General features: G+C 57.4%; 57 protein-coding genes and 1 riboswitch. Of the genes, 33 read left to right on the top strand and 24 right to left on the bottom strand.

Translation table 11 applies throughout. The features are described 5' to 3' along the window. Positions 1-123: 123 nt before the first annotated feature. The 4 genes from C7386_RS02900 to proB form a co-directional block, all read right to left on the bottom strand. The gene (locus tag C7386_RS02900; protein WP_116704878.1) at positions 124-1,341 is read right to left on the bottom strand and encodes a cation:proton antiporter; all 1,218 of its coding nucleotides are present in this window, start codon (positions 1,339-1,341) and stop codon (positions 124-126) included. A gap of 49 nt (positions 1,342-1,390) precedes the next feature. Continuing rightward, a riboswitch (Fluoride riboswitch) is annotated at positions 1,391-1,466 on the bottom strand. Positions 1,467-1,507: 41 nt separating this feature from the next. Further along, complete coding sequence (locus C7386_RS02895) at positions 1,508-2,113, bottom strand: CYTH domain-containing protein (protein WP_116704812.1); 606 nt, start codon at positions 2,111-2,113, stop codon at positions 1,508-1,510. Next, the gene (locus C7386_RS02890; protein WP_116704811.1) at positions 2,113-3,360 is read right to left on the bottom strand and encodes a glutamate-5-semialdehyde dehydrogenase; all 1,248 of its coding nucleotides are present in this window, start codon (positions 3,358-3,360) and stop codon (positions 2,113-2,115) included. The genes C7386_RS02895 and C7386_RS02890 overlap by 1 nt, the downstream gene beginning before the upstream one ends. Positions 3,361-3,484: 124 nt before the next feature. Beyond that, a complete protein-coding gene (gene proB / locus C7386_RS02885) occupies positions 3,485-4,285 on the bottom strand; it encodes a glutamate 5-kinase (RefSeq protein WP_110437286.1) in 801 nt (266 codons plus the stop codon). Positions 4,286-4,572: 287 nt separating this feature from the next. On the opposite strand from proB, the gene C7386_RS02880 reads away from it, so the two are divergent. From C7386_RS02880 to C7386_RS02815, 14 genes are all read left to right on the top strand, one after another. Further along, complete coding sequence (locus C7386_RS02880; RefSeq protein ID WP_165815442.1) at positions 4,573-4,884, top strand: cell division protein ZapA; 312 nt, start codon at positions 4,573-4,575, stop codon at positions 4,882-4,884. After that, positions 4,881-6,914, top strand: a complete 2,034-nt coding sequence (locus tag C7386_RS02875; protein ID WP_116704810.1) for a U32 family peptidase — start codon at positions 4,881-4,883, stop codon at positions 6,912-6,914. The genes C7386_RS02880 and C7386_RS02875 overlap by 4 nt, the downstream gene beginning before the upstream one ends. Next, positions 6,914-7,474: a Maf family protein gene (locus C7386_RS02870; RefSeq protein ID WP_116704809.1), complete on the top strand. Its 561-nt coding sequence runs from the start codon at positions 6,914-6,916 to the stop codon at positions 7,472-7,474. Before C7386_RS02875 ends, C7386_RS02870 begins: the two co-directional genes overlap by 1 nt. Before the next feature lie 60 nt (positions 7,475-7,534). After that, positions 7,535-8,380, top strand: a complete 846-nt coding sequence (gene mreC / locus C7386_RS02865) for a rod shape-determining protein MreC (RefSeq protein ID WP_158575062.1) — start codon at positions 7,535-7,537, stop codon at positions 8,378-8,380. Between the two features lie 3 nt (positions 8,381-8,383). Next, entirely contained in the window at positions 8,384-8,896 is a 513-nt protein-coding gene (mreD, locus tag C7386_RS02860) for a rod shape-determining protein MreD (protein ID WP_110437291.1), read from the top strand. A 26-nt stretch (positions 8,897-8,922) separates the two neighbouring features. Further along, complete coding sequence (locus C7386_RS02855; protein WP_116704808.1) at positions 8,923-11,259, top strand: penicillin-binding transpeptidase domain-containing protein; 2,337 nt, start codon at positions 8,923-8,925, stop codon at positions 11,257-11,259. 419 nt (positions 11,260-11,678) lie between these two features. After that, a complete protein-coding gene (locus C7386_RS02850; RefSeq protein WP_110437293.1) occupies positions 11,679-12,419 on the top strand; it encodes a nucleotide-binding protein in 741 nt (246 codons plus the stop codon). 40 nt (positions 12,420-12,459) lie between these two features. After that, positions 12,460-12,870, top strand: coding sequence for a methylglyoxal synthase (locus C7386_RS02845; protein ID WP_110437294.1), 411 nt, complete (start codon positions 12,460-12,462; stop codon positions 12,868-12,870). 76 nt (positions 12,871-12,946) lie between these two features. After that, positions 12,947-14,305: a histidine--tRNA ligase gene (gene hisS / locus C7386_RS02840; RefSeq protein ID WP_116704807.1), complete on the top strand. Its 1,359-nt coding sequence runs from the start codon at positions 12,947-12,949 to the stop codon at positions 14,303-14,305. A gap of 100 nt (positions 14,306-14,405) precedes the next feature. Then, positions 14,406-14,615, top strand: a complete 210-nt coding sequence (locus C7386_RS02835; protein ID WP_116704806.1) for a hypothetical protein — start codon at positions 14,406-14,408, stop codon at positions 14,613-14,615. Between the two features lie 105 nt (positions 14,616-14,720). Next, a complete protein-coding gene (gene aspS, locus C7386_RS02830; RefSeq protein ID WP_116704805.1) occupies positions 14,721-16,532 on the top strand; it encodes an aspartate--tRNA ligase in 1,812 nt (603 codons plus the stop codon). Between the two features lie 73 nt (positions 16,533-16,605). Beyond that, entirely contained in the window at positions 16,606-18,609 is a 2,004-nt protein-coding gene (locus tag C7386_RS02825) for an LTA synthase family protein (protein WP_116704804.1), read from the top strand. A 416-nt stretch (positions 18,610-19,025) separates the two neighbouring features. Further along, positions 19,026-20,744 (top strand): solute:sodium symporter family transporter, encoded by a 1,719-nt coding sequence (locus tag C7386_RS02820; protein ID WP_116704803.1) that lies wholly within the window; start codon positions 19,026-19,028, stop codon positions 20,742-20,744. A 119-nt stretch (positions 20,745-20,863) separates the two neighbouring features. Then, on the top strand, positions 20,864-21,268 hold the full coding sequence (locus tag C7386_RS02815; RefSeq protein ID WP_118285092.1) for a VOC family protein: 405 nt from the start codon (positions 20,864-20,866) through the stop codon (positions 21,266-21,268). A gap of 179 nt (positions 21,269-21,447) precedes the next feature. Here C7386_RS02815 and iolD read toward each other — a convergent pair whose 3' ends face one another. Both iolD and C7386_RS02805 read right to left on the bottom strand, forming a co-directional pair. After that, a complete protein-coding gene (gene iolD, locus C7386_RS02810) occupies positions 21,448-23,409 on the bottom strand; it encodes a 3D-(3,5/4)-trihydroxycyclohexane-1,2-dione acylhydrolase (decyclizing) (RefSeq protein ID WP_116704877.1) in 1,962 nt (653 codons plus the stop codon). A 462-nt stretch (positions 23,410-23,871) separates the two neighbouring features. Continuing rightward, positions 23,872-24,678 carry a 5-deoxy-glucuronate isomerase gene (locus tag C7386_RS02805; protein WP_110437304.1) on the bottom strand — a complete coding sequence of 269 codons (807 nt, stop codon included), beginning with the start codon at positions 24,676-24,678 and terminating at the stop codon, positions 23,872-23,874. A gap of 369 nt (positions 24,679-25,047) precedes the next feature. Between C7386_RS02805 and C7386_RS02800 the strand changes: the two genes are divergently transcribed. Continuing rightward, positions 25,048-25,929, top strand: coding sequence for a helix-turn-helix transcriptional regulator (locus C7386_RS02800; RefSeq protein ID WP_158575587.1), 882 nt, complete (start codon positions 25,048-25,050; stop codon positions 25,927-25,929). 950 nt (positions 25,930-26,879) lie between these two features. Here C7386_RS02800 and C7386_RS02795 read toward each other — a convergent pair. Together C7386_RS02795 and rlmB are read right to left on the bottom strand one after the other, a co-directional pair. After that, the gene (locus tag C7386_RS02795) at positions 26,880-29,090 is read right to left on the bottom strand and encodes a hypothetical protein (RefSeq protein WP_110437306.1); all 2,211 of its coding nucleotides are present in this window, start codon (positions 29,088-29,090) and stop codon (positions 26,880-26,882) included. 13 nt (positions 29,091-29,103) lie between these two features. Beyond that, the gene (gene rlmB / locus C7386_RS02790; RefSeq protein WP_110437307.1) at positions 29,104-29,877 is read right to left on the bottom strand and encodes a 23S rRNA (guanosine(2251)-2'-O)-methyltransferase RlmB; all 774 of its coding nucleotides are present in this window, start codon (positions 29,875-29,877) and stop codon (positions 29,104-29,106) included. Between the two features lie 234 nt (positions 29,878-30,111). On the opposite strand from rlmB, the gene C7386_RS13600 reads away from it, so the two are divergent. Next, positions 30,112-30,672 carry a hypothetical protein gene (locus C7386_RS13600; protein WP_207655835.1) on the top strand — a complete coding sequence of 187 codons (561 nt, stop codon included), beginning with the start codon at positions 30,112-30,114 and terminating at the stop codon, positions 30,670-30,672. Between the two features lie 47 nt (positions 30,673-30,719). Here C7386_RS13600 and C7386_RS02780 read toward each other — a convergent pair whose 3' ends face one another. Continuing rightward, the gene (locus C7386_RS02780; RefSeq protein ID WP_165815441.1) at positions 30,720-31,814 is read right to left on the bottom strand and encodes a stalk domain-containing protein; all 1,095 of its coding nucleotides are present in this window, start codon (positions 31,812-31,814) and stop codon (positions 30,720-30,722) included. 194 nt (positions 31,815-32,008) lie between these two features. Between C7386_RS02780 and C7386_RS02775 the strand changes: the two genes are divergently transcribed. Further along, positions 32,009-32,536: an RNA polymerase sigma factor gene (locus C7386_RS02775; RefSeq protein WP_116704800.1), complete on the top strand. Its 528-nt coding sequence runs from the start codon at positions 32,009-32,011 to the stop codon at positions 32,534-32,536. After that, a complete protein-coding gene (locus C7386_RS02770) occupies positions 32,523-33,524 on the top strand; it encodes a hypothetical protein (protein ID WP_110437310.1) in 1,002 nt (333 codons plus the stop codon). Before C7386_RS02775 ends, C7386_RS02770 begins: the two co-directional genes overlap by 14 nt. Positions 33,525-33,568: 44 nt before the next feature. On the opposite strand, the gene C7386_RS02765 is transcribed toward C7386_RS02770, so the two are convergent. The 3 genes from C7386_RS02765 to C7386_RS02755 form a co-directional block, all read right to left on the bottom strand. After that, entirely contained in the window at positions 33,569-34,084 is a 516-nt protein-coding gene (locus C7386_RS02765) for an HD domain-containing protein (RefSeq protein ID WP_110437311.1), read from the bottom strand. A 105-nt stretch (positions 34,085-34,189) separates the two neighbouring features. After that, complete coding sequence (locus C7386_RS02760; protein WP_116704799.1) at positions 34,190-34,645, bottom strand: GNAT family N-acetyltransferase; 456 nt, start codon at positions 34,643-34,645, stop codon at positions 34,190-34,192. A gap of 194 nt (positions 34,646-34,839) precedes the next feature. Further along, positions 34,840-36,108, bottom strand: coding sequence for an O-acetylhomoserine aminocarboxypropyltransferase/cysteine synthase family protein (locus C7386_RS02755; protein WP_116704798.1), 1,269 nt, complete (start codon positions 36,106-36,108; stop codon positions 34,840-34,842). Between the two features lie 142 nt (positions 36,109-36,250). On the opposite strand from C7386_RS02755, the gene C7386_RS02750 reads away from it, so the two are divergent. The 6 genes from C7386_RS02750 to C7386_RS02725 all read left to right on the top strand — a co-directional run bounded on the left by C7386_RS02750 (position 36,251) and on the right by C7386_RS02725 (position 39,908). After that, positions 36,251-36,751: a glycosyl-4,4'-diaponeurosporenoate acyltransferase CrtO family protein gene (locus tag C7386_RS02750; RefSeq protein ID WP_116704797.1), complete on the top strand. Its 501-nt coding sequence runs from the start codon at positions 36,251-36,253 to the stop codon at positions 36,749-36,751. 45 nt (positions 36,752-36,796) lie between these two features. After that, positions 36,797-37,003, top strand: a complete 207-nt coding sequence (locus C7386_RS02745) for a DUF896 domain-containing protein (RefSeq protein ID WP_116704796.1) — start codon at positions 36,797-36,799, stop codon at positions 37,001-37,003. After that, complete coding sequence (locus C7386_RS02740) at positions 37,003-38,337, top strand: CCA tRNA nucleotidyltransferase (RefSeq protein ID WP_116704795.1); 1,335 nt, start codon at positions 37,003-37,005, stop codon at positions 38,335-38,337. The genes C7386_RS02745 and C7386_RS02740 overlap by 1 nt, the downstream gene beginning before the upstream one ends. Further along, entirely contained in the window at positions 38,327-38,896 is a 570-nt protein-coding gene (locus tag C7386_RS02735) for a hydrolase (protein WP_110437317.1), read from the top strand. Before C7386_RS02740 ends, C7386_RS02735 begins: the two co-directional genes overlap by 11 nt. 2 nt (positions 38,897-38,898) lie before the next feature. After that, complete coding sequence (locus C7386_RS02730; protein WP_110437318.1) at positions 38,899-39,300, top strand: secondary thiamine-phosphate synthase enzyme YjbQ; 402 nt, start codon at positions 38,899-38,901, stop codon at positions 39,298-39,300. Positions 39,301-39,365: 65 nt separating this feature from the next. Beyond that, the gene (locus tag C7386_RS02725) at positions 39,366-39,908 is read left to right on the top strand and encodes a nitroreductase family protein (RefSeq protein WP_116704794.1); all 543 of its coding nucleotides are present in this window, start codon (positions 39,366-39,368) and stop codon (positions 39,906-39,908) included. A gap of 1,061 nt (positions 39,909-40,969) precedes the next feature. Here C7386_RS02725 and C7386_RS02720 read toward each other — a convergent pair. The 6 genes from C7386_RS02720 to C7386_RS02695 form a co-directional block, all read right to left on the bottom strand. Then, positions 40,970-41,344, bottom strand: a complete 375-nt coding sequence (locus tag C7386_RS02720) for a hypothetical protein (protein WP_116704793.1) — start codon at positions 41,342-41,344, stop codon at positions 40,970-40,972. After that, positions 41,341-41,646 (bottom strand): DUF2089 family protein, encoded by a 306-nt coding sequence (locus C7386_RS02715; protein WP_116704792.1) that lies wholly within the window; start codon positions 41,644-41,646, stop codon positions 41,341-41,343. Before C7386_RS02715 ends, C7386_RS02720 begins: the two co-directional genes overlap by 4 nt. A 137-nt stretch (positions 41,647-41,783) precedes the next feature. Continuing rightward, the gene (locus tag C7386_RS02710; RefSeq protein WP_116704791.1) at positions 41,784-42,278 is read right to left on the bottom strand and encodes a GNAT family N-acetyltransferase; all 495 of its coding nucleotides are present in this window, start codon (positions 42,276-42,278) and stop codon (positions 41,784-41,786) included. A gap of 2 nt (positions 42,279-42,280) precedes the next feature. Then, positions 42,281-43,054 carry an alpha/beta hydrolase gene (locus tag C7386_RS02705; protein WP_116704790.1) on the bottom strand — a complete coding sequence of 258 codons (774 nt, stop codon included), beginning with the start codon at positions 43,052-43,054 and terminating at the stop codon, positions 42,281-42,283. A gap of 8 nt (positions 43,055-43,062) precedes the next feature. Further along, entirely contained in the window at positions 43,063-44,085 is a 1,023-nt protein-coding gene (locus C7386_RS02700) for a LacI family DNA-binding transcriptional regulator (protein ID WP_116704789.1), read from the bottom strand. Positions 44,086-44,236: 151 nt separating this feature from the next. Next, positions 44,237-44,932, bottom strand: coding sequence for a 4Fe-4S binding protein (locus C7386_RS02695; protein ID WP_116704788.1), 696 nt, complete (start codon positions 44,930-44,932; stop codon positions 44,237-44,239). A gap of 955 nt (positions 44,933-45,887) precedes the next feature. On the opposite strand from C7386_RS02695, the gene C7386_RS02690 reads away from it, so the two are divergent. From C7386_RS02690 to C7386_RS02680, 3 genes are read left to right on the top strand one after another with little or no spacing between them, the layout of a single operon-like run. Further along, on the top strand, positions 45,888-46,556 hold the full coding sequence (locus C7386_RS02690) for a Crp/Fnr family transcriptional regulator (protein ID WP_110437327.1): 669 nt from the start codon (positions 45,888-45,890) through the stop codon (positions 46,554-46,556). A gap of 26 nt (positions 46,557-46,582) precedes the next feature. Further along, entirely contained in the window at positions 46,583-47,947 is a 1,365-nt protein-coding gene (pepV, locus tag C7386_RS02685) for a dipeptidase PepV (RefSeq protein ID WP_116704787.1), read from the top strand. A gap of 9 nt (positions 47,948-47,956) precedes the next feature. Continuing rightward, positions 47,957-49,324, top strand: a complete 1,368-nt coding sequence (locus tag C7386_RS02680; RefSeq protein WP_116704786.1) for an MATE family efflux transporter — start codon at positions 47,957-47,959, stop codon at positions 49,322-49,324. Between the two features lie 41 nt (positions 49,325-49,365). On the opposite strand, the gene C7386_RS02675 is transcribed toward C7386_RS02680, so the two are convergent. Beyond that, on the bottom strand, positions 49,366-50,088 hold the full coding sequence (locus tag C7386_RS02675; RefSeq protein ID WP_110437330.1) for a peptidoglycan recognition protein family protein: 723 nt from the start codon (positions 50,086-50,088) through the stop codon (positions 49,366-49,368). Positions 50,089-51,216: 1,128 nt separating this feature from the next. On the opposite strand from C7386_RS02675, the gene C7386_RS02670 reads away from it, so the two are divergent. Next, positions 51,217-51,816, top strand: coding sequence for a GerMN domain-containing protein (locus tag C7386_RS02670; protein ID WP_110437331.1), 600 nt, complete (start codon positions 51,217-51,219; stop codon positions 51,814-51,816). A 44-nt stretch (positions 51,817-51,860) separates the two neighbouring features. Here the strand turns inward: C7386_RS02670 and thiE are convergent, their stop codons facing one another. The 5 genes from thiE to C7386_RS02645 are packed head-to-tail and all read right to left on the bottom strand — an operon-like array spanning position 51,861 to position 54,834. After that, the gene (gene thiE / locus C7386_RS02665; RefSeq protein ID WP_110437332.1) at positions 51,861-52,493 is read right to left on the bottom strand and encodes a thiamine phosphate synthase; all 633 of its coding nucleotides are present in this window, start codon (positions 52,491-52,493) and stop codon (positions 51,861-51,863) included. Between the two features lie 21 nt (positions 52,494-52,514). Continuing rightward, the gene (locus tag C7386_RS02660; RefSeq protein WP_110437333.1) at positions 52,515-53,069 is read right to left on the bottom strand and encodes a DUF6652 family protein; all 555 of its coding nucleotides are present in this window, start codon (positions 53,067-53,069) and stop codon (positions 52,515-52,517) included. Positions 53,070-53,102: 33 nt separating this feature from the next. Continuing rightward, the gene (locus C7386_RS02655) at positions 53,103-53,858 is read right to left on the bottom strand and encodes a nitrilase-related carbon-nitrogen hydrolase (protein ID WP_116704785.1); all 756 of its coding nucleotides are present in this window, start codon (positions 53,856-53,858) and stop codon (positions 53,103-53,105) included. Beyond that, complete coding sequence (locus C7386_RS02650; protein WP_116704784.1) at positions 53,822-54,298, bottom strand: YbaK/EbsC family protein; 477 nt, start codon at positions 54,296-54,298, stop codon at positions 53,822-53,824. The genes C7386_RS02655 and C7386_RS02650 overlap by 37 nt, the downstream gene beginning before the upstream one ends. 5 nt (positions 54,299-54,303) lie before the next feature. Then, the gene (locus tag C7386_RS02645) at positions 54,304-54,834 is read right to left on the bottom strand and encodes a DUF1836 domain-containing protein (RefSeq protein WP_116704783.1); all 531 of its coding nucleotides are present in this window, start codon (positions 54,832-54,834) and stop codon (positions 54,304-54,306) included. A gap of 237 nt (positions 54,835-55,071) precedes the next feature. Here C7386_RS02645 and C7386_RS02640 point away from each other — a divergent pair, with 237 nt between their 5' ends. From C7386_RS02640 to C7386_RS02620, 5 genes are all read left to right on the top strand, one after another. Then, on the top strand, positions 55,072-55,356 hold the full coding sequence (locus C7386_RS02640) for a hypothetical protein (protein WP_116704782.1): 285 nt from the start codon (positions 55,072-55,074) through the stop codon (positions 55,354-55,356). Beyond that, positions 55,349-55,615 (top strand): AbrB/MazE/SpoVT family DNA-binding domain-containing protein, encoded by a 267-nt coding sequence (locus C7386_RS02635; protein ID WP_116704781.1) that lies wholly within the window; start codon positions 55,349-55,351, stop codon positions 55,613-55,615. The genes C7386_RS02640 and C7386_RS02635 overlap by 8 nt, the downstream gene beginning before the upstream one ends. A 12-nt stretch (positions 55,616-55,627) precedes the next feature. After that, entirely contained in the window at positions 55,628-55,978 is a 351-nt protein-coding gene (locus C7386_RS02630; protein WP_116704780.1) for a hypothetical protein, read from the top strand. 14 nt (positions 55,979-55,992) lie between these two features. Then, positions 55,993-56,301 (top strand): hypothetical protein, encoded by a 309-nt coding sequence (locus C7386_RS02625; RefSeq protein ID WP_116704779.1) that lies wholly within the window; start codon positions 55,993-55,995, stop codon positions 56,299-56,301. Positions 56,302-56,392: 91 nt separating this feature from the next. Further along, positions 56,393-56,699 (top strand): ParA family protein (locus C7386_RS02620; protein WP_165815439.1); only part of this gene is annotated, 307 nt, incomplete at its 3' end.

The raw sequence follows: 56,699 nt of genomic DNA, 5'->3' as shown, positions 1-56,699 counted from the left end.
GGAAACGTGCAATTTTGCAAGATTTCACGAAGGAAATTGCATCTTTAGCAAAAAATATACACTTTGCACAATTTTCCGCCGAGGAAAATGACAGCAGTTATCACAAACGCACCCAACATATCCTCATTCTGCAATATCGGACGGGCTCTCCTGCACGAGAAGGCGTCCGGCGGTACGGTCGATGCCAATGGCGCCGAGCGGCGCGGTAATCAGGATGGCGAGCACCGCCACCGAAAGCACCAGCTGTCCGCACGGCAGACCCATTGACAGCGGCACCGAGCCGATGGCCGCCTGCACGGTTGCCTTCGGCAGATAGGCAATCACACAGAACAGACGCTCCTTCCGGTTCAGCCCGGTACCGAGCATACAGATGCTTACGCCGACCGCGCGGAACACGAGCGCAAGTGCGATCATGAGCACAGCGGCGGCACCGGCCTGTACTGCGCAGCGGATATCCACAGCCGCGCCGACCAGCACGAAAAGAATCGCTTCGGCAGCGATCCACAGCTTGCCGAACTTGGCGGACAGACGTTTGGTGACTTTCTCCGGACTTTTGATCTTGAGCACGCATGCCATGCTCATAACGGCCAGCAGTCCGGACACGGACACAATGCCTTTGAGCCAGGTCTCCACCGCCATCAGCAGGAACGACAGGCCGAGAATCAAAATAACCTTCGTGCTGTTGCGGACATAGCAGCCGTGCCGATAAGCGGTCTCAAGGAACAGGTGCAGCAGCAGACCGACAGCCGCCCCGAGCGCCACGCCGAGCACAATGGAAACCGGGATGTTCACGAAATCCATCATGTTGGCACTGCCGCCCTGTGCCATGCCGACAAAGGTCGAGAACAGCACGATCACATAAATATCGTCACAGGACGCGCCCGCCAGTATCATCTGCGGAATGCCCTGCCCTGTTCCCCGCTTTTCTTCCATCAGCTGTACCATTCTCGGCACAACCACCGCCGGAGATACCGCACCGAGCACAGCACCCATGACGGCCGCTTCTATCCGGTTGATGCCCAGAATGTGCGGCGCAAGCAGGAAAAACGCCAGAATCTCACAGCTTGCGGGCACGCAGGACATCATGACAGCCGGTCGGCCGACTTTTTTCAGGTCAGACAGGTCGAGCGACAGACCGGCCTTGATCAAGATGATGATGAGCGCCATCTGCCGCAGCTCGGACGAGATGGACAAAATGGAATCGTCCAGCCAGTTCAGCACATACGGCCCTATCAGAATGCCCGTGAGCAGCATGCCGATGATGCGCGGCAGACCGATCCGGCTGCATAGTGCCGCCGCAGCCAGACCGAGCAGAAATACGAGCGCGAGTGAAGTTAGCATAGTTTTTCCTCCCAGAAACGCAGAAAAGCCGATGGCATCTGCGCAGAAATAGTACGCAGAAGTCATCAGCTTCGAAAGCGGTTTAGGACGTTCGTCCAAGGGAGAACCTCATTCCCCTGTTGCAGTTCTTATTATAAGGTATAGAAACCGGTTTGTAAAGCGAAATTTACAGCGCCATCGCTCTCGCCAGCTTGCTGGTCGGCTCAACCACGAGGTCAAGCTGCTGCGCCAGCTCTGCGGCAAGCGCGTGGAAGGTATCCTCGCTGCCTGCGACATACTCCAGTTCGATCTCGCACAGCGGCGCCGATTTACCGTTATGACGCAGTTCGCCTTCGTCAAGCGCCATTTCGCACACGGTATCGCCCTCCTGCAGCAGAACCGCACACCGGCGGAACGAAACCGTGCAGATTTCCTGCAGGTCGGCTGCCAGCGCCCGCTCGCACAGGTCATTCGGTGCACCGAGTTCGGGCAGTCGGCGCAGACCGTCAAGCAGAGAGACCGCCTCGCACTGGTACTCCTCGTGAGCACGCATGCCATCCGGCGTATCCGTGTTGCGCAGCTTCATGCAGCACACGCTGCGGTCGTTCTCGCGGCGCAGACGCAGTGCCGCCTGATGTTCCTTCAGCAGTCCGTCCGCCGTGTCAAAATAGCTGGATTCCATGTTGATGGTTCGGCTCTGGCTGCCAATCCGCGAGGAAGCCCACAGCAGCGCCTGACCGAGCAGCTTTTCGTCGGCACGCCACTTGTATTCCTTCTCCATCGTTTTATCCATTATCGCACCTGTCCGTTTCCGTAAATGATATACTTGGTGGTGGTGAGCGCGGTCAGACCCATCGGACCGCGTGCGTGCAGCTTCTGGGTAGAAATGCCGATTTCAGCGCCGAAGCCGAACTCAAAGCCGTCGGTAAAGCGCGTAGACGCATTGACATAGACAGCCGCCGCGTCCACTTCCTCCAAAAATCGCTGCGACGCATCATAATCGCGGGTGACGATACACTCCGAGTGACCGGTGTTAAAGCGGTTGATGTGGTCAATGGCCTCGTCCAGCGAATCGACCACCTTGCACGAAATTTCGTAGCCGAGGTATTCTCTGCCGTAGTCCTCATCGGTCGCGGGCGCAATGCTGTCACCGAGGATTTCCATCGTGCGCGGACAGCCGTGAATTGCCACATGATCGGGTGCAAGGCCCTCTGCTGCCATCGGCAGAAATTTCTCCGCAACGTCCTTGTGGACGAGCAGGCTTTCCGCCGCATTGCATACGCTCGGGCGCTGGCACTTGGCGTTGACGAGAATATTCTTCGCCATCTCGAGGTCGGCAGTCGCATCAACGTAAACGTGGCAGTTGCCCGTGCCGGTCTCGATGACAGGCACGGTCGCGTTCATGACAACCGAACGGATCAGTCCTGCGCCGCCGCGCGGAATCAGCACATCGAGATAGCCGTTCAGCTTCATCATCTGGGTTGCGGTGTCGCGGCTGGTGTCCTCCACCAGATTGATGGCGTTCTCCGGCAGACCTTCAGCCGCCAGTGCCTCGCGCATCAGCCTGGTCAGGCACATGGAGGACTGGAACGCCTCCTTGCCGCCGCGCAGAATGCACGCCGAGCCGGCCTTGAAGCACAGCACAGCCGCATCCACGGTAACGTTCGGACGAGCCTCGTAGATAATGCCGATCACACCCATCGGCACGCGCTTCTGACCGATGTTCAGGCCGTTCGGACGCTTATGCATCCAAAGCACCTCACCGACCGGGTCGGGCAGCGCCGCCACCTGACGGCAGCCTTCGGCAATGCCCGCAATGCGCTTTTCGTCCAGCATCAGACGGTCGATCAGGCCGTCGTTCAGACCTGCCGCTCTGCCGTTTTCAATATCAATCCTGTTTGCCGCGATGATCTCGTCCGCATGTGCCATCAGCGTGTCCGCAATGGCGAGGATGCCGCGGTTTTTATCGTTCGTGCCGAGCTTCGCCACCGCGTATTTCGAGCGGCGGGCATCTTCGGCGATCTGCATGAGCGTTCTCATTATATATTCACCTCATAATCTGCACAATTTATCTCGTAGGGCGTGACGACCTCGGCACGCCGCTGTAAACCATCTGCAATTCGTTAGAAACGGTGCGCCGAGTCGTCGCGCCCTACGGTATACGTTAGCGTTCGCGTTGGAACAGGGTTCCAACCTCTTTACCGTCCACAATATCATACAAAAGTCCCTGCTTATCGCCGTTGGCGACCATCATAGGAATGCCTGCGTCCATGCAAAGCTCTGCGGCGGTGATTTTGGTCGCCATGCCGCCCGTGCCGTGCGCGGAACCGGCGCCGCCCGCCATACGGCGGATTTTTGCGTCAATCCTGCCGACGTGGTTAATCAGCTTGGCCTGCGGGTTGGTGCGCGGGTTGGAGTCGTACAGGCCATCGATATCCGAGAAGATGACCAGCAGATCGGCATCGCACATGCGTGCCACGACTGCGGACAGCGTATCGTTATCACCGAAGTTCTCGATGTGCTTCAGCTCGGCGGTTGCAACCGTGTCGTTTTCGTTGATGATGGGCACAACGCCGATCTTGGTCAGCGCGGTAAACGTGTTATGGATGTTGGCGCGCTGGTCGTCATCGACGATATTCTCGCGCGTCAGCAGGATCTGCGCCACGTTGATGCCGTATTCCAGAAACATTTTGTCGTAAATGTGCATCAGCTCGCACTGCCCGACAGCCGCCGCCGCCTGCTTGACCGACAGCTCCTTCGGTCTCTCCGCCAGGCCGAGCTTTGCTGTGCCGACCGCCACCGCACCCGAGGATACGAGCACCATCTCGAAGCCGCGGTTCTGCAGGTCGCTGATCGTGCGTACCAGACGCTCGATACGGCGGATATTCGGCTTGCCGTTGTCATAAGTCAGCGTCGAGGAGCCGACCTTGACGACAATGCGCCGGACCTCGTTCATGTTCAGCATAAAAATGACCTCCAAAAGATAACGTGGAAGCCTTTTCCCGGACTTCCGCCAATATACACATTTTATCACACTAAAACGCGCGAGACAAGCCGAACACAAATCTTTTACACTTTATACACATTGTGAAAATTCTATACGGAGTTTTTTATCGTTTGCACAGAATTTTTATTTCAAAACCTGTCATATTGTGCTATACTATATCTTATCTTCTTATGCCTATTCGAGCAGAGCCGCCTGTTTTCGGCTGCTCTGCCTGCACTATATTTAATGAAAGGAAGGGACCCGTTATGGCAAACCGCATGGTTCTTCATATTGCCGGTCAAAAATACAACCTGGTCTCCGACGAGAGCGCGGACTATATGCATGAGGTAGCCGAGCTGGCACGCCAGACCGTAGCGCACTGCGGCGGCTCGCCGTCGTTTGCGTCCACACGCGCGCTGGCACTGGCAACGGTCACGCTGGCGGATGATTACATCAAGGCCAAGTCTGCCGCCGAAGCCGCTGAGGCAAAATGCCGTGCCCTCGAAGCCGAGCTTGCCGCACTGCGCGACCGGCAGGCGCCGAATAACGGCAAGCACCCGAATCACAACCGCAAATGAGGAATAAAGTAGAACTTCTTGCTCCCGCCGGTTCGCCGGAGGGCATTCGCGCCGCTGTGCAGTCCGGTGCAGGCGCGGTCTATATGGGCTTCGGCATGTTCAACGCACGCCGCAACGCACAGGGCTTTTCGCATGACGAGATGGCGGACGCCATCGCCTACTGCCGCGCACGCGACGTAAAAACCAATATCACACTCAACATTCTTGCAGGCGACCGCGAGCTTGAGGACGCACTCGAGGACGCAAAATTCCTGTACGAAGCAGGCGCGGACGCGCTTATCGTGCAGGATCTGGGGCTGGCGCGGCTCATCCACGCACACGCGCCGGATTTCGCGCTGCACGCCTCCACGCAGATGACCATTCACACGCTCGACGCAGCAAAGCAGGCGCGCGACATCGGCTTTTCGCGCGTAGTGCTCAGCCGGGAATGCTCCCGCGAGGAGATCAAACTCATCACCGAGCAGGCCGGTGTCGAGACCGAGGTGTTCGTGCACGGTGCGCTGTGCATGTGCTACTCGGGCCAGTGCTACCTGTCCGCCGTGATCGGTCAGCGCTCGGGCAACCGCGGTCTGTGTGCACAGCCGTGCCGCCTGCCGTACAGCGGCGGCTATCCGCTGTCGCTCAAGGATCTCATGCTCGCCGGACACGTTGCCGAGCTTTCCGACTGGGGTGTGTCCTCGCTCAAGATTGAGGGCCGCATGAAGCGTCCGGAGTACGCCGCTATTGTAACCAAGGTCTACTCTGACCTGCTCCGTGAGCACCGCAGACCGACCGCCGAGGAGCGCGACATTCTGCGCCGCGTATTCTCGCGCGACGGCTTCACCGACGGCTACTACACCGGCAAGCTGGGCGACAGCATGTTCGGCACCAAGACCGATGTACCGATGAACGAGGTAAAGAAGCTGTACGACGAGGCCGCGCACCGCTTTGCCGAAGGCAGGGAGGCGCCGCTCGTGCCGGTTTCGCTCTGCTTTACCGCCCGCAAGGACACCGGCGCGGTGCTCAGTGCGGACGGCGTTTCGGTCGTCATGCCGGTAGAGCAGGCACAGAACCGCCCGACCACACCGGAGATGATCGAAAAATCGCTCAGAAAGACCGGCGGCACGCCGTTTTATATTGAGAATATGCGTATCGAGGTGCAGGACGGTCTGATGATCCCGGCGTCCGTGATGAACGGCATGCGCCGCGACGCACTCGACCTTCTGCTGGCAAAACGCGGCGTTGCGCCCTCCCGCGACTGGCTGCATGGCAGCGTGCTGCCGCGCGACGACGAGGCCGCTGCCCGCGAGGGCTTCCGCGGCTACACCGCAGCCGTGCGCACCAAGGCGCAGGCGGATGCGCTGCGCGAGCTTGGTCTGGAGACCGTTTACGTCCCGCTTGAAGTTGCGGCACAGACCGGACTGCCCGCCATCCTGCCGCGCGTGTTCTCGGACAACGAGCAGCCGCAGATCGAGATGCTGCTCGGTGAAGCCATGAGCCGCGGAACCGACACGGTTCTCGCCGGAAACATCGGCCACATCCCGCTTGCCAAGCGGCTTGGCTTTACCGTGCACGGCGATTTCGGTCTGAACGCCTACAACAGCAAAACGCTGAGCGCACTGGCTGAAATGGGCGTTTCCCGCCAGACGCTTTCGTTCGAGGCTCGTCTGGCGCAGATTCGAGATATGCGCGGTCCGCTCGAGACCGACCTGATCGTCTACGGCCGTCTGCCGCTGATGATCTTTGAAAACTGCGCCATTCGCCGTCAGCACGGCGGCAAGTGCTCGTGCCAGAACGGCGTGACGTACCTCACCGACCGCCGCAAGGAGCGTTTCCCGCTGCTGAACGAATTCGGTTGCCGCAACACGCTGCTGAACAGCCGTCCGCTCTGTCTGCGTGAGGATTTTGCCCGCCTGGGCGTGCAGACCGCGCGTCTGCAGTTCACCATCGAATCGCCCGAGGAATGTGTGCGGATTGCCCGCGCGTTCCTGTCCGGCGCACCGCTGGACGGCGAATTTACCAACGGATTATATAAAAGAGGAGTCGAATAATGGAGATCGTTTTAGCGTCCGCTTCGCCGCGGCGCAGGGAGCTTCTGAGCCTTATCACCGAACACTTTACGGTCTGCCCTGCCGATGCGGACGAAACCCTGCGGGATGCACCGCTCGGTGAGGAAGTCACCCGTCTTTCCCGCCTCAAGGCCGAGGCTGTGCAGGCACAGCACCCGAACGCCGTGTGCATCGGCTCGGATACCATGGTCACGATCGACGGACTGCGCCTCGGCAAGCCGAAGGACGCGGACGAGGCCGCTTCCATGCTCCGCCGTCTGCGCGGACGCACCCATGAGGTGCTGACCGGACTTGCCGTGCTCACGCCGGACGGCGGGGCGCACACGCTGCACACCTGCACGCGCGTCACCTTCCGCGATTTTGCGGAGGACGAGCTTGCCGCCTACCTCGCCACCGGAGAGCCGCTCGACAAGGCCGGCGCCTACGGCATCCAGGGCCACGGCGCACTGCTCATCAAGAGCATCGAGGGCGACTATTACAGCGTCATGGGTCTGCCTGTGGCTCCGCTTTATACCATTCTGCGCGATATTCATGCGGTATAAGCCGCATTTACCTGCTGAAATTCCACATTTCAGTGCAAAATTATGAAAGGAAGATTCGTTTTGCGACGACGTCATAAAGTCGGCTCTCCGCTCCTGATCGGTGCGGCAGTCGTCATTCTGCTGTGCATTCTCTCCGCGGTGTACAGCGGCATCAGCGGCAATTCCTCGCCGATCACGAGAGCCGCCGGTGCGGTTGTCCGGCCGTTTCAGCGGTTCGGCACCGGTGTCGGACACTTTTTCAGCAAGGGACTGGATTATTTCACCGAGTTTGATGCACTCAAGGCCGAGAATGAGCAGCTCAAGCAGCAGATCAGCGACAATGCACAGCTTGTGCGCGACGCACAGATCGCGCTCGAGGAAAACAACCAGCTGCGCTCTCAGCTTGGGCAGCCGGAGAACACCCGCACCACCACCACGGTCAGCGCCGAGGTCATCGCCCGCAGTCCGGGCGACTGGGCGGATACGCTGACGCTGGACAAGGGCAGCTCGAGCGGCGTCAACAAGGACGATCTTGTAACGACCGTGGACGGCATGCTCGGCTTTGTCAGCGAGGTGACCGACAACACCTGCGAGGTGACTTCCATCACCGACCCGAAAATGCAGTGCGGCGCGCTTGTCACCCGCACGCGCGAGACCGCCATTGCGGAGGGCGACTATAACCTGATGACACGCGGTGCGCTTCGCCTGTCCTATCTGCGCGAGGACTCCAAGGTGGTCGTCGGCGATACGGTCGAGACCTCGGGACGCGGCGGTGTATTTCCCAAGGGCATCCTCATCGGCACGGTGGAAAGCGTGCAGCCGGAGGAAAGCGGCCTGTCGTACTACGCGGTCATCAAGCCGTTTGTCAGCGTGGACAGCGTTTCCTCGGTTTCCATCATCACCGAATACACGGACACAGCGGAGTAAGCCATGCAGAGAGAACATATTTCCATCCCGAAGCTGATCGCGTACGTGCTGTTTTCGGTGATTATCTTCGCGCTGCAGACCGGTACGTTCGGCGGCATGCGCATTTTCGGCTCTGCGGTCGATCTGCTGCCCGCACTCGTCACGGCAGCCGCGCTGCTCAGCGGCCCGGCGGAGGCGGCTGTTGTCGGCTTGACGGTCGGCATCTGCTATGACCTCAGCTTCACCGGCGTGGACGGTCTCTATCCCCTGTTTTTCCTGCTGTTCGGCTATGCCGCCGGAAAGCTCTGCCAGAGACTGCTCACCCGCAATTACATTTCCATGCTCATCCTTACGGCGTTTGAGTGTGTGCTGCTCGGTCTGCTGCGGTATCTCTTCTCGCTGATGCATGCAGGCGCGTCCTTCCTGATCGTCCTGCGGCAGCTTGCCGTCGGTACGGTGCTGACCTGCCTGTTCTGCTTTATCGTTTACCTGCCGCTGCGCAGGCTCAGCGGCAAATCCCGCAAGCGCAGCCGCTGACCCTTTGCGGAAAGGAGCACTTCCCCATGTTAAATAAACCTCAACTGCTTCGCCGTCTGCTCGCGCTGTGCGGACTGCTGCTGCTGTGCAGCGGTGTGGCGCTCTCGCAGTTATTCCAGCTGCAGCTTCTGAACGGCGAAAAGTATGTCCGCCGCTCGGCGGAGTTTCTCACCACCACGTCTACGGTTTCCGCAGCCCGCGGTGAGATCCTCGACCGCTACGGCAGACCGCTCGTCACCAACAACACCGGCTTTTCGCTCGTGCTCATCTACTCGTCCTTCTGGGACGGCAACGACAAGCGATTTGATACCCTGCTCGATCTGACGCACCGTATCCAGACCGCAGCCGTGGACGCGACCGCCAAGCAGAATGCCGCAAAGACGGCTGCTGCCACCGATACCTCGAGTGACACCTCTGCGGATGCCGCAGACAGCACGGATACGTCCTCGGACACCTCGACTGACACCGCGCAGGCGGTTTCTGCGGACACAGCGGCGATTCCGTCCATCAACGACCGGCTGCCGATCACGCAGGCCGCGCCGTTCACCTACAACAGCGCATCGCTGACCGAATTGTCGGGTTATATGAAGGACAGCGCCAAGTCGCTCGGTCTGGATGCGGTTACGACGGCCGTAGATGCTGCCAAGCAGGCCAATGAAACCGACCCCAAGACCGACGAGAACGGCAACACCATTGATCAGGCGGCACAGGTGGATGCGACCAAGCTGGTCTCCCCGACCGAGTTTATCAACGCCATGCGCGCCTATATGGAGAAAAACCTCGGCATGCCGACCGATCTCTCGCTTGCGGATGCCCGCACGATGGTCGGCATCTATTACAGCATGCGCACGGTCGGCTTCAGCAATCAGGCGACCTACACGCTCGCGGACAATGTGCCAATGGACCTGATCGCCTATATCAAGGAGCACAGCGCGGATTTTCAGGGCATTGAAATCCAGAGCGAAGCCGTCCGCCAATACGACACCTCCACCGCCGCACACCTGCTCGGCACGATCGGCTCCCTGACCTCCGACGAGTGGAGGTCCGACAAAAACGGCGGCCCTTACAAGGACAAGGCAGGCTACCAGATGAGCGATCTCATCGGCAAATCCGGTCTGGAGAGCGCGCTCGAGTCCTACCTGCACAGCACGGCAGGCTCCCGCACGGTGGAGACCGATCTTGGCGGTTCGGCTATTGCCGAGCAGACCACCGCTACAGCTCCCAAGCCCGGCGATAATGTTATCACCACGATTGACCTTGACCTGCAGGAAGTCGCCGAGAAATCGCTGGCAGGCAATCTCTCCGCTTACGGCAAGGGCGGCGCGGCTGTTGCACTCGACCCGAACACGGGCGAGGTGCTCGCAATGGCGTCCTACCCGACCTACTACCTGGCAAACTACAACAAAAACTACGCCTCTATCCAGGCGGACAGCCGTCATCCGGAGGTAAACCGTGCAACCTCGGGTGTGTACCCGCCGGGCTCCACCTTTAAGATGGTGACCGCCATCGCGGGTCTGGAGGAAGGCATCATCTCCGGTGACACCTACGTTACCTGCACCGGCACCTACGAGTACGGCGGACAGACCTTCCGCTGCAACAACCACGACACGCCCATGACGCTCAACGTCACGAATGCGCTCAAATACTCGTGCAATACGTTCTTCTACACGGTCGGTCAGAAGCTGACCGGTGAGCACCTCGAGCAGTGGACTAAGAAGTTCGGTCTCGGCACGGCGACCGGCATCGAGGTCGGCGAAGCCACCGGTCAGGCAGCAGGCCCGGCCTATCGTGCGCAGCAGCGCAAGGCCGACCCGGCGATCCGCGAGTGGCAGGGCGGCGATGATCTGAACGCAGCGATCGGTCAGTCGGATAACGGCTTTACGCCGCTGCAGCTGGCAAACTATGTTTCCGCTATCGTAAACGGCGGCACGCTGTACAAGCCGACGCTCGTCAAAAGCATCAAAAGCTACGATTACAGCAGCTTTATGAAAACCGATGAATCCGAGGTGCTCGGCAAGATCGACATTTCGGATGCCACGCGCGAGCTTGTCATGCAGGGCATGAGCGAGGTTACCGACGAGGGCGGTACCGCAGGCAGCGTTTTCGCGGACTACCCCATCAAGGTTGGCGGCAAGACCGGTACGGCCGAGATGTTCGAGAACGGCGAGTCGTTCGACAACGGTCTGTTCATCGCGTTTGCGCCCTTTGACAACCCGCAGATCGTTATCTGCGTGGTTGGTGAAGGCGCAGGCCACGGCGCTTACGTTGCGCCGATCGTGCGTGATATGCTCGATGAGTATTTCTCTGTCGGCAAGTCGGACCGCGCAGCCTCCCGTCAGGCGGAGAACACCCTGATTCGATAAAACAATTGTAAGCGAAACTGCAGTTTCGCGGCAGCATAAGCCCGGCAAATGTGATTTTGCCGGGTTTTTTCTTTCCAAACCCGGTGCCATTTGAAGTTTTCGTCAAAAAATTCGCGTGGAACGCTTGTAAACCGCCCGCTGTTAGTTTATAATACACTTGTAGGCGAATCTGCAGATTTATGCAGTATTGCCTTAAGGCAATACTGCATAATTGAACAAGAGCGATTTGCGAGCAAATTTTGCGTTCTGACAAGGCGCGGTTTTGCGGTAATACTTGATGTATTACCGTGAAATCTCGGCAGCGCGGACGGAACTCGCGCAAGGAACCGAAGCCAAAGTCAGGGCACAAAATTTCCGCAAAGCGCCGCAGCTTTAATTGTGCAGTATTGCCTTAAATAAGGTTTTCTTTCGGAGGCGGTATGTTGAAGGTGATTCTTGTTGCGTCCGGTAAGGGCGGCACAGGAAAGACCTCCCTTACAGCGGGCGTAGGCGCGGCTCTCGCGCAGCTTGGCAGCAAAGTGCTGCTGATTGACGGCGACTGCGGTCTGCGCAATCTGGATATCGTGCTCGGCATGTCCGACCGGGTGGTCTACTCGTTTGCCGATGTGGCAGGCGGCGCGGTCCCCCTCGCGGATGCCATGGCGTGTCATCCGGATATGAAAACGCTGTACTTACTCACTGCACCGGTGGCGCTTCCCGCGCTCAGCGAGCGCGGCATGGAGCAGCTGGCTGTGCAGGCCGAGGAGGCCGGGTTCGACTACCTGCTGATCGACGGTCCCGCCGGACTGCCGGCTGAGCTTTCCTTTCTGGCGCATATTGCCACGCAGGCGATCATCGTCACCTCGACCGACCGCGTGTGTGTCCGCGGCGCGGAACGCTGCGCCCGCAAGCTGGAGGAGGAATACTGCATCCAGCGCATCCGCATGGTGCTCAACCGTGTGCGCCCGCAGCTCATCAGCCACGGCAAATCCGGCAACATCGATGACGCGATGGACGAAGCAGGGCTTCCCCTGCTCGGTCTCGTGCCCGAGGATGTGGACCTCATTTCGTGCAGCAACAGCGGCAGGAGCATTCATGCCGTCAAGCACACGGGCGCGGCTCGCGCCTTTGTGAATATCGCCCGGCGGCTCAACGGCGAGCGTATTCCACTTAAATTGTAAGAAATCTCGAAATAAATATACAGGAAAGGGGTTATTCCTGATGAACATTGCACTGATCGCACATGACCGCAAAAAAGAACTGATGGTACAGTTTTGCATGGCATACTGCGGTATTCTTGCAAAGCATAACATCTGTGCCACCGGCACCACCGGCAAATTTGTTGAAGAAGCTACCGGTCTGAAAATCGACAAGTGCCTTGCGGGTATGCAGGGCGGCGAAGAGCAGATCTCTGCTCGCGTAGCCTACAACGAGATCGACCTCGTGCTGTTTTTCCGTGATCCGATGTCCAACGCACAGTACGAACCGGATGTCCATGCGATTTCCCGCCTGTGTGACATGCACAATATCCCGATTGCAACCAACTCGGCAACCGCTGAAATGCTCATCCTCGGTCTGGATCGCGGTGATCTGGATTGGCGTAATATTGTCAACCCGAAGAACAAAAAATAAACAATAGCATTCGTTGCACCGGATCGGGTACGCCAATTCGGTGCATACGTCTGTCTTGAGGAGAATCAAAATAGTTATGGAAAAAGTAAAACCCAGAACCTTATCCGGCTTTATGGAGCTGCTTCCGGCACCGCAGGTGCAGATGGAGCGCATCATGCAGGTACTGCGCGAAACCTATGCGCTGTACGGCTTCTATCCGCTGGATACCCCGCTGATCGAGTCCTCCGAGGTACTGCTTGCCAAGGGCGGCGGCGAGACTGAAAAGCAGATCTACCGCTTCACCAAGGGCGACAGCGATCTGTCCCTGCGATTCGACCTGACCGTACCGCTGGCAAAGTATGTTGCCCAGCACTACGGCGAGCTGACCTTCCCGTTCCGCCGTTTCCAGATCGGCAAGGTTTACCGCGGTGAACGCGCACAGCGCGGCCGTTTCCGCGAGTTCTATCAGGCGGACATCGACGTCATCGGCGACGGCAAGCTGGACATCATCAACGAGGCCGAGGTGCCGAGCATCATCTACAAGACGTTCACCTCACTGGGCCTCGAGCGCTTCAAGATCCGCATCAACAACCGCAAGGTGCTCAACGGCTTCTTTGCTATCCTCGGTCTGACCGAGAAGGCCGGCGACGTGATGCGTACCATCGACAAGCTGGAGAAGATCGGCGCAGAGAAGGTAAAGACCATTCTGGTCGAGGATTTCGGCGTGGAAGCGGCTACGGCTGACGAGCTGCTGAAGTTCATCGAGACGCCGGGCGGCACCGAGGGTATCCTCGCGGCGCTGGAGGGCTACAAGGGCAAGAACGAGGTATTCGACCTCGGCGCAGAGGAGCTGAAAACGGTTGCAACCTATATGCAGGCGTTCGGCGTTCCGGCTGACCACTTCGAGATCGACCTGACGATTGCCCGCGGTCTGGACTACTACACCGGCACCGTTTATGAGACCGCTATGCTCGACCATCCGGAGATCGGTTCCATCTGCTCGGGCGGCCGCTACGACAACCTTGCCGAGTATTACACCGACAAGCAGCTGCCGGGCGTGGGCATCTCCATCGGTCTGACCCGTCTGTTCTACGTTCTCGGTGAGCAGGGCTACCTGAACGATCAGATGAACAAGGCACCGGCGGACGTACTCATCCTGCCGATGACCGACGACATGGGCGCGGCCATCAAGACCGCTACCGCTCTGCGCGAGTCGGGCATCCGCACCCAGTTGTACAGCGAGCAGAAGAAGTTCAAGCACAAGATCGGCTACGCCGACAAGCTGAGCATTCCGTTCGTTATCTTCCTCGGTGAGGATGAGATCAACGCGGGCGTGGTCGCTGTCAAGGATATGGAGAGCGGCGAGCAGGTCAAGATTTCGCTTGACGAGGCAGCAAAGCTCATCCATGACGGTCTGGCGAAGAAGAACGCAGGCAAGGTCATTTGCGACAAATAATTCATTCTAATTAGTAATTAGGAATTAGTAGTTAGTAATTATTGATTGCTGACTGTTAATGGACGGATAGAGTTTTCAACTGAATATGGAGGGATTGTTTATGAAACAGCTTGTTTACGGCGGTATTCTCATGATTACGGGTATGCTTGGTATCATTGTTTCGCTGATGCTGCTTTCTATCTTTACCAATACGGGTGCATCGATACCGTTCCTTATCGCCTTCGTCGGCATCATTCTGTTTGCGATTATGGTCTTTCTCGGCTATTATGAGCACGTTCGTCCGGCGATGAAGAATACAGACAATGAGTAACTTAAATTATCCATATCTCAGCTAATCCGCGCGACAGCGCGTATGAAATAGAATTTGCTCTGCAAATCAAAACTGTAATAAACAAATCTTAAAGGATTGATAAACATGAATAACACATCTATTGCAGGCATGAAGCGCACGCATATGTGCGGCGATCTTCGCCTGGAGCACGCCGGTCAGACCGTTACCGTAAACGGCTGGGTTGACCGCGTGCGTGACAACGGCGGCGTTCTGTTCCTGCTGCTGCGCGACCGCGCGGGCATCGTACAGTGCACCTTTGACAAGTCGGTCAACGCCGACCTGTTCGACATCGCATTCACCTGCCGCACCGAGTTCGTTGTGGCTGTCAAGGGCAAGCTGGTGGCCCGCGACGCGGCTGCCATCAACAAGAAGATGCCGACCGGCGAGGTCGAAATTATTGCCGAGGACATCCGCATTCTGTCCAAGGCGGAGACCACCCCGTTTGAGATTGACGACACCAAGGAGGTCGGTGACCAGATCCGTCTGAAGTACCGCTACCTTGACCTGCGCCGTCCGTCCATGCAGAAGAACCTGATGCTGCGCCACCGCGTAACGCAGGTTGCCCGCAACTACTTCGACGAGCACGGCTTCCTCGAGATCGAGACCCCGATGCTGACCAAGTCCACCCCGGAGGGTGCGCGCGACTACCTCGTGCCGTCCCGTGTGCATCCGGGCAAGTTCTATGCCCTGCCGCAGTCCCCGCAGCAGTACAAGCAGCTGCTCATGCTGTCCGGTATGGACCGTTACATTCAGATCACCCGCTGCTTCCGCGACGAGGACCTGCGTGCCGACCGTCAGCCGGAGTTCACCCAGATCGACCTTGAGATGTCGTTCGTTGAGCAGGATGACGTTATCGCCGTCAACGAGGGCTTCCTCCAGCGCGTATTCAAGGAAGTGCTCGATGTTGACATTCAGCTGCCGCTGCCGCGCATGACCTGGCAGGACGCCATGGACAAGTACGGCTCGGACAAGCCGGACGTTCGCTTCGGCTTTGAGATCAAGGATATTTCCGACATTGCCAAGGACTGCTCGTTTAAGGTGTTCAAGGATACCGTTGAGAACGGCGGCACGGTCCGTCTTATCAACGTAAACGGCTACGCGGACAAGTTCCCGCGCAAGGAGATTGACAAGCTCGGCGAGTTCGTCAAGACCTACCGCGCAAAGGGCCTTGCATGGATGAAGCTCGCCGCAGACGGCAGCATGACTTCTTCGTTCGCCAAGTTCCTGTCCGAGGACGAGATTGCAGCCATCAAGGAGCGTGCAGGCGCAAAGGAGAACGACCTGCTGTTCGTTGTTGCCGACGCAAACTGGCAGACCGCCGCTGTTGCTCTGGGCGCGCTGCGCTGCGAGCTGGCTAAGCGTCTGGGCCTTGCCAAGAAGGACGACTTCAAGCTGCTGTGGGTCACCGAGTTCCCGCAGTTCGAGTACAGCGAGGAGGAGAACCGCCTCGTTGCCATGCACCATCCGTTCACCGCACCGATGGACGAGGATATCCCGCTGCTGGACACCGATCCGGCCAAGGTTCGTGCCAAGGCGTACGACATTATCCTCAACGGCTGTGAGCTGGGCGGCGGCTCCATTCGTATCCACGATCCCGAGCTGCAGACCAAGATGTTCGAGGCCCTCGGCTTCACCGAGGAGAAGGCCAAGGAGCAGTTCGGTCACCTGATTACTGCATTCTCCTACGGCGCACCTCCGCACGGTGGTCTGGCTTACGGTCTGGATCGTCTGTGCATGCTGCTCGCCGGTCTGGATTCCATCCGCGACGTGATCGCCTTCCCGAAGGTTCAGAACGCGTCCGATCTGATGATGAACTGCCCGGATATCGTAGATGACAAGCAGCTGGACGATCTCTCTATCGCAGTTACCCGCGTAGAAGAAACGCCTGAGGCATAAATTCTAACGACTTGAGAAGCCGCTGCGGAAACACCACAGCGGCTTTTCCGTCTCTGCGAAAGGAGCAACTTTTTTGAGCATTGAACATAAGGTTCAAAACGAAACCGGACGAAACCCGTACCGAATCGGTGTAAATGTACTGCTGCTCGTTGCGTTTTTCCTGCTGTTCCATCCCCTGCTGAGCAAGGGCTCGCTGATGTATCAGCCGACCATCTCGCACTGGCTGACCGCAGGCGCATTCGTGCCGCTGGTGCTGCGTCCGTGGCGCCGCAACCACCCGTTTGCGGAAAATCACACGCGGCTGTACGCGGCGGTTCTGCTCGTGCATGACGTGCTGCTGTTCCTGTCTGCGGCGGCTGTCAGCCTGATCCTGGTAGAATACATGGTCAAGGGCTGCGTCATCACGCTCAAGCAGTCGTTTTTTCAGGGCTGGATCTGCTATGTGGCGGTTTACGCCGCGGCGTATCTGATCTGCGGCAACGTGCGTATCGGCGTATGCCTCGGCATGGCAATTTCGATGATCCACGGCATGATCGACCACTACGTTATGCTGTTCCGCGGCACGCCTGTCATGCTGAGCGACATTGCCGCCATCGGCACGGCAGCCAACGTTTCCAAGGGCTACTCCGCACCGATGGAGCTTTCCGTGCTCCGCGCCGCGGCGGCGGCTGTGCTGTTCTGCGTGAGCGTGTGCCTGATGCAGCGCAGCTTCAAGGTGCACAAGCGCTGGTACTTCCGCAGACTGTTTTCGCTGCCGTGCGTGCTCGTGCTGGCGTTCATCGCCTACACTGGCATCCAGACGGTCGGCACCGGACTGGCTTTCTGGCAGTCCAGCCGCCAGTACAGCGAGATTTTCTACTTCCTGCGCTGCGCGACCAGCTCGTTTGTCAAGCAGCCGGAGGGCTACAGCGCGGACGCGCTTTCTGCCGCACAGAGCGAATTTACCGGCAAACAGGGCACGAAAACGCCCAATCTGATCGTGATCATGAACGAATCCTTCTCGGATCTCGGCTCGGTCGGTGCGCTTGAGACCAACGAGGACCCCATGCCGTATGTGCACAAGCTGATGCAGGGTCAGGAGAACACCATCAGCGGTCAGCTGACCGTTTCGACCTTCGGCGGCGGCACCGCCAACACCGAGCTGGAGTTCCTCACCGGCGATTCAATGGCGTTCCTGCCGTACAACTGCTCGGCGTATCAGGTGTTCATCAAGAGCGAAATGCCCAATCTGACCTCGGGTCTGGATTCGCTCGGCTACCAGACGGCGGCGATTCACCCCTATCTGTCCACCTCGTGGAACCGCACAAACGTCTACCGCTTCTTCGGCTTTGAAGCGCAGTATTATCAGGACGATTTTGCCGCTGACGCCGGTCGTGTGCGCGATTTTATCAGCGACAGCGCAAGCTACAAGAAGATTTTCGAGCTGTACGAGAACAAGAGGGAAAACACGCCGCTGTTCGTGTTCAACGTAACGATGCAGAACCACGGCGGCTATGACTGGGACGGCGACGGTTACTTCGACAAGCGCATCTACCTCACCGGTAAGGAGCAGGACAAGTACCCGACGGTTGACCAGTACCTGTCGCTCGTGCGGTACAGCGACGACGCCGTGCAGGAGCTGATCAGCTACTTCTCCAAGGTGGATGAGCCGACGGCGATCGTGTTCTTCGGCGACCACCAGCCCAATCTGCCGGAGGACTTTTACAACACCCTGCTCGAGAGTCAGCGCGGCGATCTCTCGGATGCCGAGCTACGCCAGAAAAAGATGGTAACGCCGTTCTTCATCTGGGCGAACTACGACATCAAGGAGCAGACAAACATGCAGATCAGCGCGAACTATCTGTCCGCGTATGCGCTGAACGCGCTCGGCTGCTCGACCTCGGGCTTTGACCAGATGCGCCTTGCCCTGCAGCAGCAGATTCCGGTGATGAACGTCAACGGTTATCGCCTGCCGGACGGCACCTGGTATCCGCAGAGTGAACAGCCGGAAAACGACCTGCTGAACGATTATCACCATGCGGAATATGCGCAGATTTTTGACGCAAAAAATCGCAGCGATGAATGGTATACACCGTAATTCCGTACAGAATCCCCACTTTATGTGGGGATTTTTTCTTGTAAAAAAGATACAGTTTTACGAATTTTTTCGTTGTTATTGATAATTTTTTAACGTTCACTTTGTAAATCTGCTTTCAGTTAACGTCGAAATGCACAAATACGCCTTCTTGTTTATGTGCAAGTATCCAAAGTGCAAAAAAAGTAAAAAAAATGTTTTGCTATAGCCTCTGTATAGTGTTAAAATAACTCTCGGACAAACGGCAACGCGGTTTGCCCATTCGACAGATCTTCAGTCCTTCGATTGACGGTCTTGTTTTTTGGGATCTTGCGGGCACGCGCACGCAAGCGCAGACCGAGGCCGTCATTCAGAAATCGTTTCGGTGGATTTTGAGGGATCTCCGCCGGGACACGAAATTTTTACAAGGGGAGAAAAAGATGAACTTCGTAAACTCCATGGCGTTTACCGCGATCACCTTCGTGGCGTTCACGGCACTCGTCGCACTCATCTCGTGGTGGAAAACCCGCGGTGACAACCTCGACACGCAGGACGGCTACTATCTCGGCGGCCGCAGCCTGACCGGCCCGGTCATCGCCGGTTCTCTGCTGATGACCAACCTTTCCGCAGAACAGCTCGTTGGCAACAACGGTCAGGCAGTTCGCGTCGGTATGTCCACCATGGGCTGGGAGGTAACCTCTGCAATCGCTCTGGTAATCCTCGCATTCGTACTGATGCCGAAGTACCTGAAGACCGGTCTGACCACCGTTCCGCAGTTCTTTGAGCAGCGCTACGACGAAGGCACCCGCCGTCTGGTTTCCATCATCGTACTGCTCAGCTACGTTGTAATCATGCTGCCGAACATCCTGTACGCAGGCGCACAGGTATTCGTAAACATCTTCGGCATTGACGAGATGTTCGGTATTTCCCGTTTTGCAGCAATCGCAATCGTCTGTGTTGCAACCGCAATCATCGGTTCTATCTACGCCATCTTCGGCGGCCTGAAGGCAATCGCACTGTCCGACTCCATCAACGGCCTCGGCCTGATCGTCGGCGGCCTGCTGGTTCCGGTATTCGGCTTCATGTTCCTGTCCGGCCAGCTCGGCGGCGACGGCTCCTTCATGGACGGCTTCGACAAGTTCCTGCACACCAATCCGTCCTACCTGAACGCCATCAACGAGGTTAACACCCCGGAGCCGTGGCTTCCGTGGCCGCTGCTGTTCACCGGTCTGCTGGTCAACAACATGTACTACTGGGCAACCAACCAGTCCATCATCCAGCGTACCTTCGGTGCTAAGAACCTGAAGGAAGCACAGAAGGGCGCCGTATTTGCAGGCTTCCTCAAGATCATGACTCCGCTGATCATCGTTGTTCCGGGCGTTATCTGCGCACTGGCTTACCCGGGCATGGACTGGGGTTCCGGCGACTCCGCTTACCCGATGCTGGTAGCACAGGTTATGCCGAAGCCGATCCTGGGCTTCTTCGCTGCTGTAATGTTCGGCGCGATCCTGTCCTCCTTCAACTCGGTACTGAACTCCGCATCCACCATCTACGCACTCGACATTCACCGTCCGCTGTTCAACCCGACCGCATCCGATGCCCGCATGGTTAAGATCGGTCAGAACTTCGGTACTGTAGTAGCAGTTGTTTCCACCATCATGTCCCCGTTCATGCTGTACATGGGCGGCATCACGAGCTTCGTAAACTCTGCTTTCGCTGCGTTCAACACCCCGATCTTTGTTTGCCTGCTGTGCGGCTTCTTCTGGAAGAAGGTTCCGGCTATCGCTGCTAAGATCGTCATCCCGGTACACGTTGTTCTGTACTTCATCCTCCAGTTCGGTCTGCGTAACGTAATCCCGGCACTGAACAACATCCACTACCTGTACTTCACCGCGATCCTGTTCGTATTCGACATGCTGCTGATGTGGGTAATCGTTAAGAAGCATCCGCGTGCAACCGATTTCGAGCTGAAGGACGTAGGCGCTGTAGATCTGACCCCGTGGAAGAACGGCAAGATCTGGGCTACCGTTACCCTGCTGATCATGGTTCTGGCTTATGTAATCTTCTCTCCCCTTGGCTTCGGCAAGAGCGAGAAAACCACCTACCAGAACTACCTCGAGAATCAGACCACTGCTTCTGTTTCCGATTCTGTTCAGTAATGCAACTCAAAACGACCGTCTTTCGACGGTCGTTTTTTTATGCCTATCCCCTATGCAAATCCGCAAAAACGTGCTATGCTAATACTAAGGCGAGAATACCCGCACAAGGAGGAATCACCATGAAGGAACACTATAAAGGTATCGGCCATATTGCGATTTACACCGTAGATATGGACCAGAGCATTGCATTTTACGAGATGATCGGCGGCAGTGTATTCAAGCGCGACGGCGTAGAGACGCCGGAAGGCCTGAAGAAGCTGGCGCTCGTTGAATTCGGCGGCTTCCTGCTCGAGCTGATCGAGCCGCCCGCAGGCACGCTCGTGCCGTCCGGTGAGGGCAGCATCCCGCACTTTGCCGTTTACGTTGATGACCTCGACAAGACCGCGGCTGACCTCAAGGCGGCAGGCGTTATCAGCTTCACCGCACCGGAGAAGAAGGTACTGCCGAATACCTTCGGCGGCCTGCAGAACTGGTTCTTCACCGGTCCGTCCGGTGAGCAGATCGAGCTGTTGCAGATGCTGTAAAAAAAACTCCTCCCGTCTGAAGCGATGGGAGGAGTTCTTTTATTCTATACCGGTACCGCAGGGCGGGCTGAGCGCAAGGATAGCGCCATTCTCCATTCAGCATACCTGAAACCGCAAAAAAGCTCCCAACCTCACGGTTGGGAGCTTTCGTAAACCTAAAGCGAGTTTATCGCGCGCTATTAATAGTGGCGGGACTCGAACAGGTGATCCTCGATGCGCTTGCGGGCAGCCTGAACCTCAGCCTTCTGAGATACCTCAGCTACGCCTACACGCCACCAAGCCTCGTAGCCTGCGGACATGGTCTTCGGCAGAACCTTCATGTCGATCAGGGTGGAAACGGTCTGCTTCTTGGAATCCTCGATTGCAGCCTTCAGCTCGTCAAGAGTCTTAACGGTGTAGGTCTTGCAGCCGTAAGCAGCGCCGATTGCAGCGTAATCTACCTGGATTACCTTGCCCTTGTGTACGCCGTTGGTTACGCCTTCCTCAAGCATGTTCTTCTCGGTGCAGATGGAAGCGTTGCCGTTGGAAACCTCGAGGTTGTTGATGCAGCCGAAGGAAGCGTTATCGAACAGCATAACGTTGATCTTGTGGCCCATCTGAACCGAAGTGATCAGCTCAGAGTGCAGCATGTCGAAGGAACCGTCGCCGCACATAGCGTAAACTTCCTGATCCGGGCAAGCGATCTTAGCGCCCAGAGCAGAAGCAACCTCGTAACCCATGCAGGAGTAACCGTACTCCATGTGGTAGGTGTTCTCCTTGCGTGCACGCCACAGACCCTGCATGTCGCCCGGCAGGGAGCCTGCTGCTGCACATACGATAGCGTTGTCATCGATCATGTGGTTGATGGTGCCCAGAACGGTGGTCTGGCACAGCTTGCAGCCGGTATCCTCGATGTACTTCTCAACGCACTCACGGTTGTCGTCGTTGCACTCCGGGGTGAAGTGCTCCGGATCGGTGTACTCAACCTTGTCCAGACGCTCAACCTCGGTCCACCACTCCTTGCGCAGAGCAGCAACTTCCTCAGCGTAAGCCTTGTCGGTGTGGTAGCCGATCTTAGCCAGCTCCTCGCCGATTGCGGTCAGAGCCTCGTTTGCGTCAGCAACGACCGGAGTAGCGTCCATCTTGTAAGCCTGGAACTCAGACGGGTTGATGTTGACGAACTTCGCATCGGTGCGGTACAGCCACTTGGAAGCGGTGGTGAAGTCGGTGTAACGGGTGCCAACGCCGATTACAACGTCAGCCTCGTGCGCCAGCTTGTTTGCAGCGATGCCGCCGGTGGTGCCCAGACCACCGAGGTTCAGCTCGTGATCCCAAACAACAGCGGACTTGCCGGCCTGGGTCTCGCCGAATGCGATGCCGAAGTCCTCAGCGAACTTCTTGAATACCTTGTGTGCCTCAGCGTAACGAACGCCGCCGCCGCAGATCAGGAGCGGCTTCTTTGCGTTCTTGATGACCTCAACAGCCTTGTCCAGAGCGTACTTGGTAACCGGACGGCGGTCGATGCGCCATACGCGCTTCTTGAAGAAGTCAACCGGGTAATCGTATGCTTCAGCCTGAACGTCCTGCGGCAGAGAAATTGCAACAGCACCGGTGTTAGCGGTATCGGTCAGCACGCGCATAGCGGAGATCATGTCGGTCATAACCTGCTCCGGACGGTTGATGCGGCCCCAGTACTTGGTAACAGCCTGGAAAGCATCATGAGCGGAGATGGACAGGTTCTGCGGCTGCTCCATCTGCTGGAGAACCGGATCCGGCTGACGGGAAGCGTAGATGTCGCCCGGCAGGATCAGGACCGGAATGTTGTTAGCGGTAGCGGTTGCAGCAGCGGTAACCATGTTGCACGCGCCGGGGCCTACGGAAGAGGTGCAGGCGAAGATGGACTTGCGGCGCATCTGCTTTGCATAGCCGACAGCAGCCAGAGCCATGCCCTGCTCGTTCTTGCCCTGGTAAACAACCATGTCCTTGAGCTCCTGCTCAACGCCGTTGGCAAAGCCTACAACGTTGCCGTGGCCCGGCAGCATGAAGATGCCCTTAACGAACTTGTGCTCCTGCTCGTTGCCATCCATATCAATGTAGCTGATATACTGGTTCTCGAGGAAGCGAACGAGCGCCTGAGACGCAGTCAGACGAACGGTTTCCATATGAATCATGTTGGAAATCCTCCTAAATAGAATACAAATAATGATGAATCAAAGCCAGTCTCCAACAAGCCTTGACTTAGCACCCTCCCTCTCCAAAAGGAGGGGCAAGGGAACCATAGGTTCCCAAACGCACGAGACAGGTCTCGTGCCTGCCGCGCGCACGCGGCAGATGCAGTTCCTTGTCAAAGTCCAGCTCCGCCGGACTTTGATCCCACTGCCTCGGGACACCGTGTCCCGAGCCTCGTTCGCTGTGCGAACGAGAGGGGGTTATCCAAAAAAGTTTCCTTGGGAACTTTTTCGGTATCTAAGGGAGCGAACACGCGCCTTAAAATAAACGCGAAGCGTTTGCGCGTGCGAGTTTCAGACGGCCGCTTGTGATTTTCGAACAAGCGGTGTAAAAACAGCCGGTGGCTGTTTTTACAGTCTGTTTCCCGGAGTCCCCCTTAGAAGCAAGGCAACTATTTAGTTGCCGCTCGGGCAGTGCCAGATATGATCGTTGGCATCGTCCTCAAGCAGCCACAGGTGCTCCTCGTCGTCGATGCGGGTCTTGTCCCACGGATTGCCCGGCAGATGACGGATGCCCCATGCGTAGCAGCAGGAGTAGCCCGGTGCGGTTACCTGAGAGTGCATCTTATCGGTGATGATAGCGAGGCCGTTGTGATGGGTCTCGTAAATCTCGCCGTTGCCCCAGCCTGCGCCGAAGCCCATCGGCTTGTCGAAGCGGTAGAAGTAGCACTCCGGCTGCGGATGATGATGCGGCGGGTAAGAGGACCACTTGCCCGGCAGGTTGACAACTTCGCCCAGTACCATGTTGGAGTACGGCGCGTTGTCCAGGTCGAAGCAGGTGCGTACATCACGCTTGATGCAACCCATCAGCTCGCCCTTGTTGCCGCGTGCCCAGGTATCGGTGTCTTCCGGCTTGTACATCTTGCTCGGGAAGGTCTTTTCGTTCAAAGTCTTCTGAATGTAGATGTTGCACGGACCGTGTGCGATGATCTCGAACTTTACGCCCTTGCAAACGTGCAGGCAGGACGGGTTATAGTCGAACGGATTCGGACGGTCTACGTCGTAGGACTCATTCTCCCACTTGATGGTGCACTTGCCGTCGAATACCAGTGCTGCAACTTCCTTCTCAGGCTCCTCACAGCTCCAGGTGTCGCCGTCTTCCATCACGAGGAGAGCAACGTCCATCATGGCATCCTTGCCGATGCCTTCGTCAAGACGGATGTACTCGTTGTATCCGCGCTTGACCTGCTTATCCATGTACATAGGAATTCCCTCCAAAAAATAATTTTTTGGTGCGGTGACCGGTATATCCCACCCGATCACGCAGATTCAGCTGTGCAAAACAGCCTATCTGTTATCATTATACCACGCCATAACAGCCAGTTTCAACCACTCATTGAACGGATTCGGCGCGGTGCGGAAAGGCTTTGGCATTCAGCACAAAAATCCAAGCGGATTTTCTCGCAAATGATACAACAAAAATACGATTGGATTCCCTCGCACTCTTGCCTTCCTTTCCTTTTTCATCTATAATTATAGCAGATATTCAAAGGATTGCTTGCAATTTCTTCAGCAGTAATAACACGATTTTAAGGTATGCACGCAGCGCGTGCATCAGAAAGGATTTTCGCCATGGATGCAGCCCGCCGAGAAAAAAAAGAGCACGGCACACTGGCGTTCCCGTTCCAGATCTATCCCGCGCTGGACGGCAGCGAGGCCGATGACAGCGATTTTATCCCCTATCACTGGCACCCGGAGCTGGAAATCATCACGGTGGACGCGGGCCACGTTTCGCTCACCATCGCTGACCACACCTACGAGGGCACCCACGGCGATGTGTTCTTCGCCGCCGGTGAGGAATTGCACGAAATTCGTGCCGCCGGACGGGAAAATCAGTTCCGTTCGTTCGTGTTTGCGGCGGATTTCCTGCAGTTTTCGCGCGCCGACCAGAGCGAATTCGCGCTGCTGTCGCCGCTCGCCGAGGGACGGCTGCGATTCGGCACCTGCATTCGCGCCGGTGAACCCGGCCAGAGCGAGATACGTGCGCTGCTCGCACAGATCGTGCGCGCGTGGCAGGTGCAGGCGCCCGGCTGTCAGCTTGCCGTGAAGGCCGCGCTGCTCGGCATCGTGGCGGTGTGCGCGCAGTACGGCAGACTTGTCGGACATCAAATGCGCCCGGGCGCGGACTATAAGGCGCAGCAGCTTAAGGAGATCGTCGGCTACCTCGGTGAGCATTTCACCGAACCGCTCTCGCTGTCGGCGGTTGCAGCGGAGTTTGGATTGTCGCCGCAGTATTTCAGCACCTTTTTCCGGGATAATTTCGGAAGGACATTCACCCAGCATATCAATTCCCTGCGAATCGAGCAGGCGGCGCGTCTGCTACGTGAGACCGATCTGCCGGTCATGGAGGTCGGGTTTCGCGTCGGATTTGATAATTTCAGCTACTTTATCAAGCGGTTTCGGCTTGTGTATGGCGTTTCGCCGTCGCATTATCGGAAAAACAGTTTAACTTAATTTTTGCACCGGCTGAGCGGGGCACACGAACTACGTGAGCGTGTTCGCCCTTTCCGGGCGGGAAGTTTTTCGCTGCGATTCAGCGGGGAGTTGCGCTCTGCGGAGCGCGGGAGAGTGCGGCGCCCGCCGCAGGGGGCAAAAAGGAAGGACAACCTGCGGTTTTCCTTCCTCTTTGAACTCCTACCTTTCCCTTATTAGTTAGTCTGGCGCAGATTGCCGACATGTGACCGCTCCGAAAAGGAGTACGGCAGAGGATTTTTTCTCTGCTGCGGACGAACTACCTTCGGAGTCCGTCCTCTTGAGCAACATGTTCGCAGTGTCAGATACTGTTCTGCTACACATGTGGTTTCATCTACGCAAGCGCGGCATGACAGTGCCGCGCAACTCTTTAACACGTTATACCGCACGGCACCTACGAATTAGGCGTTTGGTACAATTTATCTTCGTAGGTGCTGTCTATCACAACGCGCTCACGAATTGCGCGGCACTGCTATGCCGCGCCTGCGAAGACTTTCCGGTCTGTGTAGCAGTACGCTATCTGTGAACTGCGAATATTTCACGAAAGACACGCAACGGTAACCCGACTGCCGTTCCCCTGTTTTCGAAGCGGTCACATGTAGGCAATCTGCGCCAGGCTATCAAAGGGAAAGGGGAGATTCACAAGAGGGTGGAAACCGCAGGTGTCTACCCTCTTGTGCGCCCGCGCGGCGTCAGCGCACTCCCCCGCCGCGGGGCGCGGCGAATCCCCTCGCTGAGGTTCAGCGAAAAACTCTCCGCCCGTTAGGGACGAACACGCTTACGCAGTTCGCGCACCCCGCTCAGCCGGTGCAGAGAAAAAGGCTGCCGCCCGGACAGGGCGAACCCGCTGACGCAGTTCGTGTGCCCCACCTAATCACTGCCAGAAAATGCAAAAAACCTCCGTATGGTTCGTACGGAGGTTTTTCTATGTCTTATCTCGTCTGCTGGGTGATAATAAACACCGGAATGTACCAAATAAGCTGATACAGCAGGATATTCATCACCGGAAGCGCGTCTGCGGCGTTCTGGTACAGCAGGTAGAACACGATCAGCATACCGAGCAGGCCGGCGAACGTGCCGAGCGTCAGCGCCGAGCGGACGGCGCCTGCCAGCTTATCCGCGCCGCGGAGCACCTGCATGAACGGACCGGCACCCTCGCGGGTGAGGATAGCTGCCGGTGCATCGCCCTTGGCGTAATTCGGATTCAGCAGACGATCCACGCCTGTCGGGTCCGGCTGGTCGGCAAAGCCGCGTCGGAGGTCAAACTCCTCCTCGACCATCGCCGGGGAGATATTGAAATCGCGAACGGCGAGGACCGCATTCATGTGCATGCGGCGCATGAGGCGCATCGCCTTATAGGTATTCTTGGTGGTCTGGTAGCGCATGGTCAGCACGCCTGCAAGCGCGTTATCCACAACCAGATACATATTGATCTGACCCTTATGACCGGATTCGATCGGAATGCCCATCTTGACCATGAGCGCCGCTGTGCCGAGCACGATACGGCTGGTGCCGACAGCGCCGGTCACACCGCCCTCGACCAGACGCACGTCACGCGCGGTGAAGGTGATGCCGAAGCGCTCCTTCGTGGTATCGGTCAGCACGCGGCCCAGCTCCAGACCAGCGGATTCGGTCAGCGCGGCTGCACAGCCGAGAATCTGCTCGTCCGTGATGCGGCCCAGATTGTCGATGGCCTCAAGCTCGATCGAGCCGGTCGGGAACAGATCGTTCTCGAGCAGCATGACCTTCTCCGTGCCGCGCAGCAGGTTGGCCTGACGCGCACCCGCAATGGCTGCACCCGAGCGCAGTAGGCGGCTTGCGGTGTTCTTGTAGCTTGCGCCGAACGCACACAGCAGACCGACCGGCGCGGACACCGACAGGATTGCCGAGAACGCCCAGAAGAAGCGCACCGGCTCGCCGCAGTTGAACGAAGCGACCAGCGACAGGACGATTGCGAGCGCCAGTGCAATCGGCGTGTAGATGAGCGAGAAGCGGTCAACCGTGTCCGGGCGCTCGATCTCGGTCAGGAACGAGCTTGCGTCGTACAGCGGGCACTTGACGGCGTTGCACGCGTCAATCTCGCTGTCGTAGTGGCTGTAAACCGCCAGCGGCTGCTCTGCCTCGCAGACGGCACGATAGGAACGCGCCTGCGCCAGACTGCGGCCGCGTGCCTCACGCATTTCAGCGTAAAGCAGAAGGATGGAAACCGCCGTGTACGGTACGGCGACGCCGCCCTGATCTGGAAATACCAGCAGAGAGGCACAGTGCAGCAGCGATGCCAGCGCCGCGAACGACACGAGCGTGCCGCGTGCCGGACGGCCATGCAGCAGCGAGGAAAAGCCGTTGCCGAACACGTCAATACCGATCAGCAGCGCCAGGATCTGCAGGGCAGCCAGTGCGCCGATGCCGATGGTCGGGTTCTGCAGAATATCGAGCACGACCGGAAGCGGCAGTGCCTCAAAGCTTGGTGCAAAGCTGAGATACGCGGCAGCTGCGGCAAGGATCAGCACCAGCAGCGACCGGAACGACAGAATGCCCGAACGGCGGCGTGCCGCGTGCATAGCCACCTCGGGATCGACCAGCTTGATATCTTCTTCTTCCTCGGCCTGATCGGCGGCAATGCGTGCCGCTCTTGCCTGCTTGCGCGAGATGCTTGCCTTGCGGCTTGCTTCCTCGGCAGCGGCTTCTTCCACGATCTCCTGCTGCTCGGCGGCCTTCTCGGCAGCTTCCTTTTCTGCCAGCTTGGCCTCGCGGCGTGCCTGCCGCTCGGCGATCTTCTGCGCGGTCCTGCGCTCACGCTCTTCCATTTTCTGCTCGCGCGCCGCGATGCGCGCTTCACGCGCTTCTTCAACAGACTCGTGTTCGGCGGCGGCGGTCTCTGCGGCCTTCTTTGCCGTTTTATCCTTCTTATTTCTGGGAGCCGTCTTTGGCTCCTCTGCCTTGGTCTCTGCCGCCGGTGCGGGCTGCGGCTCGACCGGCTTTTCCGGCTCTGCCGATGCCTTAGGCATTGGCTCTGCCGCCTTTGCGGGCGCCTGACCGGACACCTCGGCGATGATGGAATCCAGATCAAATTCATCGGTATCCGGTACGTCGCTGAGCATATTTTTCAGCGATTCCAGATCCATATCGTCTTTTCTATCCATGTTCACTTCCCCCTTAATTGCCCTGTGTGCGTCGGCGAAGCGCCTCAAACAGCAGCACAGCCGCCGCGTTGGATGCGTTCAGCGAGTTGACACGGCCTCTCATCGGGATGCTGACGATGTAGTCGCACTTGTCGCGGGTCAGGCGGCTGAGCCCCTGTCCTTCCGAGCCGATGATGATGGCGGTCGGGCGGTCAAACGGTGCGTCATACAGGCCGACCGTACCGTCAGCCTCTGCACCGAACAGCCATACACCGCGTTCCTTGAGTTCATCGAGCGTGGACGCAAGGTTGTTTGCCTTGTGTACGCCGACATAGGCGAGTGCGCCCGCCGCCGAACGAGCGACAGCCGCGGTCAGACCGACAGCTCTGCGCTTCGGGATGATAACGCCGTGTGCGCCTGCGGTCTCTGCCGAACGGATGATGGCACCCAGATTATGCGGGTCCTCGATGCCGTCGCAGACAACGATGAGCGGCACCTCACTGCGCTCCTCGGCGACGCGGAAAATATCGTCGAGCGAGACGTACTCCTGTGCCGCCGCCTGTGCGATAACGCCCTGATGGTTGCCGGTCGGGCTCATGCCGTCCAGCTTGCGCCGGTCGCAGGTGACGACCGGAACGCGATGCCTGCGCGCTTCTGCCGCCACATCACCGATGTGTGCGCCTTCAGCCACAAACACCTTATCCACTGCACGGCCTGCGCGCAGCGTTTCGAGGACGGCGTTGCGTCCCTCGATCAGCGTGCCGTCATCCTCTACCGGAGGGCGGCGTCTGTTTTTTTCATATGCCATAAATTTTTACGCTCCAAAATGAGAAATAACTTTGCATATCCTCAGATACTTTCAGTTAGTTTCATTATACACACTTCCCGACTGTTTTTCAATGTTAGACACGAAAATTATACAAACATCGTCGCAAAAGTGCTGCCATAAGTTCGACAGATATCGACAATTCGCTCTGCCGCATTTACACAGCCAGATTTTAGGCGATACAATGAAACCGAACCGAAAGGAGCGAGGACATCCATGGATGGCAAAAAATTTGATAAAAACACGCTGAAAACACTTGTAATCGCGGCTTCTCTGCTGCTGAACTGCGTTTTAGGCGGTGCATCGTACACATATTACAATCATCTGGCGGAGCAGATGAACGAGACCGCTTCCCTGCAGTCGCAGGTAAGCCATCTGGAAGGCTCGGTCTCCGACCTGCAGGCGCAGGTGGACGAATCCCAGCCGACCATTGACGGTTTGAAAGCGCAGGTGGCTTCGCTCACCGAGGAGAAGAACGGCCTGCAGACGCAGGTGGACACGCTCACGAGCCAGAAGGCGGATTTACAGAAACAGGTGGATACGCTCAAAGCAGGTGCATCGAGCGGCTCGTCCTCCGGCGGTTCCTCGAGTGACAGTTCGTCCGTCCCGGCAGCTTACAGCAGCTCGGACGACCAGAGCGAAACGGTTTACGTCACAGACACCGGCTCCAAATATCACAGCGCCGGCTGCCGGTATTTGAAGAAAAGCCAGATTCCAATGTCGCTTTCCGAAGCCAAGCGGCAGGGTTACACCGCCTGCTCGGTCTGCGGCGGATAACATGAAAAAGAAGCTGAGATTTTGTCTCAGCTTCTTTTGTTTGCCTGTTAGAATAATCTGTCCATATTCTGTCGCAGCATGCGAACCATACGTTCGCAGTCGAGCATGGTATCATCCGCGCCGAACATGACGGCGGTCTGATCGACTACGCTCGCATTCGGGTTACTGCTGCCGACCACGACCCGTCCGTTCTTCACGCGGTCCATCACGGTATCCGCGTTATTGATGAGGAAATCCAGTTCGTTCATCAGGCTGCTGTTGTAGTAGCGAATCGGGTTGGCCTGCTCGGTCATGCCGCTGCGGATGGTCTGCGCCTTGCGCTTGATGGAATCCAGCGCCGCCATAGCAGCCGCCTTATCGGTAATCACATAGTCGGTATAACTGCCGTTTTTCACCGCAGATTCGCAATTCTCGAACTTTTGCGTATCCGTTCGCATATCGAGCAGCTGCTTCATGAGGTTCGTCGCGTAGGTTTCCATTTCGGCGCGCTTGCTGTCCGAAAGCGGCATGCGCAGGAAGATGGCGTTCACGTCATTCTCTGCCTTGGCGCTGTACCACGTTACATCCATGCCGGTCAGCTCACCGATGTTGCGCAGCGGCAGATAGATGGAGTTTCTGTAAAACAGCGGATAAATCGTCTGGCCCTTCTGGTTTTTGAAGGTCTGCTGTTTGCCGTCCACGAGCACCTTCACGCCCTTATCGAGCGTAGCCGTGCCGGTCGCACCGACATATTTCACGCCTTCCTTGTGGTACGCATCATCATCCGCACACGGATAGGACTTTTCCGTAGTGCCGGACAGGAATACTGTGCGCGATGCACTGTCCCACGAGATATTTTTGCCCATCCAACGGCCAACCGTGCGCAGCGGCATGTAAGTCGAGCCGTTGTAGCTCAGCGCCGTGTAAACCGTCTTGCCGTCCTCGCTCGGGAAGGCAGCCGGAATGCCCTCTGCATAGATGTCCGCGCTCTGCGGATTGATTTTTACGGCGGTGCGGGTCTGCGCCGTATTCTGTGCAGCTGCCTGCACCGTACCCGACGGTATATAGGTCTGCACATTTGCTGCGCCTGCGCTCATCATCAGCGCGGACGCCATCAGGCAGCCCGCGAGTGTGCCGCTTACGATTTTCTTGAACTTAATCATAATTGCCCCTCCACATAACAAAATACAGTTTTTTCTATCCATACTTATGGTATACAACAAAAATAATATTTTGTCAATCCATTTTCCCGATACTATTATAACGACCGGGAGCGCCGTTTTGTGACAACAAGCCGCTAAAAAAATTTTTCAAAAAATTTGCCACAGAAAATCCCGCTCAGGCGTTGTATAATTGAATGGTATCATTTTCAACCCGAGAGGGAACCAAATTGACACAGGAGCAAATCCTCTTTTTCGAGGAATCATATACAAAGTATTACAGGATGATGGTGCAGACTGTTCTGCCCATTGTCGGCAGCCGCGATATTGCCGAGGACATTGTGGCCGACACCTTTCTCATCCTGCTGGCAAAGATCAACAGCGTGATGGAGCACGAGCAGCCGGTCAAATGGCTGTTCCGTGTGCTGAAAAACAACGCCATCAGCGAATACCGCGCGCAGTGCAGACACGCGGCCGCGCCGCTTGAGGAAAGCATTCTGCGTGCAGCCGAACCCGAGCTGATACCGTTTTCCGGTATGCTGCCAAAGGGCTTATCTGAGTCCGAACAGCGCATTCTGACCCTGCGGCTCGCTGAGGACATGGACTATTCCACCATTTCGGAAAAACTCGGCATTTCCGAGACCGCCTGCCGCAGCCAGTACAGCCGCGCACGGCGGCACTGCGCCGAACTTATGGAAAGGAGTGACGACAATGCAGGATTCTAAGCAGATTGACGAGCTGTTCCGACTGATGGACGACGTTTGCGAAAACGGTGATGCGGCTCTGCCTGCGCTCGAGCAGTATCTGCAGACGCAGACGGACGCGCCGGAAATCGACACAGAAGCGTCGCTCAAAAAGTTCAAGGCCGACCATAAGGAATTTTTCGTCAAGCCGCACCGCGGACGGCGGCTGTGCTACCGCATTTTTGTTGTCGCGGCGGCTGTTTTCGCCGCAGGAACCGTGTTTGCGCTGGCTACCGGACACAATCCGTTCGACTATGCGGCGATGTGGGGTGCAGAAACATTCGGCTTTTACCATGATGATTTTGCTACGTCAGAAGATGGAAAGATTATCTATTATCCTGATGGCTCATGGGAAGATCGTTCCAATATGCCGGATTATGACCATGAAACGTATACTGCGTTGCCCGAGAATAATACTTCTTCAATAGAAGAGTATGCTCAAACCTTAGAGCCAGCAGAAAAGAGTGAGCCATTACCGGAATATGCCGATTTGCCGGATACAGATTTATCGAATGTTGGTTTAGAAAAGAGCGATTCTGCTTGGGACGATGGACATATGACTGAATGGTTTAATATCGAAAATGCGACCTTAGCAGATACTTTATCAGCATTGGGAATTAAAACAAAAATGGCTCCATTATGGCTGCCGTATGGATATGAGCAGGCGTATATTAAAATGACAAAGGATTATTTGTTAGGTGAAGATAGCATTTTTGCAAAGTATGAGGATCATACTAAACATTCTGAAATGTTTGTGATGATTTCCAAAGTCACGGATTCGTCGAGCGGAACGATTGAAAAAGACGATCGACCCGTACTTGAATATGTCAAAGAAAATACAACATGGTATATTATGCATAATTTGCAGCAGATCAATGCCGTTGCCTTAACAGGAAATTATCAAGTGCTCATCTCCGCTCCTGTATCAGTGGACGAAATGAAATCCATCATCAACTCCATCTACGAATAACAAAAACCCGATCTCCAACAGACACAATGGAGATCGGGTGCTTTTTATGCGAAAATTTTATGGTACGCGTGCGAGACGTAACCGCCGACAGCGGCGGTCATTTCCTTGGACGCCACGGCTTTATCCGCCACGGTGACGATCCACGCGATTCGCGTGCGCGGCATGGCCGCCAGCGGAAACATGTGCCGTGCAATGGCTTCGCACTCCCGCTCGGACAGACCGAAGGTATGCTTGGCGCGGTCGGCTGCGATGTGGCCGTGAATGAACCCGTGCATGTGTGCAATGCGGTGCACGCCGGAAAAATGGCTCAGATAACGGCGAAAGCGCTCGCCGTGCCAGTCATAGCCGAAAAAGTCATGCAGCAGCGCGGCACGGACAACCGAGGTCGTTTCGCTCTCCGACAGACGCATCAGGCGGGCGATCTGACAGGCTGCTTCCGCTACCGCAACGGAATGGTCATACACAGAGTTGTCCAGTCCGTGGTGACAGAACGTGCGAAGCTGCTGAAAACGCGGATGTGCAAGGATATCTCCTGCGTACTGCTGAATTTCACTGTCCATCGGACCCACCTTCCTTCCTTTTAATACTTTTATTATAGTGCGCTTAGTGCACAAAATCAAGAGGTAATTTGTAACAAGTTTGTGACAAAAATACCAACAATCTGCTTAGCCGAGCGGCGGCGTGTCCAGTATCATCTGCCTGTACTCCAAATCCTCAAAGCCGAGCATGTGATAGAGGGCACTTGCCCGCACGTTGCTTTCCGTTACCTCCAGACGATACCGCGCGGCTGTGTTGTACTTTTCGTGCACCGCGGCGATGAGCCTGCTGCCGATGCCCTTGCCGCGCCGCTCGTCATCCACCATGATTTCCTCCAGCCAGACGCACAGACCGCCCGCCTCATTCGACCAGGTGAGCGCCAGCAGGCAGTACGCGCACGGCTGTCCGTTCTCGTCCTCGGCAATCAGGCAGTCCGCATACGGCGTGCCGTGCAGGAGCAGCTCAAAGGTGCGTTCGGCGTTCTGCTGCGGGATTTCATGGTCGCAGGCAGGCGTTTTGTAGAACGCATGGCAGCGGTCGATAAAGAATTCGCGGTCAGCGGCTTCAATAGAGCGAATACGCATAGTTTAACCTTTCTTTTTGCGCGTAGCGCGCATTTAATAGAATTTCGCAGAAATTCATAAAAAGTCAGGACATGCGCCTGACTTTTTATACAAGAAAGAACATCGGTGTGCCGCCGTGCGACGCGCCGATGTTCGTATGGGACGTATCCGAACGTGTTCGGTACGTTCTCTTCGATTAAGACGATGAAATCGTCTTAATCGAGGGTGTCGAGCGCCTGCTTGAGGTCAGCGATAATGTCCTCAACATTCTCCAGACCGACCGAAATGCGAACCATGCCCGGCTCAATGCCTGCGGCAACCAGCTGCTCATCGGTCAGCTGACGGTGGGTTTCGGACGCCGGATGCAGCACGCAGGTGCGGATGTCGGCAACATGAACCTCATTGCACGCCAGCTTGAGGCTGTCCATGAACTTCATCGCCGGAGCGCGGCCGCCCTTGATGTCGATGGACATAACGCCGGAGGTGCCCAGCGGCAGGTACTTCTGCGCACGCTCGTAGTGCTCGTTGCCCGGCAGTGCCGGATAGCGAACGGATGCGATCTTGTCGCTCGACTCGAGGAACTTGGCAACGGTCAGCGCGTTCTCGCAGTACTGACGCATACGCACCGGAAGGGTCTCCAGACCGAGGTTGAGCAGAAACGCCGAGTGCGCCGCCGGGTAGCAGCCGAAATCGCGCATCAGCTGCATACGCGCCTTGATGATGTACGCCATCGCGCCGAACTCGCGGGTGTAGACTACGCCGTGGTAGCTTTCGTCCGGCTCGGTGAAATCCGGGAACTTGCCCGATGCCGCCCAGTCAAACTTGCCGCCGTCCACGATCACGCCGCCGCCCTGTACGGCATGGCCGTCCATGTACTTGGTGGTCGAGTGGATGACGATGTCCGCACCCCATTCGATCGGTCGGCACAGCACCGGCGTTGCGAACGTGTTGTCCACGATGAGCGGCACGTTGTTCTTGTGCGCGATATTCGCCCACTTTTCAATGTCGAACACGGTCAGAGCAGGATTGGCGAGCGTCTCACCGAACACAGCCTTGGTGTTGGGCTTGAACAGCTTCTGCACTTCCTCCTCGCTTGCCTCTGCGTCCGCCCAGATGCACTCGATGCCGAGCTTTTTGAGCGTTACGCCAAACAGGTTGATCGTGCCGCCGTAGATGGTGGAGGCCGCGATGAAGCTGTCGCCTGCCGAGCACAGGTTGAGGATGGACAGCAGGGATGCCGCCTGACCCGAGGAAGTCAGCATCGCGCCGACGCCGCCCTCGAGGGACGCGATCTTCTTCTCTACCGCATCGCAGGTCGGGTTGGCAAAGCGCGAATAGATGCACTCTGTCGGCATATCGAACAGGGACGCGATCTTTGCGGTCGAGTCAAAGCGGTAAGTGGTGGACTGCACGATCGGCATGACGCCCGGACCGCCGTTTTCCGGCTTATAGCCTTCATGCAGGCATTTTGTTTCGATTTTCATATAGACTACCTCTTTACTATGATTTAACGTAGAAGAATCTCCACTTATTGTAGCATGCAGAAGCCTGTCGGTCAAGGCGGTTCGGTTGAACAAACGGCGGTATCATGGTATGATAGAGGCAGTACGAAGGGAGGCAAACCACATGAAGGATCTGCTCATTACTCTGCTGAATACAGCGTTCTGGTTCGGACTGCATTTCGGTACGGCTGGCGCGGTGTGCGCTCTGCCGAAGGATGTGCAGACACTGTGGTTCGACCCAAACCGGCGCTTTTTCACGGTTTCCGACTGGGAAATGCGGGTTTTCCGCAAGATCGGTCTGCCGAAATGGAAGGACCGGCTGCCGCAGTTTAATCCCGAATTTGACAAGCGGCACCTCAAATCCGGGCGGGATACGGCATACCTCGACCGTTTTCTGTTCATCACCTGCCGTGCGGAGGTGATTCATTATGTGATCGGCGTGCTCGGCTGGGTGTCGCTCGTTTTTTGTCTGCTGAGCGCCGACCGGACGGCGTGGCTCATCCGGTATGCGGTCATTGCGCTTGCGATTCAGCTGGCGAACCTGCCGTTCGCATGGATTCAGCGGTATAACCGGAAACGGCTGCTCAGCGTCCGCAAAAGGCTTTCATTACGAATAGAAATTTGATATAATATAAAGATAGCATAAGGATAATCAAGGAGATTTTGCGATATGACTGACGAAAAAATTGCACGCATCAACGCGCTTGCCAAAAAGGCCAAGACCGAAGGACTGACCGACGCAGAAAAGAAGGAGCAGCAGGAGCTCCGCGCGGAGTACGTTGCCGATTTCCGCAAGAGCCTGAAGGCACAGCTGGACAACACGGTGGTTATCAATCCGGACGGCAGCTCGTACAAACTGAAGCAGGACAAAAAGTGATGCAGCTGCCCGAACACGCGGCGCACGCCATCCGGCAATTAGAGCGCGCCGGATTTGAGGCGTGGGTGGTCGGCGGCTGCGTGCGCGACAGTCTGCGCGGAGTCGAACCGCACGACTGGGACTTGTGTACGTCCGCCTCTCCGGCTCAGATGCAGGCCGTGTTCGCGGACGCGCGTGTGCTCACGACCGGACTCAGGCACGGCACGCTGACCGTGCTCACGGACGGCGGCCCGCTCGAGATTACCACCTACCGCACAGAGGGCGGCTACTCGGACGGGCGGCATCCGGACGACGTGCGCTTTGTCACCGACATCCGTGAGGATCTGGCCCGCCGGGATTTCACGGTCGGTGCGATGGCGTGGCACCCGGAACGCGGTCTGTGCGACCCGTTCGGCGGGCAAACCGACCTCAAAAACGGCGTTCTGCGCGCGGTCGGTGATGCAGATACCCGATTTCAGGAGGACGCGCTGCGCATCCTGCGCGGACTGCGCTTCGCGTCCAAGCTGGGTTTTGCCATCGAGCCGGAAACCGCCGCTGCCATGCGGCGGCAGGTGCATCGCCTGGACTGCATTGCCGCCGAGCGCATCCGCGAGGAACTGACCGGTCTGCTGTGCGGCCGCTATGTGCAGCGCACACTGATGACTTACGCCGACCTTATCACCTCTGCCCTGCCCGAGCTCGCGCCCATGCAGGGCTGTCAGCAGCAGAATCCGCACCACCTGTACGATGTGTGGGAGCACACCGTACGCGCGGTCGGTCAGGTGCCGGCCGAGCCGGTGCTCCGGTGGGCGATGCTGCTGCACGACAGCGGCAAGCCCGCCTGCAAGACCGTGGACGAGCAAGGCATCGGGCATTTCCGGGGACATCCCAGGGCGAGCCTTGCGCTGTCGCGCGAGCTCCTGCCGCGGCTGCGGTTCTCGAGCGCGGACACCGAACGCATCCTCCTGCTGGTCGAGCGGCACGACACACCGCTCGGTGACAACGAAAAGCTGGTGCGGCGCAGCCTGTCGCGCATCGGAGAGGCGCGGTTCCGTGACCTGCTGGCGATCAAAAAAGGCGATGCGGTCGGTCAGGGCACCAGCCGCGACTATGTGGCGCAGCTGTTTGAGACCGAAGCGCTGCTGAACCGCGTGCTCGCGCAGGAGCAATGCTTCTCGCTGCGGCAGCTTGCCGTAAACGGAGCCGATTTACAGGCGCTCGGTCTGCGCGGCAGACCGGTCGGTGAAATGCTGCACGCCCTGCTGGATGCCGTGATAGACGGCCGGACCGACAATCGGCGGGAGACGCTTCTGCGGCTTGCCCGCACCCGAATGGAGGAACAACATGTCAAATAAAGAGATTTTCATCGAAACCTACAACAAAAACATCCATCGTCCGGGCGCGGAAAAGCTGCTTGCATGGCTCGAGGGCACGGATTTCTTCACTGCTCCCGCGTCCACGCGGTTCCACGCTGCGTATGAGGGCGGTCTGCTCGATCACTCGCTCAACGTGTACAACGTGCTGATCTCCAAGCATTTCAATCCCGAAACCGACGATCTGGAAAGCTATACCATCGTTTCGCTCCTGCACGATCTGTGCAAGGCCGGTTTCTACAAGACCGAGCTCCGCAACCGCAAAAACGACCGCGGTGAGTGGGAAAAGGTGCCGGTTTACGCAGTAGACGACCAGTTTCCGTACGGTCACGGCGAAAAATCCGTGTTCCTGATCGAGCGGTTCATGCGGCTGCGCACGGAGGAGGCCATCGCCGTGCGCTGGCACATGGGCGGCTTTGACGAGTCGGTCAAGGGCGGCAGCTTCGCACTCGCGCACGCGTTCGAGAAGTACCCGCTTGCCGTAAAGCTGCACCTTTCCGATCTGGAAGCGACCTATCTGCACGAAAGCCGAGGAGAATGAGCATGAAAACCAGAGAATTTTCCATCTCGACCGATCACGAGGGCATGTACAATATCACCGCCAGATTGCGTGAAGTCATCCGCGAAAGCGGCGTGCAGAGCGGTCTTGCCGTGGTGTACTGCCCGCATACGACCGCCGGTATCACCATCAACGAAAACGCTGACCCGGATGTGCAGCACGACCTGCTGCTCGGTCTGCGCGAGGCGTTTCCCGACCGACGCGAGTTCCGGCATGCCGAGGGCAATTCGACCGCGCACCTCAAGTGCAGTTATGTTGGCCCGAGCCAGACTGTGCTCATCGAGGACGGCAAGCCCATCCTCGGCATCTGGCAGGGCGTGTATTTCTGCGAGTTCGACGGTCCGCGCCATCGCCGCTACTATATTAAGGTAATGGCGGATAATTAACTTGCACTTGCTTTTTCGCTCTGCTATAATAAAGTCAAACATACTCTAAAAAGGAAGATATTCTCATGGAAGCACTGGAATGTATCAAAACCCGCCGAAGCATCCGCAAGTTCACCGAGCAGCCTGTGACCGAGGACGAGGTTCGTCAGATCGTTGAAGCTGTCGCCTTTGCGCCGAGCTGGAAGAATACGCAGATCGCGCGCTACATCGTTGTGACCGACAAGGAAAAGAAGGACAAGCTGGCCGACAACTGCATGCTCGGTTTTGCCTACAACCAGAAGACCACGCACGGTGCACCGGCACTGGTCGTGCTGACCATGATCAAGGGTCGCTCGGGCTACGAGCGCGACGGCTCGTTCAGCACCCCGCTTGCTGCCCACTGGCAGTCCTTTGACGCGGGCGTTGCCGCGCAGACCTTCTGCCTTGCCGCGCACGCGCTCGGTCTCGGCACGGTCATCATGGGCATTTACGATCCCGCCGAGGTTGCCAAGGTCGTGGAAATCCCCGAGGGTCAGGAAGTGGCCGCGCTCATCGCGCTCGGTCATCCGGCACAGGACCCGCAGGCGCCGGCGCGTAAGGATGTCGATACGCTGCTGCGATTTGAGTAAAAGTGCATACTTTGAGCACCGTAGAAGCAATTCTGCGGTGCTTTTCTTTTCTCGGCACAAGGTGACCGGGGCACACGAACTGCCGCAGGCGGGTTCGACCCTGACGGGCAGCTCCTTTTGCTGCACCGGCTGACCGGGGCACACGAACTGCCGCAGGCGGGTTCGCCCCTGACGGGCGGCTCCTTTTGCTGCACCGGCTGACCGGGGCACACGAACTGCCGCAGGCGGGTTCGCCCTATCCGGGCGGCTCCTTTTCTGCACCGGCTGAGCGGGGCACACGAACTGCCGCAGGCGGGTTCGCCCCTGACGGGCGGGGAGTTTTTCGCTGAACCTCAGCGGGGGGGATTCGCCGTCTGCGGACGGCGGGAGCGTCGCGGCGCCCGCCGCGGGGACGGCGCCGTACCCACGGCGGAGGGCAAAAAGGAAGGGACACCTGCGGTTTTCCTTCCTCTTTGAACTCCTACCTTTCCCTTGCTTCCTAATCTGGCGCAGATTTCCTATATGTGACCGCTCCGAAATTGGGTACGGCAGAGGATTTTTTCTACCGTGTCTTTCGCAGCCTGTTCGCAGTGTCAGATACCGTTCTGCTACACAGGCGGTTAAATTTCCGCAAGCGCGGCATAGCAGTGCCGCGCAACTCGTTAGTCTGGAGATTACAGACAGCACCTGCGAGGATAAATTGTGCCGAACATCTAAATTCGAAGGTGCCGGGCGGTATAACGCGCTAAAGAATTGCGCGGCACTGCTATGCCGCGCCCTGCGTAGAGTAAACCATATGTGTAGCAGAACGGTATCTGACACTGTGAATAGGTAAAGAAATGGGAGCACACTGTGCTCCCCTACGGCAGAAAAAATCCTCTGCCGTTCCTTTATAGTCTCAGTTCTCCCATCACCACCGTGCCCTCCAAGGGAAAAGGGGAGATTTACAAGAGGGTGGAAAACCGCAGGTTGTCTACCCTCTTGTACGCCCGCGCGGCGTCAGCGCACTCCCCGCCGCGGGGCGCGGCAAATCCCCGCCGTCCGCAGACGGCGAATCCCCTCGCTTAAAGTAAGCGAAAAACTCACAAATCCTGAATATTCATCTTCTCGATCTGCTTTTTGCGGTTCATCCCTCTGCGACAGAGGAAGTAGATTACCAGCAGCACGATGGTCGGCATGGAGATAACGAGCAGTGTCAGCACCGTGTTGAGCACCGTCACGAACACGCTGTACGAATCCACTCCGCCAACCGCATTGTCAGCCGCCGAGGTCATCACCACATTCGTCACCACGTTCAGCAGGATGAACAGCTCCCCCGAAAACGTGATGGCAGGCAGTACCAGTCCCGGCAGTTTGCTCTTCCGTCTGGAAAGATAGACCTGCAAAATAATCATTGCCGCGACAAACGCGATCAGAAAAATCAGCGAAATAATTGTAGAAACCGTTGCAATCATCATGATTTATTCCCCTCTCTCAGCTTTTTGTACTCGTTGATGAGCAGCTTCGCCGTGTCAAAATCCAGCTTGTCCTTGACCGCAAGACGCTTGATGAGCGCGATATACGGCTCCTCGTCCGCCTGCTCGCCAAGCCTGATCTTCTGGATCAGACGGTCCAGACGCAGGCGCACGGTCGGGTAGGTCACGCCGTAAATGCCCGCGACCTCCTTGAGCGACCCCGACGCCAGCACGAATTTTTTGATGAACGACACGTCCTCCTCGTCCAGCGATGCAAGCCACTCCGGCATTACCTCGATTGCCACGGCTATCACTTCCTTTCATTGTAACTTCATTATAATATTAAATTATATTAAAGTCAATCTTCAATTTTATCAAAGTTCAGAAATAAAAAACGGCACACCGGGAGATTCTCTCCGGTATGCCGTTTGCTGTTTCTTACTTACTTTTCCACTCGTTTCTGGAACGCCAGACGTTCTCCGCGCCCGTTTTCCAGCTCAATGACACCGCAATAGGTATAGCCGAGCTTGTTCAGCAGACCCTGCATGGGCTTGTTGTTCGCGTGCGTGTCGATGCGGATGTTGCCGCACTGCTCCATGCACCAGTTCATGCAGAACGAAGCCGCACCGTGCGTGCCCTTTGCCGCCGCGATACGGTGGACAACGCCGTACGGCGCATCGTCCAGCCAGGCGCCGCCGCGAATGACGCGGTAGGTCGGCTCGCCGTCGGTCGTAAACGCAAAGGTCGCTGCGATTTTGCCGTTGTCCTCGCAGACATAGCTGCGGTGCAGTGCAAGATCCTTGTCCAGCATTTCCCGCGTCGGGAATCTGTCTCCCCACTGATCGGGATTGCCGTTTTCGCGCATAAACGCCCGCGCGTCCGCGAAAATTTCCTGCATCGCCGGAAGATCCTCCGGCCGGGTGTGTCGAATCTGCATTGTTATTCCTCCTTCAGCCATTCCGCGCAGAGCGCCTGCCAGCGGTTTATATGCCGGTCGGGCACGCGCCCTTTCATCGGGTCGGCTGTCTCCAAATCCGCGAGCGCGAGTCCGTGCACGCCGTGCGGGAACAGGTGCAGCTCGTGGCTGATATTTTCTCGGCGCAAAGCCGCCTCGAGCAGCAGCGTGTTCTCGACCGGAACGGTCGCGTCCGTCAGGGTGTGCCACAAAAACGTGCGCGGCATGTGCGCAGAAACCAGCGTTTCGAGCGAAAACCTCTGCTGTTCCGCAGCATTTTCGCCTGCCAGACGCACAAAGCTGCCGCGATGCGCATACACTCCCGCCGAGACCACCGGATAGCACAGCACCGCCGCATTCGGTCGGTGCGCCTGCAAATCCGTGCCCTCGGGAAACCAGTCTGCGTCGTGCCACGTCGCCGCCAGCAGTCCCGCCAGATGGGCGCCCGCCGAAAAGCCGCCGACCGCAATGCGGTCTGCCGCGATGCCGAGCTGTGCCGCATGTTCTCTCACCCAGGCGACAGACGCGGACAGCGTGTGCAGCGGCTTTACGCCAAGCGGCACCTCCGTGCAGTCGTATTCGAGCACGAACGCTTCCACACCGTCCCGCGCAAACGCACGCGCGACCGGTGCGCCCTCCCGGATGGAGCAGTATTCGTAGCCGCCGCCCGGGCACAGGATGAGCGCAGGCTTATTCCGTCCGGCTGATGCCGGAAAATATGTCAAAACGCCGTGATCGAGCCGCAAAACCTCTTTCATCGCGCACCTCACACGTTGTAGCGGTTGCGGATATCAATGCACGCAAGAATGCGGTCGGTCTCCGGCTTTTCGCCTGCCAGCAGGTAATCCATGAGCAGCTCGATCGGACGGGCGCCCTGCAGGGCGGCATCCTGATCGATCAGGAAGTCGATGAGTCCGCGGCGGACATTCTCCGTATTTGCCGGAATCAAATCGTGACAGATCAGGTGCACCTTGCCCTGTAAACCCAGCTCACGCAGCGCGTCGCACGCACCGAGCTGACCGTTTACCGAAACGTACACACCGCGCAGCGACGGATGCTCCTGCACGGCGCGGCACACAATATCATGCGCCAGCTGCTGATCGTCCCCGCAGGTCTGCGGCGGCAGCAGGCTCAAACCGGGAAAATTTGCGGCAGCCTCGGCCTGAAAGCCGTCCACACGCTGCTGATGCGACCAGTTGTTTTCCTGACCGGCAACCAGCAGGACTTCCCCGTGACCGGCAAGCAGCAGGTCCATCAGACCGGCGCTCATGCGTCCGCACGCGAAATTGTCCACGCCGACGTAGCACAGGCGGCCCGAGTCCGGCAGATCCGAGTTGAAGGTAACGATCGGCATGCGCTCGGACAGCTCCTGAATACGGGCGCGCACCCGCTCGTCCTCCGCCGGAGAAAGCGCGATGCCCTGCACGCCTGCCTCGAGCAACTCGTCAATCACGTCCAGCTGCTGCTGTGCATCGACGCCCTCCAGCGGCCGCACGAGCACCTCTGCGCCGGTGGTGGTAAAGTGCGCCGATGCGCGTTCGATCTCCTCAAATACCGTGTGCATGAACATGGTCTCGACCGACTGGACGATCACGCCGATCCTGATCGGGTTTTTCGCACGTGCCAGCATGCGTCCCGCACGGTTTGGGCGGTAGCCTCGCTCTGCCGCAATGCGGCGCACGCGTGCCGCAACCTTGGGATCGACGCGTCCTCTGTCGTTAAGTGCCCGATCCACCGTGCCGCGTGAAACGCCCGCCAGCGCAGCGATTTCTGCCAAAGTGACTGCCATGAATTTTCGCTCCTACATACCGCGTTGCGCGGTGTCATTCCAAAGGCACCACCACACAATTTGACTGCGGTGCTTTGTGGTGTTACCTTGTTATTTTACACGTTTCGAACGAAAATTGCAAATGCAAATCAGTGAAATCGACAGGAATCGGTCAATCGTCCAGCAGTTCGCCCTTGATGGAAATGGTCTTCACCTGCCACGGCAGCAGCTTGCCGCAGTTCTGCAGCGCGGTGCGGACGGCGTATTCCAGTCCGCCGCAGCACGGCACCTCCATGCGGACAACGGTTACGCTTTTGATGTTGTTCTGACGGAGGATTTCTGTCAGCTTCTCGCTGTAATCCACATCATCCAGCTTGGGACAGCCGACGAGCGTTACCTTCCCCCGGATAAAATCCTGATGGAAGTTTGCGTATGCGTAAGCGGTGCAGTCCGCCGCGATGAGCAGGTTTGCGCCGTCAAAATAAGGCGCATTCACCGGCACGAGCTTAATCTGCACCGGCCACTGGCGCAGCTGGCTCGGCATCGGAATGAACGAGGCCGGCTGATTGACCGAGGCGTGTTCAATGCTCCGCGCCATGCTGCCCGGGCATCCGGTATGCGGCTGAGATTTTGCCTGCATATTGGCCTGCACAGCGGCTTCGTCATAAGCGGCCGCTTCGCGCTCAACGAACGAGATGGCACCGGTCGGGCAGACCGGCAGGCAGTTGCCGAGGCCGTCGCAGTAGTCGTCGCGGAGCAGAGTGGCCTTGCCGTCCACCATGCCGATGGCGCCCTCGTGGCAGGCGTGGGCGCACAGGCCGCAGCCGTTGCATTTTTCTTTGTCGATTTCGATAATTTTGCGAATCATAGTGTTTTCTCCTTATATATCCTGTTTCTTGTCTTGAGATGGTTCCGCTGGGGCCAGCGGGGGGGCCGCCTACCCGGCGGGGGCACAAGAGGGTAGACACCAAGGTTTCCACCCTCTTGTGGATCACCCCTTTCCTATGAGGGCACGGCGAAATTTGCAGAGCTGAGACTCGCCAAGGAACGAGCGTACTGCTCATCTTCCGTAGGGGCGCACAGTGTGCGCCCGTGTCCCGACATATTCGCAGTGTCGGATACCGTTCTGCTACACAGGTCGGCTACTTCCAGCAGGCGCGGCATAACCGTGCCGCGCAATTCGTAAGCGCGTTATGATAGACAGCACCTACGAAGATAAATGCTACCGAACGCCTACATTCGCAGGTGCCGTGCGGTGCAACGTGCCAAAGAGTTGCGCGACACTGTTATGTCGCGCCTGCGAAGACTTTCCGGTCTGTGTAGCAGTACGTTATCTGACACTGCGAATCGGTTACGAAAGACACGGTAGAAAAAATCCTCTGCCGTACCCCTTTTCGCAACGGTCACATGTCGGTAATCTGCGCCAGATTAGGAAGCAAGGGAAAGGTAGGAGTTCAAAGAGGAAGGGAAACCGCAGGTGTCCCTTCCTTTTTGCCCCCGCCGCGGGGCGCGGCACGTTCCCGCCGTCCGCAGACGGCGAATCCCCCCGCTGAGGTTCAGCGAAAAACTCTCCGCCCGTTAGGGGCGAACCCGCTGACGCAGTTCGTATGCCCCGGTCAGCCGGTGCTGAAAAAGAGTGCCGCCCCGTCAGGGCGAACACGCTAACGCAGTTCGCGCACCCCGGTCAGCCGGTGCTGAAAAAGCTGCCGCCCCGTTCGGGCGAACCGCCTGCGCGGTTCGTGTGTCCCGCTTGACTTTACGCTCATATCTTACTATACTGAGAAGGCAAAGTATGTTGTCCCAACAACAAAACAGGAGGAAATATGAACCTGTCTATCCTTGCACGCTGCGGTCTGTTCCGCGGCATTGAAACCGCAGAATTATCCCCGCTTTTGCGCCGTCTGCACGCCTGCACGCGTGAATTTGACAAATTTCAGCCGATTTACCGTGTCGGCGATACCGCGCATGCGCTGTGTATTCTGCTCTCGGGCGGCGTGAATATCGAGCGCTGCGACGCATGGGGCCACAAGACGCTGCTCGATCACATTACGCCCGGTTCGGTATTCGCTGAAACGTACGCCTGCGTCCCCGGCACGCCCATGATGGTCTCTGCTGTGGCGGACGAGCCGTCCGAGGTGCTGTTCCTGCCGAGCGAAACACTGCTCTCCTCTGCCGCGCAGGACAGCGCGCACAGTGTGCTTTTACGCAATCTTTTGGACGTCACCGCGCAGAAAAACCTGCTTTTGACGCGAAAAATCTTCCACACAAGTCCGAAATCCATGCGCGGCAAGCTGCTGTCGTACCTGTCCGCACAGGCGGTGCAGCACGGCTCAGACACGTTCGACATTCCGTTCGACCGTCAGCAGCTGGCCGACTACCTCGGCGTGGACCGCAGTGCGCTGTCCGCCGAGCTGAGCCGCATGCAGCGCGACGGACTTATCGCATACAAAAAGAGCCATTTTGTGCTCAACCATTCCCAATCCGATGAATAATCCACCCCGTTAAGGAGGTTTTTGTTATGAACTGCAAACCCTACATCCGCGCGCACGCGGACGAACTGCTGGAGAGTCTTGCCGCGCTCGTGCGCATACCGAGCGTGGAAGGCGTGCCGGAGGAGCATGCGCCGTTCGGCCGTGAGCCTGCCCGTGCGCTGCACGAAACGCTTGCGCTCTGCGAAAAGCTGGGCTTCCGGACCGGCAATATGGACGACCGTGTCGGCTGGTGCGAGTACAGCGAGGGCGAGGAAATGGTGGCTGTACTCGGTCATCTGGACGTTGTGCCCGCCGGCGACGGCTGGACCGAGACCGAGCCGTTTTCCGGCGAGATCAAAAACGGCCGTATTTACGGACGCGGCACGATGGACGACAAGGGCCCGATGGTGGCGGCCATCTACGCGCTGGCGGCGCTCAAGGATGCCGGATTTGCCCCCTCCAAGCGCATCCGTCTGCTGTTCGGCACCAACGAGGAAACCGGCTGCGGCGATATGTCGTGGTACGTTTCGCATGGCGGCGAGCTGCCGGTGTACGGCTTCACGCCGGACGGCGAATACCCGATCATCAACGGCGAAAAGGGCATTCTCAACGGCACTTACAGCCGAAAGCTGCACCAGACCGGCGATTACCGCCTGACAAAGTTCGAGGGCGGTGCCGCCTCCAACATCTCGCCCGCGTATGCGGCGGCGGAGCTGCAGTGTCCGGCGGACGCGGCTGCCAAAATCTCGGCGGACAAGGTAACCGTCACGCCGATCGCGGGCGGCATCCGCGTGGAAGCCGAGGGCATTGCCGTTCACGGCTCGACCCCGGAGCAGGGCGAAAATGCCATCGGACGGCTGGCGCAGGCACTCAATCAGCTGCCGCTGACCGGCGAGCTTGGCGACTGCATGGCATTTGTGGCAGAGCGCATCGGCATGGAGGTACACGGTGAGTCCCTCGGTCTCGCCATGCGCGATGAGCTGTCCGGCCCGCTGACGCTCAACCTCGGCGTGGCAAAATTTGAGCAGGAAACGCTGTCGCTCGTTTTCTCGGTGCGCTATCCGGTCACCCTGAAATACGATCTCGTATACCCGCGTCTGTCGCGCGGCTTCACGCTCGGCGGCTTTACCGAAACCGAAATGACGCACGCGGCGGCCATTTACATGCCGCCCGAAAGCGAACTCATCCGCAGACTGTCCAAGGTATATGAGGAGCAGACCGGCGAGAAGGCGGAGCTCAAGAGCATCGGCGGCGGCACCTACGCCAAATCCATGCCGAACCTTGTCGCATTCGGCCCGATCTTCCCCGGCGATGAGGTGCGCGAGCACAAGCCGGACGAGTACATGGAGATCGAGCGCGTGCTGCAGAACGCGGAAATCATCGCGGCGGCAATGTACGAACTGGCAAAGTAAGGAGATTGTATGAGCAGAGAGACAAATATGACCGTCGGCCGTCCGACAAAACTCATTCTCGGACTGGCCGTACCGCTGATTTTGACAAATGTCGGTCAGCAGCTGTACACAGTCGCAGACGCGTCCATCGTCGGGCGCGGTGTCGGTGTGGAGGCGCTGGCCGCACTCGGCGCGACCGACTGGCTGTACTGGCTGGTGCTGTGGACCGTGCAGGCCATGACGCAAGGCTTTTCCGTGCTCGTGTCGCAGACCTTCGGCTCAAACGATAAGAAGGGACTGCGCAAGGCCATCACCATGTCCGTGCTGCTGTGCGCGGCAGTCGGCATCCTGCTGACCGTGGTGTTCGTGTCCTCGGCAGGCTGGCTGCTGCACCTGCTGGACACGCCCGAGAACATCTATGACGGCGCGCACATTTATTTAACCATGATGTATGCGGGCACACTCATCACGATGGCGTACAACATGGCAGCGGCGATCCTCCGCGCACTCGGAGACGGCAAAAGTCCGCTTATTGCCATGTTTACTGCCGGATGTCTGAACATTGTGCTCGATCTGCTGTTCGTTATCCGCTTCGGCTGGGGCATTCCGGGCGCTGCCGCCGCGACACTGCTCGCGCAGCTGTTTGCATTCGCGTACTGCGTCATTGCGCTGCGGAAAATCCCGGCTGCGTCCGTCGAAAAGCCGGACTGGCAGCCGGACAGCAGTGTGATCCGGCGGCTGTGCCACCTTGGTCTGCCGCTTGCGCTGCAGCATTTTGTCATCGTCATCAGCGGCATCATCATGCAGGCGGTTATCAACACCTGCGGCTTTGTGTTCCTCGCGGGTTTTACCGCGACCAACAAGCTGCACGGTCTGATGGACTGCTCCGCGTCCGCGTTCGGCTACGCCGCCTCGACCTACACCGGCCAGAACTGGGGCGCAAACCGGCTTGACCGCGTGCGGATGGGTGTCCGCTCGACGCTTGTGCTGGCGCTCAGCTTTTCCGCGCTGCTGGCGGCGGGCATGATCCTGTTCGGCCGTCACGTTGTCGCGCTGTTCATCTCCGCGGATGCTGCCAACGCCGCCGAGGCGCTGTCGGTCGCGTACGATTATCTGGTTGTCATGAGCACGTTTTTGCTGTCCGCCTATGTGCTGCACACCTACCGCTCGGCCTTGCAGGGCATGGGCTTTACGACCGCGCCCATGCTCTCCGGTCTGACCGAGTTCGCAGGCCGTGTGGGTGCATCGCTGCTGCTGACCAGGGTCATCGGTGAGCGCGGTCTGTTCTACACGGACGCGGCCGCGTGGACATTCGCAGCGGTATTCCTTGCAGCATCGTACTATATCCAGCTGTTTATCATCCGAAAAAAAGGTTTGACCTATCAAAATACAAAGTAACAAAAAGAGGCTGTAAATTTAATTTACAGCCTCTTTTGCGCTTATTCGCCGTAGATTCCTGCGCGGTCGTTGATAACCAGCGTGCGGAGCAGCTCTTCGGTCAGGTCGAGCTTTCCGTGCTCATCGCCAAGCAGCCAGCCCTTGCGCGTCAGCTTCTCGACAGTCGGCTTCGCCCACGCGGGAACGGCGGAAACGCTGTTGTACGTCCTGCGGGTGCTCTCGATGATCTTCTTTACCTCGGCTTCGGTCATGTCAGGTTCCTCCTTTTTCTGTAACCCCTGCTTGAATACTGTCCACGCGGATGCGCTCTCGACGAACGGCGCAGGACAGTTTTTGTGCGTAACATCGTAGTGGCGCACAACATTTTCGAGCGGAATACCATATTTCGCCATCAGTTCGCGCGTCAGCGCCTGTGCCCGGCGCACGGTCTCGGGCATAAAGTAGAATTTCTCGCCGTTTTTGCGGCTGCACAGTTCAATGCCGATGCTGTTCGCGTTGCGGCAGTACGGGTGGAAATAGACGCCGCGCGTGCCGCAGTGCCATGCGATATCCGCGTCGCGAACCGACTGCCAGACCTCGTTTTCGTCCACAAAGTAGTGCGCTGAGGTCGAAATCTCCGCCCGAGCGAAGTAATCCGCATTATTTTTCGCGGTATCGCCGTCGTTCGCCGTAAAGTGAATCACCAGATAGCGGATATCCTCCTTTCCGCGCGCGGCTCGGCGGTAGTTGCCGCTGTGTGCCTGTTTGAATGCAATGTTCGTCATTGCGTCACCTCCTTCAACCCTATGCCGGATGGAGGTGAAAATTGACCATGAATGGTCAACTTTTTTGAAAATTTTCGAAAAAATTTTTCTGCACCGTCTGAGCGGGGCGCACGAACTGCCGCAGGCGGGTTCGCCCTAACGGGGCGGCTCCTTTCTCTGCACCGGTTGAACGGGGTGCGCGAACTGCCGCAGGCGGGTTCGCCCCTAACGGGCGGGAAGTTTTTCGCTGAACCTCAGCGAGGGATTCGCCGTCTGCGGACGGCGGGAACGTGCCGCGCCCCGCGGCGGGGGCAAAAAGGAAGGGACACCTGCGGTTTCCCTTCCTCTTTGGACTCCTACCTTTCCCTTGCTTCCTAATCTGGCGCAGATTGCCTATATGTGACCGCTCCGAAAAGGGGAACGGCAGAGGATTTTTTCTTCCGTGTCTTTCGTAACCTGTTCGCAGTTCACAGACAGCGTACCGCTACACATACAGGCTACTCTGCGCAGGCGCGGCATAACCGTGCCGCGCAATTCGTGAGCGCGTTATAATAGACAGGGTCTGCGAGGATAAATTGTACCAAACGCCTAATCCGCAGGTACCGTGCGGTATAACGCGTTAAAGAGTTGCGCGGCACTGCTATGCCGCGCCTGCTTAGATGAAACTGCATGTGTAGCAGTACGGTATCTGACGCTGCGAATATGTCGGGACATGGGAGCACACTGTGCTCCCATACGGTAGAAAAAATCCTCTGCCGTTCCTCATTTCGAAGCGGTCACATGTCGGCAATCTGCGCCAGACTCTCCCCAAAGGAAGTGGGAGTTAAGAGGGTAGAAACCTTGGTGTCTACCCTCTTGCCCCGCCGCGGGGCGCGGCGAATCCCCGCTGAGGTTCAGCGAAAAACTCCCCGCCCGGATAGGGTGAACCGCGTGCGCGGTTCAAGTACCCCGCTGGGGCGGTGCAGACAAAAGGCTGCCGCCCGGAAGGGGCGAACACGCTGACGCAGTTCGGGCACCCCGCTCAGCCGGTGCTGAAAAAAACTGCCGCCCAAACCGGGGCAAAAAGCCGCCGTTTGTTAACGGTATATCCCTTGTATTTTCCCGTCCGGCTTGATACAATAGGCTTGTAAGAGAAAGGAGGCGTTTACAATGAAACGCTCAAAAGTTATTATAGCCGTAATTGCGATCATTGCAGTAGTCGCCGCAGCCTGTGTATATGGATATGTCCGCAGCAAGCCCGCCGATGAGCCGGAAAAGCCTGCTGTTACCGAGCCGGAGAACCCGACCACGCCGGAAACGCCGGACGACAGCAATTCCGGCAAACCGTCCGATTCCAAGACAAATGAACCTGCCGTACAGCCGGAAAACCCCAATCCGAGCGGCACGGAGTCGGTCACGATCTACGTTCCGGATGAACAGGGTGAAACGCTCACGCCGACCGGCGCAGACGCGAAGGACGACTCCGACCAGTCGCTCGTGGACGCGCTCATCGCCGCAGGCTCGCTGCCCGAGGGCGTCAAGGTGCAGTCCTCGTCGCTCGAGAACGGCACGCTCACGCTCGACATGAATGCCGCCTTCGGCGAGGCGATCCGCGCCTCCGGCACCGCCGGTGAAACGCTCAAGATCTACGCACTGGTCAACACGTTCGCGCAGGCGCGCGGCGCAACCGCAGTGCTCATCACCGTGGACGGCAAGGTGCTCGAAAGCGGACACGAGATCTACGATTACGCGATCGAGCCAAACAACTGACCTGCAAAAGGAAAGCTCCGAAACGCCTGTTTCGGAGCTTTTTCTTACTTATTCATCATTTTCAGGAACTTTTCCTTGATATGCGCGGCAGCCGCGCACGGATCGTCCGCCTTCATAACGGCAGAGACCACGGCGATGCCCTTGATGGGGCTGTCAGCCAGCACGTCCATGTTATCCGCGTTCAGGCCGCCGATGGCAACCACCGGAATCGGGACCGCGCGGCACACATCGTTCAGCACGGAGACCGGCGTAACCTTGGTGGTAACGTGGGTAGTCGTCGGGTAAATGGCGCCGGTGCCGAGGTAATCCGCGCCGTCGTTGTACGCGGCAACGGCTGCTTCGACCGTCTTGGCGGTCGCGCCGACGATCTTATCCGGGCCGAGCAGCCTGCGGCAGACCGCCACCGGCAGGTCGCTCGCGCCGACATGTACGCCGGCCGCATCGCAGGCAATGGCAACATCTACACGGTCGTCGATGATGAGCGGCACGCTGTAGCGGTCGGTGACGGACTTGACCTGCTGCGCCAGCTCAAGGTAGCTGCGTCCGCCGGTGTCCTTCTCGCGGAGCTGAATGAGCGTTGCACCGCCCCTGCACGCCTCGTCCACCGCGCGGAGCAGGGTCTCGGTCGTGTGGTAGGTGCTGTCCGTAATAACGTATAATGTAGGATCAAACTGCATGATAATACTCCTTTTTTGAACTTATTGTGCCGTTTCGCATTCGTTTACCGTCTTGCGAATGAAAAACAGGCTGATCACATCAACAACGTAAATAAACTGGGAAATGACCTGCCGGACTGCGGTTCCGGTGCTGATTTTGCCCTGCCTGCGCGCGTGCAGGATGAGCGCAATGCAGTAGCCGGACGAGGCCATCATGGCAAACCAGGCAACCAGCATTTGTAAGAGCACGACCGGCAGCGTCATCGGGAAAATCAGCGTAAACATGCCGTAAATCATGCCGAAAAAGAAATTCAGCAGGAACATTGGAATCGCGATGCACTTCATTGCAATGATGCAGCGCCACAGCGTCCGCCGCACCGCCGGGTCGGACAGCCGCCTGTACATCACAGCAGCGCAAATCAGATTGCAGATTGCCAACGGCCCAATAAGCAGCCAGAACAGGAATAATCCCATCTGAAATATGTCCTTATCCGTTCCTTGCGCCACAAAAGCGCACAGAAATTCGCCTGCATACGACAGCGCCAGACCGACAAAGCAAACGATTTCACAGATGCTGAAAAACTTTGCAGCCTTCATTCGCTCTCCCCTTTCACCGCATGTTAATTTTCATCAATTTATTTTCACGATAAGCAAATCCTGTTCTTCCCCGAGTTCACCGAGCGCGGTGCCGTCCGGCTGAAACGCCATGCTGTGCCCGACAAATTTTCCGGGCGCATACTGGTCTGCGCCGAGCACGGTCAGGCCGTTCTCGATGGCTCGCGCGCACAGCAGGGTACGCCAGTGCAGCAGCTTGTTCTCGCCCTGCACCCAGCCCGCCGGAACGAACAGCGTCTCGGCGCCGCGCGCCTTCTGCTCGGCGGCAAGCGCCGGAAACCGAAGCTCGAAGCAAGTAATGATGCCCAGTTTTCCGACAGGTGTCTCGATAGGCGAAAACGGCTTGTCCCCTGCCCGGCACTCATCGGATTCCCGATAGCCGAAGGCATCGTACAAACGGTTCTTGCGGTGCGTGCCGCGCAGGCGGCCGCGGTCGTCAAGAACCGCAATCGTGTTGTACGGCAGACCGTCCATGCGCTCGTACATGCCTGCGGCAATCCACAGGCCGTATCTCCTGCAAAGCTCACCGAGCGCAATAATGAACGCGCCGTCACACCGCTCTGCGGCCTCGATATTTTTCGACCGTGCGTTCACTTTTGCGTAATACATGCTGTATTCCGGTAAAAACAGCATTTTCGCTCTATTTTCCGCTGCCGTTTGTGCAAGGCGTTCTATTTCCCTGAGATTGGCAGTTTTGTCCTCCCCGGCGCTGAACTGCCCGATGGCAACCGTGCTCACGCCTCTCTCCAGCCCTTGCAGACGTCCACCCATGCCTTAAAACCGGAGAATTTCTCCAGTTCCGGGATGGTGACCTCGATGGCTGAGTTGGACGAGCCGCACGCCGGAAATACCGTCTCGAACCGTCGGAGCGATTCATCGAGATAGATCGTCACGCCGCCATTCACACCGAACGGGCATACGCCGCCGACCGCATGACCGATCTCCGGCTCGACCTCCTCAAACGCGAGCATCCGCGCCTTGCAGCCGAACCGCGCCTTGTACTTCGGGTTGTCGATCTTGGTGTCGCCTGCCGCAACGATGAGGATCACGCCGTCATTCGTGCGGAACGACAGCGTTTTTGCGATGCGTGCCGGTTCGCAGTGAGCAGCTTCGGCGGCCAACTCCACGGTCGCGCTGGACACCGGGAATTCGATCACGCGATCCTCTGCACCGAACTGACGCAGATACGCTTTTGCTTTTTCGATGGACATGGATCTCAATCTCCTTCTGTCTGCTGCGGGATATCGTCGATCATGCTTTCGCACAGCCGACGTAAATAATTTGCAATTTCGCTGAGCGCAAGGCATGTGCACAGCCGCTCCTCCGGGTCATCCGGCGTCTCGGGCAGCTGGGAGGTCAGCAGCGGCGGAATGGCTTCGCGCATGCGCTTCTTGTCCGCGAGCAGATGCTCGTAGCACGCCGCAAAGTCCACATCGTCCCGACCGGTCAATGCCTTCACATCGGTTAAGCGCAGCGTCTGCTTCAAATGGTATACGCAGAGCAGCTGCATGATCTGCTGGCGCGTGTATTTTTTGCCCTTCACCGGCGTCATAAGCCCTTCCTTGACGTAGTTGTTGACCATGGTTTTTGTCAGCAGCTTGTCCTCCGGCGTGCGCTTGCTGCCTGATAGACACTGATCGAACAGCGTCAGCACCTGATCCATATACAGGTCAAGCTGCGGCACCTCGTCGGGCATGATATCGCGGTCAGCAAAGACCGCTTCTATGGTTTTCTCCAGCCGCGGCATGGCGTTCACCTCATCTTTTACAAAATATTAACAATTGTAACACCGAACGGAAACACGCAATTTTTCGTCTGCCCGTGCGGCCTGCAATGCTATTATTATAAGCCTTTTGCGCGCTTCACGCAAGAGTTATACCGCTCGACAAACCCACTGCCAAAAATGCAATAATTAACTTACCGCAAAGGAGTAGTCCTCGAGGTAAGTTTTTTTATTACAAAAAATCCGAGTGGAGGTGCAAAAATGTCCGAAGTAAAAAGAGCAATTACCGATGCAATGCGTCAGCGTATTTACGAGATGTGGATTGCCGGATATAAGGTAGCGAACATCGCAGCCGACATCGGTGTTAATGATCACACAGTAAAGAGTGAGTTGGAGCGCGGCTACACCGGTGACATTTACATCGGTGGACGCAAGGTTTATGACCCTGATCGTGCATCCGCAATTGCAAAGATGGTAAAGGCAGGGCGTCCTCCAGTGCGCATCGTGCCGCCCGTTGTATTAGGTAAGGAGCCGCGCCATGACTGATACTGGTATCATCCGTAAACTTGATGCACTGGGACGTATTGTTTTTCCTAAGGAGCTGCGCGACACTTTCGGCTGGGAAACCGGCACAAAAATGCAGATTTACACTGAGGGGCAGAAAGTCATTATCACAAAATATGAGCCATCTTGCATTTTCTGCGGTGAGCCTACCGAGAAGCACATTAAGGAGTATCGTATTTGCCCCAGTTGCGCAGCTAAGTGCGTAAGCAAGTTGCAAGCCATCGCTGAGCAGGCCGATTAAGGAGAGAAACTTATGCCGTATCGTTTACACGCTACAAAGCGCAGCCTGTACAAGCTGGCCGCAGAAAAGATCGCAAACCTGCCGTGGTGCGAGCTGCCCAAGATGAGCGATGTTCTGTTTGAGCATATCAGGACGTCTTATTGGCTCCGCTGGCCGTATCACGAGGTTTACTTTACGACCCTCATTCCCGGCACACCGCTGCTGACCGTCACGCAGTACGATTACGCTCCGTCTGACGATACCAAGCATCAGCGTAATCGCAGGGTATTTAGATTTACAATAGCCGAGCTGACTGAACGCGGCATAGCGAAAGAAATTTCATCGTGCAAAACTGAATGTGTTCCAATGGAACACGCAGACTGACAGGAGGACGATTGATGCCTTATCAACTTTCCGATAGCTTATCCATTCGTGCCCGGAATCTGGCTTTTTACGAATTGGTAGCCGAAAAACTCAAAGAGCAGCGAATTTGTTCGCTTCCGCCCTTTAACCAGACCTTTTTCTCCAGAGAGTATGATATTCTCTGGATGAAATGGCCTAATGGCGTGTCTATACATTTAAGCATCTTCAAGGGTCAGCCGTTTTGTTGCCTTGAAATGAGCGTACCGAACGGTATCCCATACCGCAAAGAAATTCCCGTCACCTTTGACGAACTGCTCGACCGTCGTTTGGTCGAAACACACTAAATTAATTTTTCTTTTAATCAGGAACAGCAGCGTGGAAACTGCTGAAACCATGTGTTCCATTGGAACACACGACAACAAAGGGGATAATTTTATGAAAACCGTATCTATCATCAACCTCAAAGGCGGCGTTGCTAAGACACTGACCACCGTCAGCATGGCCTACGCGCTGTCGCAGCAGTATAATGCGCGCGTACTGGTCGTGGACAACGATAAGCAGGGAAACTGCTCCAAGACCTTCGGCGTACACAGCTATGACCGCATGAGCATTGCCGATCTGATGCTCGACCGCGATGCCGATTTGGCAGAGGTTATTCAGCACACCAAGTACGACCGCATTGATGTTATTCCGGCGAATATGACATTGCTCACCGCAAATATGCAGGTGATGATGGACAGTT

Origin of the sequence: Agathobaculum butyriciproducens, from assembly GCA_003096535.1 — a bacterium.
Taxonomy (GTDB): Bacteria; Bacillota; Clostridia; order Oscillospirales; family Butyricicoccaceae; genus Agathobaculum; species Agathobaculum butyriciproducens.
This window is presented reverse-complemented; position numbering and strand designations above follow the sequence as displayed.

Bases quoted from the DNA above. Each gene is read 5' to 3' on its own strand.
- C7386_RS02900 (WP_116704878.1), bottom strand. From the start codon at position 1,341: ATGCTAACTTCACTCGCGCTCGTATTTCTGCTCGGTCTGGCTGCGGCG.
- C7386_RS02895 (WP_116704812.1), bottom strand. From the start codon at position 2,113: ATGGATAAAACGATGGAGAAGGAATACAAGTGGCGTGCCGACGAAAAG.
- C7386_RS02890 (WP_116704811.1), bottom strand. From the start codon at position 3,360: ATGAGAACGCTCATGCAGATCGCCGAAGATGCCCGCCGCTCGAAATAC.
- proB (WP_110437286.1), bottom strand. From the start codon at position 4,285: ATGCTGAACATGAACGAGGTCCGGCGCATTGTCGTCAAGGTCGGCTCC.
- C7386_RS02880 (WP_165815442.1), top strand. From the start codon at position 4,573: ATGGCAAACCGCATGGTTCTTCATATTGCCGGTCAAAAATACAACCTG.
- C7386_RS02875 (WP_116704810.1), top strand. From the start codon at position 4,881: ATGAGGAATAAAGTAGAACTTCTTGCTCCCGCCGGTTCGCCGGAGGGC.
- C7386_RS02870 (WP_116704809.1), top strand. From the start codon at position 6,914: ATGGAGATCGTTTTAGCGTCCGCTTCGCCGCGGCGCAGGGAGCTTCTG.
- mreD (WP_110437291.1), top strand. From the start codon at position 8,384: ATGCAGAGAGAACATATTTCCATCCCGAAGCTGATCGCGTACGTGCTG.
- C7386_RS02855 (WP_116704808.1), top strand. From the start codon at position 8,923: ATGTTAAATAAACCTCAACTGCTTCGCCGTCTGCTCGCGCTGTGCGGA.
- C7386_RS02850 (WP_110437293.1), top strand. From the start codon at position 11,679: ATGTTGAAGGTGATTCTTGTTGCGTCCGGTAAGGGCGGCACAGGAAAG.
- C7386_RS02845 (WP_110437294.1), top strand. From the start codon at position 12,460: ATGAACATTGCACTGATCGCACATGACCGCAAAAAAGAACTGATGGTA.
- hisS (WP_116704807.1), top strand. From the start codon at position 12,947: ATGGAAAAAGTAAAACCCAGAACCTTATCCGGCTTTATGGAGCTGCTT.
- C7386_RS02835 (WP_116704806.1), top strand. From the start codon at position 14,406: ATGAAACAGCTTGTTTACGGCGGTATTCTCATGATTACGGGTATGCTT.
- aspS (WP_116704805.1), top strand. From the start codon at position 14,721: ATGAATAACACATCTATTGCAGGCATGAAGCGCACGCATATGTGCGGC.
- C7386_RS02820 (WP_116704803.1), top strand. From the start codon at position 19,026: ATGAACTTCGTAAACTCCATGGCGTTTACCGCGATCACCTTCGTGGCG.
- C7386_RS02815 (WP_118285092.1), top strand. From the start codon at position 20,864: ATGAAGGAACACTATAAAGGTATCGGCCATATTGCGATTTACACCGTA.
- iolD (WP_116704877.1), bottom strand. From the start codon at position 23,409: ATGGAAACCGTTCGTCTGACTGCGTCTCAGGCGCTCGTTCGCTTCCTC.
- C7386_RS02805 (WP_110437304.1), bottom strand. From the start codon at position 24,678: ATGTACATGGATAAGCAGGTCAAGCGCGGATACAACGAGTACATCCGT.
- C7386_RS02800 (WP_158575587.1), top strand. From the start codon at position 25,048: ATGGATGCAGCCCGCCGAGAAAAAAAAGAGCACGGCACACTGGCGTTC.
- C7386_RS02795 (WP_110437306.1), bottom strand. From the start codon at position 29,090: ATGGATAGAAAAGACGATATGGATCTGGAATCGCTGAAAAATATGCTC.
- rlmB (WP_110437307.1), bottom strand. From the start codon at position 29,877: ATGGCATATGAAAAAAACAGACGCCGCCCTCCGGTAGAGGATGACGGC.
- C7386_RS13600 (WP_207655835.1), top strand. From the start codon at position 30,112: ATGGATGGCAAAAAATTTGATAAAAACACGCTGAAAACACTTGTAATC.
- C7386_RS02780 (WP_165815441.1), bottom strand. From the start codon at position 31,814: ATGATTAAGTTCAAGAAAATCGTAAGCGGCACACTCGCGGGCTGCCTG.
- C7386_RS02775 (WP_116704800.1), top strand. From the start codon at position 32,009: ATGGTATCATTTTCAACCCGAGAGGGAACCAAATTGACACAGGAGCAA.
- C7386_RS02770 (WP_110437310.1), top strand. From the start codon at position 32,523: ATGCAGGATTCTAAGCAGATTGACGAGCTGTTCCGACTGATGGACGAC.
- C7386_RS02765 (WP_110437311.1), bottom strand. From the start codon at position 34,084: ATGGACAGTGAAATTCAGCAGTACGCAGGAGATATCCTTGCACATCCG.
- C7386_RS02760 (WP_116704799.1), bottom strand. From the start codon at position 34,645: ATGCGTATTCGCTCTATTGAAGCCGCTGACCGCGAATTCTTTATCGAC.
- C7386_RS02755 (WP_116704798.1), bottom strand. From the start codon at position 36,108: ATGAAAATCGAAACAAAATGCCTGCATGAAGGCTATAAGCCGGAAAAC.
- C7386_RS02750 (WP_116704797.1), top strand. From the start codon at position 36,251: ATGAAGGATCTGCTCATTACTCTGCTGAATACAGCGTTCTGGTTCGGA.
- C7386_RS02745 (WP_116704796.1), top strand. From the start codon at position 36,797: ATGACTGACGAAAAAATTGCACGCATCAACGCGCTTGCCAAAAAGGCC.
- C7386_RS02740 (WP_116704795.1), top strand. From the start codon at position 37,003: ATGCAGCTGCCCGAACACGCGGCGCACGCCATCCGGCAATTAGAGCGC.
- C7386_RS02735 (WP_110437317.1), top strand. From the start codon at position 38,327: ATGTCAAATAAAGAGATTTTCATCGAAACCTACAACAAAAACATCCAT.
- C7386_RS02730 (WP_110437318.1), top strand. From the start codon at position 38,899: ATGAAAACCAGAGAATTTTCCATCTCGACCGATCACGAGGGCATGTAC.
- C7386_RS02725 (WP_116704794.1), top strand. From the start codon at position 39,366: ATGGAAGCACTGGAATGTATCAAAACCCGCCGAAGCATCCGCAAGTTC.
- C7386_RS02720 (WP_116704793.1), bottom strand. From the start codon at position 41,344: ATGATGATTGCAACGGTTTCTACAATTATTTCGCTGATTTTTCTGATC.
- C7386_RS02710 (WP_116704791.1), bottom strand. From the start codon at position 42,278: ATGCAGATTCGACACACCCGGCCGGAGGATCTTCCGGCGATGCAGGAA.
- C7386_RS02705 (WP_116704790.1), bottom strand. From the start codon at position 43,054: ATGAAAGAGGTTTTGCGGCTCGATCACGGCGTTTTGACATATTTTCCG.
- C7386_RS02700 (WP_116704789.1), bottom strand. From the start codon at position 44,085: ATGGCAGTCACTTTGGCAGAAATCGCTGCGCTGGCGGGCGTTTCACGC.
- C7386_RS02695 (WP_116704788.1), bottom strand. From the start codon at position 44,932: ATGATTCGCAAAATTATCGAAATCGACAAAGAAAAATGCAACGGCTGC.
- C7386_RS02690 (WP_110437327.1), top strand. From the start codon at position 45,888: ATGAACCTGTCTATCCTTGCACGCTGCGGTCTGTTCCGCGGCATTGAA.
- pepV (WP_116704787.1), top strand. From the start codon at position 46,583: ATGAACTGCAAACCCTACATCCGCGCGCACGCGGACGAACTGCTGGAG.
- C7386_RS02680 (WP_116704786.1), top strand. From the start codon at position 47,957: ATGAGCAGAGAGACAAATATGACCGTCGGCCGTCCGACAAAACTCATT.
- C7386_RS02675 (WP_110437330.1), bottom strand. From the start codon at position 50,088: ATGACGAACATTGCATTCAAACAGGCACACAGCGGCAACTACCGCCGA.
- C7386_RS02670 (WP_110437331.1), top strand. From the start codon at position 51,217: ATGAAACGCTCAAAAGTTATTATAGCCGTAATTGCGATCATTGCAGTA.
- thiE (WP_110437332.1), bottom strand. From the start codon at position 52,493: ATGCAGTTTGATCCTACATTATACGTTATTACGGACAGCACCTACCAC.
- C7386_RS02660 (WP_110437333.1), bottom strand. From the start codon at position 53,069: ATGAAGGCTGCAAAGTTTTTCAGCATCTGTGAAATCGTTTGCTTTGTC.
- C7386_RS02655 (WP_116704785.1), bottom strand. From the start codon at position 53,858: ATGGGTGGACGTCTGCAAGGGCTGGAGAGAGGCGTGAGCACGGTTGCC.
- C7386_RS02650 (WP_116704784.1), bottom strand. From the start codon at position 54,298: ATGTCCATCGAAAAAGCAAAAGCGTATCTGCGTCAGTTCGGTGCAGAG.
- C7386_RS02645 (WP_116704783.1), bottom strand. From the start codon at position 54,834: ATGCCGCGGCTGGAGAAAACCATAGAAGCGGTCTTTGCTGACCGCGAT.
- C7386_RS02640 (WP_116704782.1), top strand. From the start codon at position 55,072: ATGTCCGAAGTAAAAAGAGCAATTACCGATGCAATGCGTCAGCGTATT.
- C7386_RS02635 (WP_116704781.1), top strand. From the start codon at position 55,349: ATGACTGATACTGGTATCATCCGTAAACTTGATGCACTGGGACGTATT.
- C7386_RS02630 (WP_116704780.1), top strand. From the start codon at position 55,628: ATGCCGTATCGTTTACACGCTACAAAGCGCAGCCTGTACAAGCTGGCC.
- C7386_RS02625 (WP_116704779.1), top strand. From the start codon at position 55,993: ATGCCTTATCAACTTTCCGATAGCTTATCCATTCGTGCCCGGAATCTG.